This is a genomic window from Flavobacterium turcicum (genome assembly GCF_011365745.1).
GTDB lineage: Bacteria > Bacteroidota > Bacteroidia > Flavobacteriales > Flavobacteriaceae > Flavobacterium > Flavobacterium turcicum.
On the sequence record NZ_JAAOBY010000001.1, the window covers coordinates 115,344 to 173,014 of the forward strand.

General features: G+C 36.1%; 60 protein-coding genes (2 of these 60 cut by a window edge). 31 read left to right on the top strand and 29 right to left on the bottom strand.

Annotated features, from left to right (window positions below; translation table 11 throughout):
- A protein-coding gene (locus tag G9Q29_RS00455) for a TonB-dependent receptor family protein (protein ID WP_166132547.1) crosses the window boundary here: on the top strand, positions 1–734 show its 3' end. The gene continues 1,495 nt to the left of window position 1, outside the view; only the last 734 of its 2,229 coding nucleotides appear in the window; the start codon falls outside the window, past its left edge; it ends in the stop codon at positions 732–734.
- A gap of 222 nt (positions 735–956) precedes the next feature.
- Here G9Q29_RS00455 and G9Q29_RS00460 read toward each other — a convergent pair whose 3' ends face one another.
- The 4 genes from G9Q29_RS00460 to G9Q29_RS00475 form a co-directional block, all read right to left on the bottom strand.
- The gene (locus G9Q29_RS00460) at positions 957–1,373 is read right to left on the bottom strand and encodes a hypothetical protein (protein WP_166132548.1); all 417 of its coding nucleotides are present in this window, start codon (positions 1,371–1,373) and stop codon (positions 957–959) included.
- A 102-nt stretch (positions 1,374–1,475) separates the two neighbouring features.
- A complete protein-coding gene (locus G9Q29_RS00465; RefSeq protein ID WP_166132549.1) occupies positions 1,476–2,294 on the bottom strand; it encodes a ZIP family metal transporter in 819 nt (272 codons plus the stop codon).
- A 2-nt stretch (positions 2,295–2,296) separates the two neighbouring features.
- Positions 2,297–2,944, bottom strand: a complete 648-nt coding sequence (locus G9Q29_RS00470; protein WP_166132550.1) for a metal-dependent transcriptional regulator — start codon at positions 2,942–2,944, stop codon at positions 2,297–2,299.
- 121 nt (positions 2,945–3,065) lie between these two features.
- Complete coding sequence (locus G9Q29_RS00475) at positions 3,066–3,467, bottom strand: Fur family transcriptional regulator (RefSeq protein ID WP_166132551.1); 402 nt, start codon at positions 3,465–3,467, stop codon at positions 3,066–3,068.
- 88 nt (positions 3,468–3,555) lie between these two features.
- Here G9Q29_RS00475 and G9Q29_RS00480 point away from each other — a divergent pair, with 88 nt between their 5' ends.
- The 12 genes from G9Q29_RS00480 to G9Q29_RS00535 all read left to right on the top strand — a co-directional run bounded on the left by G9Q29_RS00480 (position 3,556) and on the right by G9Q29_RS00535 (position 17,735).
- Positions 3,556–3,903 carry a MerC family mercury resistance protein gene (locus G9Q29_RS00480; RefSeq protein ID WP_166132552.1) on the top strand — a complete coding sequence of 116 codons (348 nt, stop codon included), beginning with the start codon at positions 3,556–3,558 and terminating at the stop codon, positions 3,901–3,903.
- Between the two features lie 173 nt (positions 3,904–4,076).
- Positions 4,077–4,667, top strand: coding sequence for a type 1 periplasmic binding fold superfamily protein (locus G9Q29_RS00485; protein ID WP_166132553.1), 591 nt, complete (start codon positions 4,077–4,079; stop codon positions 4,665–4,667).
- 29 nt (positions 4,668–4,696) lie between these two features.
- Entirely contained in the window at positions 4,697–5,911 is a 1,215-nt protein-coding gene (locus tag G9Q29_RS00490) for a hypothetical protein (protein ID WP_166132554.1), read from the top strand.
- 120 nt (positions 5,912–6,031) lie between these two features.
- On the top strand, positions 6,032–8,293 hold the full coding sequence (locus tag G9Q29_RS00495; RefSeq protein WP_166132555.1) for a TonB-dependent receptor: 2,262 nt from the start codon (positions 6,032–6,034) through the stop codon (positions 8,291–8,293).
- 31 nt (positions 8,294–8,324) lie between these two features.
- A complete protein-coding gene (locus G9Q29_RS00500) occupies positions 8,325–9,476 on the top strand; it encodes a lycopene cyclase family protein (RefSeq protein ID WP_166132556.1) in 1,152 nt (383 codons plus the stop codon).
- A 100-nt stretch (positions 9,477–9,576) separates the two neighbouring features.
- Entirely contained in the window at positions 9,577–9,987 is a 411-nt protein-coding gene (locus G9Q29_RS00505) for a BrxA/BrxB family bacilliredoxin (protein ID WP_114753830.1), read from the top strand.
- A gap of 494 nt (positions 9,988–10,481) precedes the next feature.
- Positions 10,482–11,849: an oxygen-dependent tRNA uridine(34) hydroxylase TrhO gene (gene trhO / locus G9Q29_RS00510; protein ID WP_166132557.1), complete on the top strand. Its 1,368-nt coding sequence runs from the start codon at positions 10,482–10,484 to the stop codon at positions 11,847–11,849.
- A gap of 185 nt (positions 11,850–12,034) precedes the next feature.
- The gene (locus G9Q29_RS00515) at positions 12,035–13,342 is read left to right on the top strand and encodes a PSP1 domain-containing protein (protein ID WP_166132558.1); all 1,308 of its coding nucleotides are present in this window, start codon (positions 12,035–12,037) and stop codon (positions 13,340–13,342) included.
- Positions 13,326–13,805 (top strand): gliding motility lipoprotein GldH, encoded by a 480-nt coding sequence (locus tag G9Q29_RS00520; protein ID WP_166132559.1) that lies wholly within the window; start codon positions 13,326–13,328, stop codon positions 13,803–13,805. The genes G9Q29_RS00515 and G9Q29_RS00520 overlap by 17 nt, the downstream gene beginning before the upstream one ends.
- A 9-nt stretch (positions 13,806–13,814) precedes the next feature.
- On the top strand, positions 13,815–16,124 hold the full coding sequence (locus G9Q29_RS00525) for a penicillin-binding protein 1A (RefSeq protein ID WP_166132560.1): 2,310 nt from the start codon (positions 13,815–13,817) through the stop codon (positions 16,122–16,124).
- 161 nt (positions 16,125–16,285) lie between these two features.
- Positions 16,286–16,984 carry a CoA transferase subunit A gene (locus tag G9Q29_RS00530; protein ID WP_166132561.1) on the top strand — a complete coding sequence of 233 codons (699 nt, stop codon included), beginning with the start codon at positions 16,286–16,288 and terminating at the stop codon, positions 16,982–16,984.
- A gap of 91 nt (positions 16,985–17,075) precedes the next feature.
- On the top strand, positions 17,076–17,735 hold the full coding sequence (locus G9Q29_RS00535) for a 3-oxoacid CoA-transferase subunit B (RefSeq protein WP_166132562.1): 660 nt from the start codon (positions 17,076–17,078) through the stop codon (positions 17,733–17,735).
- Positions 17,736–17,806: 71 nt separating this feature from the next.
- Here the strand turns inward: G9Q29_RS00535 and G9Q29_RS00540 are convergent, their stop codons facing one another.
- The 18 genes from G9Q29_RS00540 to G9Q29_RS00625 all read right to left on the bottom strand — a co-directional run bounded on the left by G9Q29_RS00540 (position 17,807) and on the right by G9Q29_RS00625 (position 33,827).
- Positions 17,807–18,199 (bottom strand): hypothetical protein, encoded by a 393-nt coding sequence (locus tag G9Q29_RS00540; RefSeq protein WP_166132563.1) that lies wholly within the window; start codon positions 18,197–18,199, stop codon positions 17,807–17,809.
- A gap of 73 nt (positions 18,200–18,272) precedes the next feature.
- A complete protein-coding gene (locus G9Q29_RS00545) occupies positions 18,273–19,874 on the bottom strand; it encodes a fumarate hydratase (protein ID WP_166132564.1) in 1,602 nt (533 codons plus the stop codon).
- A gap of 382 nt (positions 19,875–20,256) precedes the next feature.
- Positions 20,257–21,696, bottom strand: coding sequence for a nucleoside recognition domain-containing protein (locus G9Q29_RS00550; RefSeq protein WP_166132565.1), 1,440 nt, complete (start codon positions 21,694–21,696; stop codon positions 20,257–20,259).
- 112 nt (positions 21,697–21,808) lie between these two features.
- Positions 21,809–22,522 carry a 3'-5' exonuclease gene (locus tag G9Q29_RS00555; protein ID WP_166132566.1) on the bottom strand — a complete coding sequence of 238 codons (714 nt, stop codon included), beginning with the start codon at positions 22,520–22,522 and terminating at the stop codon, positions 21,809–21,811.
- Positions 22,523–22,605: 83 nt separating this feature from the next.
- Positions 22,606–23,076 carry a methylated-DNA--[protein]-cysteine S-methyltransferase gene (locus G9Q29_RS00560; RefSeq protein WP_166132567.1) on the bottom strand — a complete coding sequence of 157 codons (471 nt, stop codon included), beginning with the start codon at positions 23,074–23,076 and terminating at the stop codon, positions 22,606–22,608.
- Between the two features lie 196 nt (positions 23,077–23,272).
- On the bottom strand, positions 23,273–23,659 hold the full coding sequence (locus tag G9Q29_RS00565) for a c-type cytochrome (protein ID WP_166132568.1): 387 nt from the start codon (positions 23,657–23,659) through the stop codon (positions 23,273–23,275).
- A gap of 40 nt (positions 23,660–23,699) precedes the next feature.
- Positions 23,700–24,209 carry a DinB family protein gene (locus G9Q29_RS00570; protein WP_166132569.1) on the bottom strand — a complete coding sequence of 170 codons (510 nt, stop codon included), beginning with the start codon at positions 24,207–24,209 and terminating at the stop codon, positions 23,700–23,702.
- Positions 24,209–25,207: a porphobilinogen synthase gene (hemB, locus tag G9Q29_RS00575; protein ID WP_166132570.1), complete on the bottom strand. Its 999-nt coding sequence runs from the start codon at positions 25,205–25,207 to the stop codon at positions 24,209–24,211. The genes G9Q29_RS00570 and hemB overlap by 1 nt, the downstream gene beginning before the upstream one ends.
- Positions 25,208–25,306: 99 nt before the next feature.
- The gene (gene tnpA, locus G9Q29_RS00580; RefSeq protein ID WP_166132571.1) at positions 25,307–25,765 is read right to left on the bottom strand and encodes an IS200/IS605 family transposase; all 459 of its coding nucleotides are present in this window, start codon (positions 25,763–25,765) and stop codon (positions 25,307–25,309) included.
- Positions 25,766–26,029: 264 nt separating this feature from the next.
- Complete coding sequence (hemF, locus tag G9Q29_RS00585; RefSeq protein ID WP_166132572.1) at positions 26,030–26,935, bottom strand: oxygen-dependent coproporphyrinogen oxidase; 906 nt, start codon at positions 26,933–26,935, stop codon at positions 26,030–26,032.
- A gap of 63 nt (positions 26,936–26,998) precedes the next feature.
- A complete protein-coding gene (gene hemE / locus G9Q29_RS00590) occupies positions 26,999–28,024 on the bottom strand; it encodes a uroporphyrinogen decarboxylase (RefSeq protein WP_166132573.1) in 1,026 nt (341 codons plus the stop codon).
- Between the two features lie 54 nt (positions 28,025–28,078).
- The gene (locus tag G9Q29_RS00595) at positions 28,079–28,759 is read right to left on the bottom strand and encodes a uroporphyrinogen-III synthase (RefSeq protein ID WP_166132574.1); all 681 of its coding nucleotides are present in this window, start codon (positions 28,757–28,759) and stop codon (positions 28,079–28,081) included.
- The gene (gene hemC, locus G9Q29_RS00600; RefSeq protein ID WP_166132575.1) at positions 28,759–29,679 is read right to left on the bottom strand and encodes a hydroxymethylbilane synthase; all 921 of its coding nucleotides are present in this window, start codon (positions 29,677–29,679) and stop codon (positions 28,759–28,761) included. Before hemC ends, G9Q29_RS00595 begins: the two co-directional genes overlap by 1 nt.
- Before the next feature lie 49 nt (positions 29,680–29,728).
- A complete protein-coding gene (gene hemA, locus G9Q29_RS00605; RefSeq protein WP_166132576.1) occupies positions 29,729–31,033 on the bottom strand; it encodes a glutamyl-tRNA reductase in 1,305 nt (434 codons plus the stop codon).
- A gap of 358 nt (positions 31,034–31,391) precedes the next feature.
- A complete protein-coding gene (locus G9Q29_RS00610) occupies positions 31,392–31,979 on the bottom strand; it encodes a globin family protein (protein WP_166132577.1) in 588 nt (195 codons plus the stop codon).
- 18 nt (positions 31,980–31,997) lie between these two features.
- A complete protein-coding gene (locus tag G9Q29_RS00615; protein ID WP_166132578.1) occupies positions 31,998–32,432 on the bottom strand; it encodes a hypothetical protein in 435 nt (144 codons plus the stop codon).
- 140 nt (positions 32,433–32,572) lie between these two features.
- The gene (locus G9Q29_RS00620; RefSeq protein ID WP_166132579.1) at positions 32,573–33,412 is read right to left on the bottom strand and encodes a DUF5777 family beta-barrel protein; all 840 of its coding nucleotides are present in this window, start codon (positions 33,410–33,412) and stop codon (positions 32,573–32,575) included.
- A 25-nt stretch (positions 33,413–33,437) separates the two neighbouring features.
- Positions 33,438–33,827 (bottom strand): OB-fold protein, encoded by a 390-nt coding sequence (locus G9Q29_RS00625; RefSeq protein ID WP_166132580.1) that lies wholly within the window; start codon positions 33,825–33,827, stop codon positions 33,438–33,440.
- A 178-nt stretch (positions 33,828–34,005) separates the two neighbouring features.
- Here G9Q29_RS00625 and G9Q29_RS00630 point away from each other — a divergent pair, with 178 nt between their 5' ends.
- The 8 genes from G9Q29_RS00630 (at position 34,006) to G9Q29_RS00665 (ending at position 41,292) form a co-directional block, all read left to right on the top strand.
- The gene (locus G9Q29_RS00630; RefSeq protein WP_166132581.1) at positions 34,006–34,380 is read left to right on the top strand and encodes a hypothetical protein; all 375 of its coding nucleotides are present in this window, start codon (positions 34,006–34,008) and stop codon (positions 34,378–34,380) included.
- A 10-nt stretch (positions 34,381–34,390) separates the two neighbouring features.
- Positions 34,391–34,930, top strand: a complete 540-nt coding sequence (locus tag G9Q29_RS00635) for a YceI family protein (protein WP_166132582.1) — start codon at positions 34,391–34,393, stop codon at positions 34,928–34,930.
- A gap of 132 nt (positions 34,931–35,062) precedes the next feature.
- Entirely contained in the window at positions 35,063–35,932 is an 870-nt protein-coding gene (locus tag G9Q29_RS00640; protein ID WP_166132583.1) for a helix-turn-helix domain-containing protein, read from the top strand.
- Positions 35,933–36,030: 98 nt separating this feature from the next.
- Complete coding sequence (gene hemH / locus G9Q29_RS00645; protein ID WP_166132584.1) at positions 36,031–37,086, top strand: ferrochelatase; 1,056 nt, start codon at positions 36,031–36,033, stop codon at positions 37,084–37,086.
- Entirely contained in the window at positions 37,087–38,442 is a 1,356-nt protein-coding gene (locus G9Q29_RS00650; RefSeq protein WP_166132585.1) for an MATE family efflux transporter, read from the top strand.
- Entirely contained in the window at positions 38,429–38,983 is a 555-nt protein-coding gene (locus G9Q29_RS00655) for a CopD family protein (RefSeq protein ID WP_166132586.1), read from the top strand. Before G9Q29_RS00650 ends, G9Q29_RS00655 begins: the two co-directional genes overlap by 14 nt.
- A gap of 98 nt (positions 38,984–39,081) precedes the next feature.
- Positions 39,082–40,497: an ATP-binding protein gene (locus G9Q29_RS00660; protein WP_166132587.1), complete on the top strand. Its 1,416-nt coding sequence runs from the start codon at positions 39,082–39,084 to the stop codon at positions 40,495–40,497.
- 12 nt (positions 40,498–40,509) lie between these two features.
- Entirely contained in the window at positions 40,510–41,292 is a 783-nt protein-coding gene (locus G9Q29_RS00665; RefSeq protein ID WP_166132588.1) for an enoyl-CoA hydratase/isomerase family protein, read from the top strand.
- Positions 41,293–41,335: 43 nt separating this feature from the next.
- On the opposite strand, the gene G9Q29_RS00670 is transcribed toward G9Q29_RS00665, so the two are convergent.
- The 3 genes from G9Q29_RS00670 to G9Q29_RS00680 all read right to left on the bottom strand — a co-directional run bounded on the left by G9Q29_RS00670 (position 41,336) and on the right by G9Q29_RS00680 (position 43,804).
- Complete coding sequence (locus tag G9Q29_RS00670; RefSeq protein ID WP_166132589.1) at positions 41,336–41,989, bottom strand: HD domain-containing protein; 654 nt, start codon at positions 41,987–41,989, stop codon at positions 41,336–41,338.
- An 80-nt stretch (positions 41,990–42,069) separates the two neighbouring features.
- Positions 42,070–43,059 carry an acyl-ACP desaturase gene (locus tag G9Q29_RS00675; protein ID WP_166132590.1) on the bottom strand — a complete coding sequence of 330 codons (990 nt, stop codon included), beginning with the start codon at positions 43,057–43,059 and terminating at the stop codon, positions 42,070–42,072.
- 10 nt (positions 43,060–43,069) lie between these two features.
- Complete coding sequence (locus G9Q29_RS00680; protein WP_166132591.1) at positions 43,070–43,804, bottom strand: lysophospholipid acyltransferase family protein; 735 nt, start codon at positions 43,802–43,804, stop codon at positions 43,070–43,072.
- A 127-nt stretch (positions 43,805–43,931) separates the two neighbouring features.
- On the opposite strand from G9Q29_RS00680, the gene rnpA reads away from it, so the two are divergent.
- From rnpA to G9Q29_RS00695, 3 genes are all read left to right on the top strand, one after another.
- Positions 43,932–44,354: a ribonuclease P protein component gene (gene rnpA / locus G9Q29_RS00685; protein WP_166132592.1), complete on the top strand. Its 423-nt coding sequence runs from the start codon at positions 43,932–43,934 to the stop codon at positions 44,352–44,354.
- Positions 44,355–44,461: 107 nt separating this feature from the next.
- Positions 44,462–46,096: a S41 family peptidase gene (locus tag G9Q29_RS00690; protein ID WP_166132593.1), complete on the top strand. Its 1,635-nt coding sequence runs from the start codon at positions 44,462–44,464 to the stop codon at positions 46,094–46,096.
- Entirely contained in the window at positions 46,096–46,902 is an 807-nt protein-coding gene (locus tag G9Q29_RS00695) for an OmpA family protein (protein ID WP_166132594.1), read from the top strand. The genes G9Q29_RS00690 and G9Q29_RS00695 overlap by 1 nt, the downstream gene beginning before the upstream one ends.
- Here the strand turns inward: G9Q29_RS00695 and G9Q29_RS00700 are convergent, their stop codons facing one another.
- From G9Q29_RS00700 to G9Q29_RS00715, 4 genes are all read right to left on the bottom strand, one after another.
- Positions 46,903–47,349, bottom strand: coding sequence for a GNAT family N-acetyltransferase (locus G9Q29_RS00700; protein ID WP_166132595.1), 447 nt, complete (start codon positions 47,347–47,349; stop codon positions 46,903–46,905). It abuts the gene before it with no gap.
- A 38-nt stretch (positions 47,350–47,387) separates the two neighbouring features.
- Complete coding sequence (locus G9Q29_RS00705; protein WP_166132596.1) at positions 47,388–48,371, bottom strand: DUF4837 family protein; 984 nt, start codon at positions 48,369–48,371, stop codon at positions 47,388–47,390.
- A gap of 48 nt (positions 48,372–48,419) precedes the next feature.
- Positions 48,420–50,432 carry a LysM peptidoglycan-binding domain-containing protein gene (locus tag G9Q29_RS00710; protein WP_166132597.1) on the bottom strand — a complete coding sequence of 671 codons (2,013 nt, stop codon included), beginning with the start codon at positions 50,430–50,432 and terminating at the stop codon, positions 48,420–48,422.
- A gap of 377 nt (positions 50,433–50,809) precedes the next feature.
- A complete protein-coding gene (locus G9Q29_RS00715; RefSeq protein WP_166132598.1) occupies positions 50,810–51,997 on the bottom strand; it encodes a phosphoglycerate kinase in 1,188 nt (395 codons plus the stop codon).
- Between the two features lie 284 nt (positions 51,998–52,281).
- On the opposite strand from G9Q29_RS00715, the gene G9Q29_RS00720 reads away from it, so the two are divergent.
- The 7 genes from G9Q29_RS00720 to G9Q29_RS00750 form a co-directional block, all read left to right on the top strand.
- Positions 52,282–53,430, top strand: a complete 1,149-nt coding sequence (locus G9Q29_RS00720; protein WP_166132599.1) for a DNA polymerase III subunit — start codon at positions 52,282–52,284, stop codon at positions 53,428–53,430.
- 4 nt (positions 53,431–53,434) lie between these two features.
- A complete protein-coding gene (locus G9Q29_RS00725) occupies positions 53,435–53,818 on the top strand; it encodes a DoxX family membrane protein (RefSeq protein WP_166132600.1) in 384 nt (127 codons plus the stop codon).
- Between the two features lie 53 nt (positions 53,819–53,871).
- Entirely contained in the window at positions 53,872–54,381 is a 510-nt protein-coding gene (locus G9Q29_RS00730) for an acyl-CoA thioesterase (protein WP_166132601.1), read from the top strand.
- Positions 54,382–54,561: 180 nt separating this feature from the next.
- Complete coding sequence (gene recA, locus G9Q29_RS00735; protein ID WP_166133504.1) at positions 54,562–55,569, top strand: recombinase RecA; 1,008 nt, start codon at positions 54,562–54,564, stop codon at positions 55,567–55,569.
- Between the two features lie 127 nt (positions 55,570–55,696).
- Positions 55,697–56,107 (top strand): hypothetical protein, encoded by a 411-nt coding sequence (locus G9Q29_RS00740; RefSeq protein WP_166132602.1) that lies wholly within the window; start codon positions 55,697–55,699, stop codon positions 56,105–56,107.
- Between the two features lie 15 nt (positions 56,108–56,122).
- Entirely contained in the window at positions 56,123–56,668 is a 546-nt protein-coding gene (locus G9Q29_RS00745; RefSeq protein ID WP_166132603.1) for an RNA polymerase sigma factor, read from the top strand.
- On the top strand, positions 56,665–57,671 hold the 5' portion of the coding sequence (locus G9Q29_RS00750; protein ID WP_166132604.1) for a hypothetical protein. Its footprint extends 409 nt past the window's final position; the window shows 1,007 of its 1,416 coding nt (coding positions 1–1,007); the start codon lies at positions 56,665–56,667; its stop codon lies beyond the right edge, outside the window. The genes G9Q29_RS00745 and G9Q29_RS00750 overlap by 4 nt, the downstream gene beginning before the upstream one ends.

Consider the following 57,671-nt stretch of genomic DNA (forward strand, 5'->3'; position numbering starts at 1 on the left):
CTGTAACAGATGTGATAGATCCAAACTTAAAAGATGCCTCAGGATACAATGCTGATTTGGGATACCGCGGTGTTGTGAAAGGATTTTTGAACTTCGATTTTAGTGTGTTTTACTTGAGCTACAACAACCGTATTGGCGGCGTAAGACAATTTATAAATAATGATAACCCAACTCAAGGTACGTTCTTATTCAGAACCAACCTAGGAGAAACCGTAAACAAAGGAATTGAAGGCTTTGTAAACGTAAACATCACTAAATATTTTGGTGTCGAAAAAACTTTCGGAAACGTAGATCTTTTTGTAACGACTAGTTTTATTGATTCTCGTTATACTGATTTCGTAGTACCTTCTGGACCAGGATCGGCTATTGCAACGACTAACTTAAAGGGTAATCGTGTTGAAAACGCGCCACGTTACATTCACAATGTAGGTTTGAGCTATAGTACTGACCACTTTTCGTCTACATTACAATACAAAACTTCAGGTAAAGTGTTTACAGATGCAAACAACACAGTTACGCCTTCAGCAAACGGTGTAACAGGATTACTAAACGGTTATGAAGTATTGGATTTATCAGCTGAATACAAGTTTTTAAAACGCTACAATGTTCGTTCTGGAATTAATAACTTATTGAACAAAGATTACGCTACCCGCAGAGCAAGTGGATATCCTGGACCAGGTATTTTACCAGGTGAAGGAAGAACATTCTTTGTATCTTTAGGAGCTCGTTTTTAACAACAAACAACAATAATACACACTCTTTAATTAGAAAGTGATTACAAACAAGAAAGCAACCTCAACGGGTTGCTTTTTCTTATCTTTACAATATGGATATTCAAGAAATATTAGCATTTGCTACCTTAATCGTTGCAGTCGCCTTTTTAATCAAAAAATTCTTTTTCAAAAAGAAAGTAAAGGATAAAAATTGTGGAAGTTCTGACTGTGGCTGCAATTAAACTATTTGATGTAGCCTATTTGTATGGCGTAATCCGCAGGCTTGATTGAAGAACCTTCAACGGGATATGGCGTTACTCGAAGGCTTTCAATTTTTTGCTTTTCAACTGGCAAATATTTGGCGAACCATTTTTTATTTGATTCCTTATTTTTTTCTGCAAAAACTAAAGTTGTTTCTTCAACTTGTTTCTGTCCGTCGAAGACTTGCAGAACAGCACTTACCTCTCCTGCCCAAATACAAGTAGTTCCTTTAGGGCAACGCGAATCACTTTCAATCGTTTTTAAAACAAATTGAAACCCTTTTTTACTGCGACACACTTTTTGCTTTACAGTGATTACCTTTAGTTTAGCAGGCTTTGGGCTTTGAGCCAAAAATAAACTGCTAATCATCATAAAAAGGAATAGAATTGACTTTTTCATTTGTATTTATAGATTTGGTTCCTATGTAAATGTAGAAAACATTTAGCTCATTTTGTAGCCTTTGAGAACTTAAGATTCAAAAGCCAAATGACCCTTACTTTACTAACCTAGTGCCACATCCAATACCATCATTACAATAAATCCGCCAATAAAACCTAAAGTTGCAATATCAGTATTTTTATCTTGTTGGGTTTCTGGAATTACCTCTTCAACAACCACAAAAATCATAGCGCCTGCGGCAAAAGCCAAAGCATAAGGTAAAATAGGGGTGAAAAAAGTAACGGCAAAAGCACCTAATACAGCGGCAATAGGCTCTACAAGTGCAGAGGATTGACCATACATAAAACTTTTCCAGCGGCTCATTCCCATTCGTCTTAATGGCATAGCGACAGCAATTCCTTCGGGGAAATTTTGAATCCCGATACCAATTGCAAGTGTCAAAGCTGCTCCTATCGAAGCTTCTGGAATTCCAGCAGCAACACCACCAAACAAAACACCAACCGCCAAACCTTCAGGGATATTGTGTAACGTAATTGCCGAAACCAACAATGTAGTACGTTGCCAAGGAGACTTTACCCCTTCGGAAACTTTAAAATTAATGTGTAAATGAGGCAATACTTTGTCTATTCCAAAAATGAAAAGTGCACCAAGTGAAAAACCAAAAGCAGCAGGAATCACCTTTGCAAAACCTTCACCTCCGGTCATTTCGATTGCTGGAGCTAATAAACTCCAAAAACTGGCTGCCACCATTACACCACCTGTAAAACCAAGCATACCATCAAGGACGGTTCGGTTCATGGTTTTGAATAAAAAAACAAACGAAGCCCCAAATGCAGTTAAAAACCACGTAAATAAACTGGCATAGAGCGCAGCCAAAATAGGGTCAATACTGGTAAAATAATCAACTAACGATTGAAACATAATTATTGAATATAAATGTTACTAGCAATTTTATGAGATACAGTAATTTCATTCGTGCCCACACGAATTCGTAAGGAAGCATCGAAACTTTCTTTTTCTATAATTTCCATTTGAGAACCCAAAGCAATTTCTTGCTTGTCGAGGTATTTTAAAAAATCAGACGAAGTATCTTTTACACCCACACAAATTCCAATTCTACCTTTTTCACACTCAGAAAGCAATTGTTTTTCTATTTTAAGAATACGTCCCTGAGCATCTGGAATTGGGTCACCATGGGGATCTTCGGTTGGATTTCCTAAAAAATCATCCAGTTTATTGATGAGCTTTTCAGATTTGATATGCTCTAATTGCTCCGCTAATTCGTGCACCTCATCCCAAGCAAAATCGAGTTTTTCGACTAGAAATGTTTCCCACAGACGGTGCTTTCGAACAATCATCTTAGCTGCTAACTTTCCTGTATCAGTTAGAGAAACACCTTGATATTTGATATAATTGATGCAGTTCTTTTCGGCTAACTTCTTTAGCATATCCGTGACAGATGATGCTTTGGTATCCATCTTTTCAGCAATAGCATTCGTACTCACTGCTACATTTTCAATAGCAGAAAGATGGTAAATCGTTTTTAAATAATTCTCTTCGGATAAAGTCATAACAAACAATTAAGGCATTGCAACAACTTTTTTGCTCAAGTGCATAAAAAGCGCAAAACCTATGTAATGACAAACTTACATAAAAAAGTTAATATAAAAAATATTTTTAGACAAGTCTAAACTATAAAGAACAAGTTGGGCAAAGACCTGATAAGGTGAAATTAAAATCGTGTACCAAATAATTATCCGGAAGACTAAATACGGGCTTCACCTCATCAAGGCAAGTCACTGCCAGACATTTGGTACAACTGAAATGTATGTGATTGTGCGTATGAGAATGTTTTACGTCATGATCGTGCTCATGCTCATGATGGCAACTTGCATACTTTATGGTACCGTCATGATTTACAATTTTATGAATCACATCCTCGGATACCAAACGATCCAAAACGCGGTAAATAGTAACGCGATCGCATACGTTTTGGCTTAACGCCTGAATTTCGGTATGTGATAAAGCCACGGATGCGTTTTTTATGATCTCTAAAATGGTTGTTTTTGCTGTGGTATTGCGGCTTGCTTTCATATTTTAAAATATATTAATGCAACATTGTTGCATTTAGATAAAAACCATACATTTGCAACTTTATTGCATTAATCAAAGATACAAGAAAATGAAAAAATTAACAGCCTTAGCTCCAGATTTTTTGGGTGTAACTAGCGCTATTTTGTGTTTAGTCCATTGTTTAGCATTGCCTATACTGAGTATGTTTCCAGTAATGGTCAATCACAATCCCTATTTTGATTTACTATTTGCCTGCATTGGCCTTTGCGCAGCCATACCCGCACTGCGCGCCGGGAAGACGATTGTTGCAGTCCTTTTAACCAGCTCGCTCACCCTTCTATTCCTGAGTATTTTACTGGAAATCATTTTTAAAATCGATACCCCATTAATTTACATTGGTGCTTCAGGAATCATAGCGGCACACTTACTCAATTTTATAAACCAAAAACACACATGAAAAAATTACCCGTAACTGTATTAGCTAGGCTTTTGAACACGGGAAAACACTAACGTAATAAGGTAAAAAGAGAATATATTTATTTTATTGCAACTTTGTTGCGTTATTAAAAATAATAAATATATTTGCAACACAATTGCATTAACGAAATGAAAAATTAAACACCTTACTTCATGAACAATCGAAAGCAGCACTTTTTCAAATTTTTTGCCCTCGTTTTTTCGGCCTTAGTACTTAACTCCTGCTCCAATACTGACGATGTGGTTGCACCCGCGAATGAAGGAGAGTTCATCACAACTGTTCGGTTACAATTTGTACCAACCACTGCTGGAAAAACCATTGTACTTGAGTACAAAGACCTTGATGGCGAAGGAGCTAATGCACCACAAATTAGTATTAGCAGTCCTTTTGAGCGATCTAAAACCTATAATGGTAGCATAACATTTAGAGACGATTTAGCAATACCAGCAATAGATATTACACCTGAGATAATAGCTGAAGCTACAGAGCACCAAATGTTTTTTCAAACAACAGGTACATTGCAACCCTTTACCTATTCAAAAAATCCAAGCAATTTTGATAAAAATGGCAAGCCACTAGGGCTCGAATTTACATTTACCACGACCACTGCAGCAAGTGGCAGTTTGAGAGCCAGCTTACGACACGGACCGAATAAAAATGCCTCAAATGTAGCTCTAGGCGACATTACCAATGCCGGTGGCGCAACAGATATTGAAGTTGATTTTCCAATCACAGTAGAATAGTAATTTTTAAAACTAAATAAAAAACAATAATGAAAAAATCTTTAGCTTTTTTAGCAACGTTTGCAACTCTTGCTCTAGTCACACAATCCTGCTCGAATGACGACAACAACGATACAGTAGTTGACGAAAGCACAACTGAATTCAAACACCTACGCGTTTTAATTTCAGATGAAACCACAACAGCACTAACCTTGGTAAATCCACTACAAGGAAACAGCATTTCATTTGAAGCAAAACACCCTAAATCAGCTTTGTACACGAGTGCTTCTGGCCGTTTTGTAGGCATCATTCACCGCGAAAACAATTTAACAGAAACTTTCGATACTGGACTAGAGTTTCATGGTGATCATGTTGACATAAAAGGAACGCCAAAATTTGGTGCACTAACAGGTATTTCATCAAAGCCAACACACTTTAAAAGTAATTTTGGAGAAATCCTAACCTTCAATGATGGTGATGGTACCTTAACAGTGGGTCTAGAGTCAGAAATCCACAAAAATGGCGCTACAATGAAAACCATTACCACCGGATTAAGAGCGCATCATGGTGCTATGGCTGTTTTTGCGAATGGCACATATGCTATTACTGAAAAAGACAATTCTATTCCTGGAACACTTCCTGAGCGAGTAAAAATAATTGACAAAACTGGTAAAGAATTATTTGCCTCTACTATTGCAACCAAAGGAATACATGGCAATGCAGCAGATGGTGATCAAGCTGTTTTTGGTTCGGCAAGCGGGATTTTGGTGGTAAAAAACAATGGAGAACAAAGTTTAATTCCACATCCTGAAGGTTTTGGAACCATCTGGTTTGGAACAATACTTGAAACCAACACCAAAGGTAAATTTGTTGGGTATACCGCTGCAAAAGGCGCGTACTTGATCGATGTTATTGCTAAAACAGTTAAACCAATAATTGAAAATACCGATATCATGCAATGTAAAGTAAGCTACGACAATAGTAAACTTGGCATCTTATTGCATTCAGGAAATTTTATTTCGTACGACTTAAATACACTCACTGTAGCTGCAACTGAAAGAAATATCATTGCGCCAACTTTAAAAACAGCAACGCAAAAACCACAAATGGAATTCACGCAGCGATTTGTTTATATCACTGCACCTGCAACAGGCGAGTTATGGATGGCCAACATTAAAAATAATAATGACATTAAAAAAATAAAAGTATCTAATAAACCATTTCGTCTCACTTTAATGGGATTCGAAAACAATGGCGACCATTAAATAAGTTTATAAATCCCTATAGTTTTGGTTAATTTGGGGGGACTAAGCGGTTTGTTTTAAAACAAACCGCTTTTTTAATAAATTATTTTTTAGTTTTGTCTAAATTTATATTTTTATAAAATGAAAAATACAATTGTAATAAGCATGCTGTTGCTATTTTTTATCGGCTACAGCCAAAACAAAAAAAGCCTATCGGGAATGGTAACCTCTAACAATCAACCGATACTTGGCGCAAAAGTTACCTTGCAAAAAACCACTTTCGTCACTCAAACTGATAGTTTAGGACAGTATTTTTTTTCTGAAATTCCAAATGGTAATTACACCATACAAGTAATGGCAAACAGTTTTCAAACAAAAAACAAAAACGTCAACATAAAAGATGAGCAAGAAATAATACTTAATTTTGAACTTGAAAGTAATGAAAATCAACTTGATGAAGTAGTAGTTTCAGGCACACTTAAACCCGTTAAAAGGTTAGAAAATCCTGTTCCTGTTGAGATTATTTCGGCGACTTTTTTAAAACAAAACCCAACTAGCAATGTCTTGGATGCCTTGCAAAACGTAAATGGTTTACGACCTCAGAACAATTGTAATGTGTGTAATACGGGTGACCTTCGCATTAACGGACTTGACGGCCCTTACACCATGGTCACTATTGATGGGATGCCTATTGTGAGCGCTCTCGGAACGGTTTACGGGCTTTCAGGCATTCCAAATGCCATGATTGATAAAATAGAAGTAGTAAAAGGCGCGGCATCTACGCTGTATGGCAGTGAGGCAGTAGGCGGTTTAATTAACATTATTACTAAAAAACCGTTTGCGGTTCCTTTATTTACAGCCGATGTTTTTACTACATCTTGGCTCGAAACGAATGTTGACCTTGGTTATAAAACCAATATTGGCTCCAAGGCTACTGCCCTATTTGGTGTAAACTATTTCACTTACAACAATCCTGTTGACAACAACAAAGACAATTTTACCGATGTTTCTTTGCAAAACAGAGGTTCTTTTTTCTCTAAAATAAACATCAACAGAGCTTCTAAAAAAGAACTTAGCCTTGTGTCTCGCTACCTTTATGAAGACCGCTGGGGCGGAGAAATGCAATGGAACAAGAGTTTTAGAGGCGGAGACCAAGTGTATGGCGAAAGCATTTACACTTCGCGCTACGAATTTCTAGGGAAATACGAGCTTCCCGTAGCCGAAAAAATGTTCTTTCAATTTTCGGTTATTGGTCATGACCAAAACTCCGTTTATGGCAATTCTACTTTTTTAGCGAATCAGAAAATAGCATTTGGCCAATTCATTTGGGACAAAAACTGGAGCAACCACTCCATACTTTTTGGTACGGCACTTCGATATCAATTCTATAATGACAACACGCCCGCAACGGCAACAGCGAATCATTCTAAAATTTACAGTGCTTTTGCTCAAGATGAAATCACACATAATGAAAAAACCAGCACACTCTGGGGCTTGCGCTACGATTACAATGACAATCACGGTTCCATTTTTACACCACGTTTTGCGTTTAAATTCAAACCAACGCCAACAGATATCTTACGATTCAATTTTGGAACGGGTTTTAGAATCGTAAACCTTTTTACCGAGGATCATCAAGCTTTGTCTGGCGCTCGAGAAGTCGTGATTCAATCTAACTTGAAACCAGAAACCTCACACAACCTAAACTTAAATTACCTGAAAAAATTCAAATTAACCAATGCGGGCGTGGTTAATCTCGAAATGGCGTCTTGGTACACTTATTTCACCAACAGAATTTTTGCGAACTACGACATCAACCCGAATCAAATAATTTATGATAATTTAAACGGCAACTCCACTATTTTCGGACTCAGTGCCAATGCCGATTGGGTTAGCCCGTTTGGGCTCAAAGCCAACCTTGGGACCAGTTATTATGATGCCATGACCACACAAGACGGTGTTAGTTTGAGACCATTATTTACCGAAAGATACAGTATAAGTTGGGGCTTTAGTTATGATATTCCGAACTGGTTTTTATCTTTTGATTTTACAGGCAACCTTACTGGACCCATGCGTTTGCCGTTACTAAGTGAACTAGACACGCGTCGTGAAATTTCTAGACCATACAGCATACAAAACATACAAATAACTTTCAAAAAAATTCATAATCTAGAATTATACACCGGTATCAAAAACCTACTCAGCTGGACACCCAATCGTGGAAATCCGTTCTTGATAGCACGCGCCAATGATCCTTTTGATAAAAATGTACAAGTTGACAATTCGGGAGCGGTAATCCCTACGGCCGATAATCCATTCGCACTCACTTTTGACCCAACCTATGCCTACGGACCCAATCAAGGAAGACGTTTTTTTATAGGTCTGCGATATCATTTTGATTAATTTTTTGCTCGTAAAGTTGTATTTTTGAGCCATGAAACACTACGATTATATTTTTACCGGCACAGGCCTTTCGGCTTTAATGACAGTTTACAAAATGGTTCAATCAGGATCGTTTGCGGATAAAAGTATTTTGTTACTGAATGAAAACTCCAAGAAAACCAATGACAGAACCTGGTGTTTCTGGAAAACAAACGATTCAATTTGGGAACCGGCTATTTCTAAAAAATGGGATTCGGCTTTGTTTGCCAATGCAGCTTTCCGCAGGGATTTAGACTTGCAACCTTATCACTACAATATGGTGAAAGGACTTGATTTTTACAACCAAGTTTTTGATTTACTTTCGAAACAAACAAACGTCACTTTCTTAAATCAGAAAGTTATGACTATTGAAGAATCCGAAACTATAATTCTGGTACAAACAGAAAGCGAATCTTTTTCGTGCTCCAAATTATTCAATAGTATTTACCACAAACAAAAAGCGGAAAACCAAACTAAATATCCCGTTTTACAACAGCATTTTATAGGTTGGTTTATCAAAAGTGAGCAAGCTGTTTTCAATAATGAGCAAGCCACGTTCATGGATTTTTCGGTAGCACAAAAAGGAAATACTCGTTTTATGTACGTGTTGCCAACCTCTAAAACCGAAGCTTTACTGGAATACACTTTGTTTTCGCACCAACATTTAAAGAAAGAAGAATACGAAAACGAAATCCAACAATACATTCAAAAATTGGGGGTTACAAACTACGAAATCGTTGAAAAAGAACAAGGCAGCATCCCGATGACGTGTTACCCTTTTTGGAAATCAAATACTAAAAACGTCATCAACATTGGTACTTCTGGCGGTTGGACCAAGGCGAGTACGGGTTACACTTTCAAAAATTCCGATAAAAAATCAAGTGAATTGGTAGCCTTTCTACAAGGAGAAAACGACTTTACTAAGTTTCATAAAAAAACAAAATTCTGGTATTATGATTTGCTGTTGTTAGACATTTTAGACCGAAAAAACGAATTGGGTTCTCACATTTTTTCTTCGATGTTCAAAAAAGGAAATCCAGCGGTTATTTTTAAATTTTTGGACGAAGAAACTTCACTAAAAGAAGATATTCAGGTGATTTTAAAATGTCCGAAAATGTTGTTTATCAAAGCCATTTTTCACGTGGCTTCCAGAGCAATAAAATAACAATAAAACTATAACAAAACTTTATACTTGAACACTTATTCTTGAATGTAAACTTTGTAACTTTGCAGGACTTAATTACTAATGATTTAAAATAAAAGATATGTATCCAGAAGAAATGGTAAAACCAATGCAAGCAGAACTTACTGCAGCAGGTTTTCAAGATTTACATAGTGCCGAAGCAGTAGAAAACGCATTAAAAGCAGAAGGAACAACGCTAGTAGTTGTAAACTCGGTTTGTGGTTGTGCTGCACGTAATGCACGCCCAGGAGCAAAAATGAGTTTAGAAGGTGGAAAAAAACCAGATCAATTAATTACTGTTTTTGCAGGAGTTGATAAAGATGCTGTTGATGCTGCAAGACAACACATGTTCCCTTTTCCTCCATCATCGCCAAGTATGGCTTTGTTCAAAAACGGAGAATTAGTACACATGCTAGAGCGTCACCACATTGAAGGTCGCCCAGCAGAACTAATTGCTGAAAACCTAAGAGACGCTTTCAACGAGTATTGCTAATACCTGTCAAAGTATAGAATTTAAAACCACGTTTCGGCGTGGTTTTTTTGTTTACGACAAACTTGTCACTCTGACGAAGGAAGAGTCATTGATAATTCCAAAGCTTCCAGCCTTTTGAAGGCTGGAAGCTTTCAAAAAGGATTTCTCCCGAAGCTTCAGGACTATCTGGGTTAGAGGACATTTTGTGCTAAAAAGAAATACTGGAATTAATAAGCAATTAACTCAATCAAAAAATCAACTCTGAGAACTGAATTTTCTATCAACCACAACTCCCCTAGCCCAGATGGAAACGGCATCCTGTTGTGGCGGGGTTCGCCACAACAGATATAGTGAACAGCTGGAAATAGCTCCAAAAAAATAAACCATTAAGACTTTAAGGAAAACTAAGCATCTGTTTATTGATTGCGAACCTTAGTCTCTTCAAATCTTTGCGCCTCTGAACCTTTTTGCCTACTTTTGCAAAAAATACATTTCTCACTTAAACTGTTTATAGCATGCAACTGTACAACACCTTAAGCGCAGAGGAAAGAGCCATCATGATTGATGATGCCGGAAAACAAAGACTCACTTTGTCATTCTATGCTTATGCGCAAATTCAAGATCCAACTCAATTTCGTAATGATTTATTCCGCGCTTGGAATCCTTTGGATGTTTTAGGCCGAATTTATGTCGCTAGAGAAGGTATAAATGCACAATTATCATTGCCTGCCGATAATTTTTATGCCTTCAAGGACACCGTTGAAGCGTACGATTTCATGAAAGGGATGCGCTTGAATATTGCAGTGGAGCATGACGATCATTCGTTTTTGAAACTAACGATTAAGGTGCGTGACAAAATTGTTGCCGATGGTTTGAACGATGAAACTTTTGATGTGACCAACATAGGTGTGCACCTAAAAGCGAAAGAATTCAACGAAATTCTAGATGATCCCAACACGATTGTAGTCGATTTTAGAAACCATTACGAAAGTGAAATAGGCTATTTTAAAGGCGCCATCACTCCTGATGTAGATACGTTTAGAGAGTCGTTGCCAATTATTAATGAACAATTAAAAGATTTTAAGGAAGACAAAAACTTGGTGATGTATTGCACTGGAGGAATTCGTTGCGAAAAAGCATCGGCTTACTTTAAACACCAAGGTTTTAAGAATGTTTTTCAGCTGGAAGGTGGTATTATCAACTACGCCAAGCAAATAAAAGAAGAAAATCTAGAGAGCAAATTTATAGGTAAAAACTTTGTTTTTGACCACCGTTTGGGCGAAAGAATTACAGATGATATTGTTTCGCAATGCCATCAATGTGGTGCGCCTTGTGATGTGCATACCAATTGCGAAAACGAAGGTTGTCACTTGCTTTTTATTCAGTGCGATTCTTGCAAAGAAAAAATGCAAGGTTGTTGTTCGGTTGAATGTGTGACTGTAATTCACTTACCTGAAGAAGAGCAAAAAGCCATTCGCAGAGGAATAAAAAACGGAAATAAGATTTTCAAAAAAGGAAAATCAGACAAGTTGCTTTTTAAAAACAATGCCGATCCGTTAGCAGCAATTCCTGATTTGACTGAATTGGCAAAAAGAAAACCGATTGCAAAAAAAGCAGTAAAAATTAAGAAAGAATATTTGGGCAAAGGCGCTCACTTTTTCCCGAAATCAAATATTGGTCAGTTTTTAATTGAAGAAAATGAGTTGAAAATAGGCGATAGTGTAATGATAAAAGGCAGCACTACCGGAGAACAAATTATGAACATTGAGGAAATGATGGTGAACGGAACGGCGCAACAAAAAGCCATTGCTGGAGATACTTGTACTTTCAAATTACCTTTCAGAATTCGGTTATCAGACAAACTATACCGCATTGTAGAATAACTCAACTGCCGTAAAACAAACAAAACCAACCCATTGCAAAACCATTTGCAGTGGGTTTTTTAGTATAATTTTATGAGTGATTGCTCCAAATTGGCGTTGTTGCATAAAATTAAAAAATACTATCTTTACAAATTAAACGTTTTAAGAACTTAAGTTGTGCTTGTCACAACACTACATATACGATTATGGCATGTACAAGTTGTTCAACCTCTGATGGTAGCGCACCAAAGGGTTGCAAAAATAATGGAACTTGCGGCACCGATAGCTGCAATAAATTGACGGTTTTTGATTGGCTTTCGAATATGAGTTTGCCTAACGGCGAAGCCCCTTTTGACTGTGTAGAAGTACGTTTCAAAAACGGTCGTAAAGAATTTTACCGCAATACTGAAAAACTTACTTTGAGTATTGGTGATATTGTTGCCACGGTAGCATCACCTGGTCACGACATCGGTATTGTTACTTTAACTGGAGAGTTGGTTCGTATTCAAATGAAGAAAAAAGGAGCCAACCCAAACAGCAACGAAATTCCAAAAATTTACCGTAAAGCATCACAAAAAGACATTGATATTTGGTCTGCAGCACGTGACCGCGAAGAGCCAATGAAGGTTCGCGCACGTGAATTGGCCATTGCTCAAAAACTAGAAATGAAAATTTCGGATATTGAATTTCAAGGAGACGGATCAAAAGCTACGTTTTATTACACCGCAAACGATCGAATCGATTTTAGAGCATTAATCAAAGATTTTGCTAAAGAATTCAGTACGCGTATTGAAATGAAACAAGTAGGTTTCCGTCAAGAAGCAGCTCGTTTGGGCGGAATTGGCTCTTGCGGAAGAGAGTTATGTTGCTCTACTTGGTTAACTGATTTTAGAAGTGTAAATACCTCAGCAGCACGTTACCAACAACTGTCCTTGAACCCTCAAAAACTTGCAGGGCAATGTGGTAAACTAAAATGCTGCTTGAATTATGAGCTAGACACTTACATGGATGCCTTAAAGCATTTTCCTGATTTTGAAACCAAATTAAGCACCGAAAAAGGAGATGCTATTTGCCAAAAACAAGATATTTTTAAAGGATTGATGTGGTTTGCCTATACCAACAATTTTTCGAATTGGCATGTACTAAAAATTGATCAAGTCAAAGAAATTATTGCTGAGAATAAGCTTAAAAATAAAGTGTCATCACTTGAAGATTATGCTATTGAGGTTATTGTGGAGCCGGAGAAAAACTTTAACAATGCCATGGGTCAAGAAAGTTTAACACGTTTTGACCAGCCAAAAGGCAAGAAAAAGAACAACCGCAAGCGTAAACCAAATCCGGAAAACGCTATTGTTGCTAACGGAGCACCTAAACCGCCACGCCCTAAAAACAACAATAACAAACCACAAAACGCAAACAAACCAGCCAATACAAATAAGCCAGCACCTGCTGACAAGAAACCGGCAGGCCCTAGAAAACCAATAATTATTACTAAAAATGTGGATAAAAAATAGTGCGTTTTTTTTATTAGCAGTCTTACTTCTTGCCTCTTGTGATGAGAAAAGAAGTTTTGACGAATATAAATCTGTCGGTCCAGCTTGGCACAAAGACAGTACCGTAACCTTTGCTATTCCGGCTCTTGATTCGACCAAGAGATACAACTTGTTTGTCAATTTAAGAGCGAACAACAATTACCAATACAACAATTTGTTTTTAATTGTTGCTATGGAATTACCTAACGGATTTACAAAAGTGGACACGCTAGAGTACGAAATGGCCGATGTTGACGGAACACTTTTAGGTGATGGATTTTCGGATGTGAAAGAAAGCAAACTTTTTTACAAAGAAAACGTCCGACTGCGTTCAAAATACAAAGTACACATCAAACAAGCAGTTCGCGAAAACGGAAAAGTTCCTGGAGTTACAGCACTTAATGGGATTACAGATGTAGGTTTTAGAATCGAAAAAAAAGAATAATATAGTTTTATGGCAATCAAAAAAAATAACACTAGCACAAAAAGCGAGATTAAAGACGTCGCTTACTACCAAAAGAAATTTTGGAAAATTTTCTTTATCGGATTAGGAAGTATTGGTTTATTCTTCCTATTTGCCTCTTGGGGACTTTTTGGCTCTATGCCGTCCTTTGAAGATTTAGAAAATCCAGATTCTAACTTAGCCACCGAAGTCATCTCTGCTGACGGAGTAGTTATTGGAAAATATTTTGAAAAAAACAGATCGCAATTAAAGTATTCTGATTTACCAAAAAACCTAGTTCAAGCCCTTGTTGCTACTGAGGATGCTCGTTTTTATGATCACTCTGGTATTGACGGTCGTGGTACTCTTAGAGCAATTTTTAGCCTAGGAACTAGCGGTGGAGCAAGTACGTTGACACAACAACTTGCCAAACAATTATTTCACGGAGAAGGTTCAAAGTTTCTTCCTTTTCGAATTGTACAAAAAATAAAGGAATGGATTATTGCTATTCGTTTAGAAAGACAATACACTAAAAATGAAATTATTGCCATGTACTGCAACGTGTATGACTTTGGAAACAATTCAGTTGGAGTAAGTTCTGCTGCCAAAACGTATTTTTCTAAGGAGCCAAAAGACTTAACCATAAGTGAGTCGGCAATATTAGTGGGAATGTTCAAAAACTCTGGTTTGTACAATCCTGTTCGCAATCCGCAAGGTGTAAAAAACCGTCGCAATGTGGTGCTTTTGCAAATGCAAAAAGCCGATATCATTTCGGAAAATGAAAAAGTAAGATTACAAAGTTTACCAATTAAATTGAACTTTAAACTCGAGACTCATAAAGACGGAACTGCAACTTATTTTAGAGAATATTTGCGTGATTACATGAAAAAATGGGTAGAAGAGAATAAAAAGCCAGACGGATCGGATTACGATATTTACAAAGATGGTCTTAAAATTTATACTACTATTGATTCAAGAATGCAGTTGCACGCCGAAGAAGCTGTAAAAGCGCACATGGCCAACTTGCAAGAGGAGTTTTTTAACCAATCTAAAGACAACAAAAACGCTCCTTTTGTTAATATTTCTGCTGTAGAAACGCAAAAAATTATCAACCAAGCTATGAAATCCTCTAGCCGTTGGTCGGTAATGAAATCAATGGATAAAACCGATGACGAAATCATAAAATCTTTTAGCGAAAAGACCAAAATGAAAGTCTTTACCTGGAAAGGCGAGCGCGATACCATCATGACGCCTCTTGATTCTATCCGTTACTACAAACACTTTTTACAATCAGGATTGATGGCGATGGAGCCACAAACCGGAAACATCAAAGCTTGGGTAGGCGGTATTAATTACAAATATTTCCAGTACGACCACGTAGGTCAAGGTGCTAGACAAGTAGGATCTACTTTCAAACCGTTCGTTTACGCTACTGCTATCGAACAGTTAAATATGTCACCTTGCGACTCAATTGTGGATGGTCCGTTCATGATTCGTAAAGGGCGTCACCACGTAACCGAAGATTGGGAACCAAAAAACTCTGACAACAAATACCGCGGAATGGTAACCTTAAAAAGAGGTTTGGCCAACTCGATCAATACTGTTTCTGCAAAATTAATTGACAAAGTTGGTCCTGAAGCTGTTATCGATTTAACACATAAACTAGGAGTAAAATCAGAGATTGTAACGCAACCATCAATTGCCTTAGGAGCGGTAGAAATCACCGTTCAAGACATGGTAGCTGCTTACAGTACTTTCGCTAATCAAGGAGTGTATGTAAAACCACAATTCATCACCAAAATTGAAGATAAAAGCGGTGTTGTAATTTACGAGCCTATTCCAGAATCACATGATGTATTGAACAAAGACATTGCGTACGCAGTGGTGAAATTACTAGAAGGAGTAACCGAAGGCGGTTCAGGTGACCGTTTGCGTACAACCGGAGGTGGTAATGGAGACAACCGTTGGACAGGATATCCGTATGCTTTTAGAAACCCAATTGCAGGAAAAACAGGAACTACACAAAATCAATCGGACGGTTGGTTTATGGGAATGGTACCTAACTTAGTAACCGGAGTTTGGGTAGGTTGCGAAGACCGTTCGGCCCGTTTCAAAAGTATCACTTACGGTCAAGGAGCAACAGCTGCTTTGCCAGTTTGGGGTTATTTCATGAAACTTTGTTACGAAGATCCAGCGCTAAAAGTATCCAAAGAACCTTTTGAAAGACCGGCTAACTTATCTATCAAAGTAGATTGTTATGTTCCGAAAAAAGTAGTAGACACGACTGCTGTAGAACAAGATACAGAAGAATTTGAATTGTAAAATTTTCTTTTGGAGCCAATCCAGCTATACGTAGCAATCTTCTTAAAAGCGATGAAAAATCGCTTTTAAAAAGGATTTCCACTGTTATCTGGGCTAGTGTATTCGTCCTTAAAACTCAATTCATCAATAGATTAAAATTCGATAAATAGCACCTTATTTTTATGATTAACAAAAAAGTAAATACCGTTCAAGATGCACTTCAAGGCATTGAAAATGGCATGACTATCATGCTAGGCGGTTTTGGATTATGTGGAATTCCAGAAAATAGTATTGCCGAATTGGTTCGAAAAAACGTAACCGATTTAACCTGTATTTCGAACAATGCCGGTGTAGATGATTTTGGACTTGGATTGCTTTTGCAAAAGCGCCAAATAAAAAAAATGATCTCATCTTATGTTGGTGAAAATGCCGAGTTTGAGCGTCAGATGCTATCAGGAGAACTCGAAGTTGAATTGACTCCTCAAGGAACTTTGGCCGAAAAATGCCGTGCTGCACAAGCGGGAATTCCTGCGTTTTTTACACCTGCAGGTTACGGTACTGAAGTAGCCGAAGGAAAAGAAGTTCGCGAGTTTAATGGCAAAATGCACATCATGGAACTCGCTTACAAAGCTGATTTTGCTATAGTAAAAGCATGGAAAGGTGATGAAGCAGGTAATTTAATTTTTAAAGGAACAGCTCGTAATTTCAATTCTAGCATGGCTGGAGCTGCAAAAATTACCATTGCCGAAGTAGAAGAACTTTTGCCCGTAGGCGCATTAGACCCTAATGAAATTCACATTCCAGGAATTATGGTACAACGCATTTTTCAAGGAGAAACGTTTGAGAAAAGAATTGAACAACGAACTGTGAGACAAAAGTAATATTCAGTTTGCAAAGAATTATATGGACTTCAGTTTTATGATTTAAGAATACTCAAATTATAAAAACCTTACCAGTTTCAAAAATAAAATTATGGCTTTAACAAAAGAAGATATAGCAAGAAGAATTGCCAAAGAAGTACAAGACGGCTATTATGTTAACCTAGGAATTGGAATTCCTACCTTGGTGGCTAATTATGTTCGTACCGATATTTCGGTTGAATTTCAAAGTGAAAATGGCGTATTAGGCATGGGACCATTCCCTTTTGCAGGAGAAGAAGATGCAGACATCATTAACGCCGGAAAACAAACCATAACTACCTTACCTGGCGCATCATTTTTTGACTCGGCCTTGAGTTTTGGGATGATACGCTCTCAAAAAGTAGATTTAACCATTCTAGGCGCTATGGAAGTTGCCGAAAATGGAGATATCGCCAACTGGAAAATCCCAGGTAAAATGGTAAAAGGTATGGGTGGCGCAATGGATTTAGTGGCTTCTGCCGAAAATATCATTGTAGCCATGATGCACGTAAACAAAGCAGGTGAATCAAAAATCCTTAAAAAATGCTCTTTACCATTAACGGGCGTAGGTTGCGTTAAAAAGGTAGTAACAGAGCTTGCGGTACTAGAAGTTACCTCGGCAGGTTTTAAGCTTTTAGAGCGCGCGCCAGGAGTTACAGTAGAACACATAATCGCTTCTACTGAAGCTAACTTGATAATTGAAGGTGATATTCCTGAAATGGATATCAACTAATCGACATCAAATCCTATAAAAAAACCTCAAATGAAATTCGTTTGAGGTTTTTTTATGGCTTTTAAGTACTACTATTTACTTTCTAAATATTCGGTTAGTGCTGTTGCTGCATGCGCGAAACTAGGAAATTGCTCCACCATACTTACCGCTCTTTTTTTATTTAATTTATAAGTCAAATCAAACTCTGTTGTAAACAAAATTGCCGACAAAAAAGGATTATTGATAAAGGGCAGTAAACGATCAAATGCGCTGTCTATCGAATGAATTTCGAATAATTCTTCTTGCTGAAATTTAAACTTTAATTCCAATTGTAAATCATTTTCCACCACTACCGGCCGCACATAAATATTCATCAATAAAGTGTTCCCAATGGTTTTAGCTAGCGTTAATTTGGCAAAAGTACCATCCTGCAAACTTGATTTGACCTTGGAATAAAACACAGAAAAGGTTTCTTGAAATGACATAAAATTAGATTTATGAAGCAAAAAAACCGCACAAACACTCCCGGTTGTGCGGTTTATAGTTTGCTTTAATTAATTACAAATTATTGAAAAAATCGTTCCCTTTATCATCAGTAATAATGAAAGCTGGGAAATTTTTTACTGTTATTTTTCGAACAGCTTCCATACCTAACTCTTCAAAGTCAACTACTTCTACTTTCAAAATATTGTCTTGTGCTAAAATAGCTGCTGGACCTCCAATAGATCCTAAATAAAAGCCTCCGTAAGTTTTACAAGCATTCATAACTTGTGGCGTTCTATTTCCTTTAGCAAGCATAATCATACTTCCGCCAGCTTTTTGAAATTCTTCTACGTAAACATCCATTCTTCCGGCCGTGGTTGGACCAAAACTACCTGATGGCATTCCGTCTGGAGTTTTTGCTGGGCCAGCATAATACACCGGATGATTTTTAAAATACTCTGGCATAGGTTTACCTGCATCCAAAAGTTCTTTGATTTTAGCATGTGCAATATCACGCGCTACAATCAAAGTTCCGTTCAATTTTAAACGCGTTTTAATTGGATATTGTGATAACTTTTTAAGAATATCCGCCATCGGTTGGTTCAAATCAATTTCAACTGCTTCTTCCAAATGCGGAGGTGTTGCAGGCAACAGTCGAGCTGGATTCACCTCAAGTTGTTCTACAAAAATACCTTCTTTAGTAATTTTTCCTTTTATATTTCTGTCAGCAGAACAAGACACTCCTAATCCTACAGGGCAAGAAGCAGCATGACGTGGTAAACGAATTACACGTACATCATGCGTAAAATATTTTCCACCAAACTGCGCTCCAATAGCACTTTCTTGGCAAATTTGTTGCACTCTTTGCTCCCATTCTAAATCACGGAACGCTTGACCAGCCATGTTTCCTGTGGTTGGCAAATGATCGTAATAACCCGCTGAAGCTTTTTTAACAGCAGCTAAATTAGCCTCGGCAGAAGTACCGCCAATAACAAATGCCAAGTGATATGGCGGACAAGCAGAAGTTCCTAAATCCATAATTTTTGCACGTACAAAAGCGTCCATTGACTTTTCGTTCAAAAGCGATTTCGTTTGTTGGTACAAATAGGTTTTATTGGCAGAACCGCCCCCTTTTGCTAAAAACAAAAACTCGTATGAATTTCCTTTTTTGGCATAAATATCTATTTGTGCCGGAAGATTAGAACCAGAATTCTTTTCTTCGAACATACTGATAGGCACAATTTGAGAGTAACGCAGGTTTTTTTCTTGGTAGGTGTTGAATATCCCTTTTGAAAGCCACTCGGCATCATCCACACCTGTGTATACGTTTTCTCCTTTTTTAGCCACTACAATTGCAGTTCCGGTATCTTGACAAGATGGTAATTGACCATCAATAGCAACCGCAGCATTTTGCAATAAATTATAAGCTACAAAACGATCGTTATCTGTTGCTTCCGGATCATCCAAAATGGCACGTAATTTTTCTAAATGTGAAGTACGAAGCATAAAAGAAACGTCTTTCATGGCTTCCTGCGAAAGCAACTCCAAACCTTTTGGATCAACGGTAAGGATTTCTCTATCGCCCAGCTGTTCTACTTTTATGTAGTCTGAAGATATTTTTCGGTATTGTGTATCGTCTTTTAAAATAGGATAAGGATCCTGATAAATAAAGTCCATGGTATAATGTTTTTACAAAGATAAAATAGTTAGTTTAAGTACAAAAGTTACTGTAAAAGCGACGCTAAACTACTACGTTAAAATACTTGTAAGTAAAAAAAGAATTAGCAAACCGATGGCGATGTATTTGGTATATTTTGACATTTTGATATGAATTTAAAAAATTATTGAATCCCTCAAAAGAATGAAAAATTGATTAAAAATCCTAGTAGATAATTGGTTCGTACGAAATCAAATTAAAATTTAACAATAGGTTGTGTTACTACGAAAGTTCAATTATGAGTTTTTCGCTTTGTCAACAGATTTTAATCCGTTGTAATTAGTAATCATAAAATTGAGAGCCTTAGGCTCGGGACATTATCAAAAACAATTTATCTGTAGATTAAAAAAACCAACTTGCAACAAATATTGCTGTAATTACACATATCACGTCTACTAGCAACATGGTTCCTAAAGCGTAACGGGTGTTTTTGATATTCACCGATCCAAAATAAACTGCAATTACATAAAAAGTACTTTCGGCGCTACATTGAAAAATGCTACTCAAACGTGCCGTTAAGGAATCTGGACCGAAAGTGTTCATAGAATCAATCAAAAATCCACGTGATCCTGCGGAGCTAAAAGGACGCAATAATGCAACTGGCAGAGCATCTGTAATTTCTTTGCTTACGCCCATATTTGAGAATAAAAAGGCAATTCCGTTACTAATAATTTCAAACAAACCACTATTTCTAAACAAGGAAATAGCAACTAACATCCCTAAAACGTAAGGGAAAATAGTTACCCCCGTTTTCACACCATTGTTAGCACCCACTACAAAAGCATCAAAAACAGTAGTGCTTGCAGCAGTAAATTTCTTTTCATTCCAAAATGAAAAAATTAAAGTGAACGCAATAATAGCGATTAAAATTAAAGCGGAAAGATTAGATGTAAAGTAGTTTTTACCAACTAAATCCAATTGGTTCACGTACATCAGCAAACCAATAATAGCTGCGATTAACGTAATTAAAACCAATACCAATGACGCACTTTTAAAATTGATTTTTTGTTTGATACCAACAATCAAAAAGGCTGCAATGGTACCTATGAACGACGTTATAATACAAGGCAACATCACATCGGCAGGATTAGCGGCATTAGCGGCAGCACGATAGCCAATGATCGAAGTAGCTATCAATGTAAGTCCTGAGGCGTGTAAGCACATGAACATGATTTGGGCATCACTCGCTTTGTCCTTTTCAGGATTGATTTCTTGTAAACTTTCCATGGCTTTGAGGCCAAAAGGTGTTGCAGCCGAATCTAAGCCAAGAAAATTAGCCGCAAAATTCAAAGTCATATACGAAATCGAAGGGTGATTTTTGGGAATACTCGGAAATACTTTTACAAAAACAGGACTTAAGGCTTTGGCTAATTTACCAGAAGCACCTGAAATAATTAACAGTTCCATCAACCCACAAAAGAAAGCCAAATATGCCATTAATGGCAATACTAAATCCAGCAAAGTACTTTTACAAGTAGGTAATAAACCATCTGATTTTTGTACGCCACTGTAGATTTTTACCGTTTTATTTTTAAAAACATATGTTGTGTCAACGTTTAAAGTATCGCGATTGATAATCATAGTTTGATCTGGTGCATTTTTGATACTGTCTTTGATAAAAATGGGCAATTGCTCCGGCATTTTTTCAGAAATCAAAATCGGGTCGTCTTTTTTTCCATTCAATACATAATCAATTGTATAGGTGTTTGAACTGAACAAACTCACTACCACAAAAACAATTGATGAAATAAAAATAACCAACCAAAATCTACTCAATACCATAACTTATAATTTTTGTAAATGTAATTATTTAACCGCAAAGTGCACAAAGTGATTCGCAAAGTACGCAAAGCATTTTCAAAAAATTTAGCTCAACATTTTATTGATTTAGCTACTACACATGAATAATCTCGTCTTCTATCAACAACTCTTCTCTACGTAAGCGAAGAAAAATTTGCGCTACAGCAATAGTATCTCGCTCACAATAAGTGACAATACGGTCAATGTCTTTTTCTACATAGAATACGTGACCGACTTGACTACCATCGATATCGCCTTTTGAAGAAGGAATTCCGAGTACTTTACACATTAATTTCAAAGAAGTAAAATGTTTGTAATCGCCAAATTTCCATAATTCCAAGGTATCTAAATGCGGAATTTCCCAAGGTTTTTTTCCAAATAAATTCAACTTGTTTGGAATTGCAATATTGTTGATAATCATTCGCCTGGCCAAAAAGGGAATATCAAATTCCTTGGCATTGTGTCCGCACAGAACATGCTGTGGTTGATTGAAGTGATTGTTGAGTAAATTATTAAAGTCGGAAAGTATTTTTTTCTCATCCCCAAAAAAACTCGTTACTCGAAAATTACGAATGTCACCTTTAATGGTAAAATAACCTACCGAAATACACACAATTTTACCAAACTCGGCCCAAATACCCGCACGATCATAAAAATCTTCGGGAGAAAACTCTTCTTTGCGCTGGTATTGCGTTTTGTGTTCCCAAAGCGATTGCATTTCAGGATCTAAAGCATCGTAATTTTCAGATTCTGGAACGGTTTCTATATCGAGAAACAGAATGTTGTTGAGATTTATTTTTTCGATCATTTTTTATGGCACGCAGATGACGCTGATTTAAAAGATTTGCACGGATATTCCTAAACGAATATAAAAAAAATATTAATAACCAGCTAAAAAAGAGCTTGTTGCTTATTAGGATTTTCGTGCTCTAACAACCATTTTTTGCGCCATAAACCTCCTGCATAACCCGTTAATGAACCATCACTACCAATAACTCTGTGGCAAGGAACCACGATCCAAAGTGGGTTTTTCCCATTTGCGGAAGCTACAGCCCGAATGGCTTTTGGATCACCAAGAAATTTGGATTGTTCTAGATAGGTTCTTGTTTTACCGAACGGAATATCGAGTAATGCGTTCCACACTTTTTGTTGAAAATCAGTTCCTTTTGGATTGAGTTTAAAGGTAAAATGAATTCTTTGCGAATTGAAATATTCTTGAAGTTGCTGCACTGCCTCTTGTAAAAAATCGGGGATTTCAGTAGATACTTCACCCTCTTCTAACACTGTTATTTCAGAAACACCATTTACATCACCGGTAATGACAGCAATTCCTAACGGTGTTTTAATGTAAACTGTTTCCATTTTTTAAAGGTAAAAAAATAATCTTTGTAGACTACATACGGTCATAAAAAAACCATTCGTACTTGCGAATGGTCTTTGTTTTTAGCCCTGATAGCAGCGGCATCTCCCGATTTAGAAAAACAAGGCTTTTTTGCCGTAGTTTTTATTTATCGGGAATACAGCGGATAGCAGGATTAAGGTCCTAAAAAAAGTTGCTTTATTTTATATGAGAATAGACGTAGGCTTCTAGCGCTTTCAATTCCTCGTCAGACATGGCTTTTGTGAGTGCAAAATTAGCTTTCATTACCTCGTATTGACTTGGGTCTACAATTGGTTCTCCTTCGCCTTTTAAAAACGTGACCATATCGGCATTTTTACTTTTGTAAATACCTGCAATGTCTTGTAAACTGGGACCGATTACCTTTTTGTCAACTTGGTGACAGGCGATGCAATTTCCTTTTCCTTCAAAAATTTCTTTTCCTAATTCTACCGGACTTTGAGCAACGGTTTCAGTAGTTGTTGGGTACAAGGATTCTTTCTTTGTTTCTTCTTTTTTACAAGAATATAAGGCTATTAAAGCACTTAATACAATCAATTTTTTCATGTTTACCTATTTTAAACAGTAAAATGGTTTCGTGTTATGCTTACCAACCCACGTATTTTGGTGGTTCTATTTGTTTGAGATTCAAATAAACGATAATTTGTGCGCGGTGGTGCGTTAAATGGTCCTGCATTAAATTAAGTATTTGAAATTTAGATTTAGGACCGGCAAAAAATTCAACTTTATTAGATAATTCGGCCACACTATCCTGCTGTATAAAAGCTTTGGATTGATCAAAACTAGCTTGAATATCTTGCAATATTTGTGCCTTGGAACGTGATTTATCAATAACTTTCTTTTCGTATTTCCGAGCAGAAAAATGCGTCGTGCTCAACCACAGCATATTATCTTGAATGTGAAATAACTGCTCTCGAAATGACATTTCGCGTGCTACTGGTTTGAAATCGTATTGCTCCTCTGGCATTGCGCGTGCAACAGCGAGCAAATATTCTTTAGAATTGTCCCATTTTTCAATGAATGTGGGAATAACTTCTACCTGCGCAAAAAGATTCAGGCTAAGAAAAAAGGCAATTACTATAAAAAACTTTTTCATTATTTTTTGTTTAAAAGTATGGCGGCTTCTTTAGCAAAATATGTCGAAATCAAACTGGCTCCTGCGCGTTTGATGCACATTAATTGTTCCATCATGGTTTGATCGTGATCCAACCAACCTCTTTCGGAAGCGGCTTTAATCATGGCATATTCGCCAGAAACATGGTATACGGTTACGGGTACATGAACTGCATTTTTTACCTCGCGAACAATGTCTAAGTATGCAATTCCTGGTTTTACCATCACCATATCTGCACCTTCTTCAACATCCCAAAGTGCTTCTTTGATAGCTTCAAGACGATTGGCATAATCCATTTGGTAAGTTTTTTTATTTTTTGGGACAACCACATCAGCGTCTTTTGGAGCAGAGTCTAAAGCATCGCGAAACGGTCCGTAAAATGCCGAAGCATATTTGGCAGAATAACTCATGATGCCCACGTTATGATACCCTGCAGCATCTAAACCTTGGCGCAAGCGTAGCACACGTCCGTCCATCATATCGCTTGGTGCTACAAAATCAGCACCGGCTTGTGCGTGAGAAACAGCCATTTTTACTAAAGCATCGTTGGTAGAATCATTTTCGACATCGCCATTTGCTATGATTCCGTCATGACCATAAATAGAATACGGATCCAAAGCTACATCTGGCATGACAATCATTTCTGGACAAGCGGCTTTGATGGCACGAATGGCGTTTTGCATGAGTCCGTTTGGGTTCCAGGCTTCAGTACCTGCGTTGTCTTTGAGATTTTCATCGACTTTTACGTAGATGTTTACTGCTCGAATTCCTAAATCGAATAATTCTTGCACTTCTTTTACCGTTAAATCAATAGAACGGCGAAAAATTCCTGGCATAGATGGAATTTCGACTTGTACGTTTTCACCTTCGGCAATAAACATAGGAAACATAAAATCACTTGGACTTAATGTAGTTTCACGAACTAAGGAACGAATGGATTCGTTGACTCTTAAGCGACGGCCTCTTTGTAATGGGAACATATTTTTAGTTTTTCAAGCTCCAGAGGAGCATAATATTTATAGTAATTTGTTTTATCGTGCTGTTTTTAAGCCCGGTAAGGGCGACATATTTTTCTCTAATTAAAAATCATCAAAAAGATATTCATTTTTAAAATCTACATTATATAATTTTAAAAATTCTACATATTCTTCTTTGAATGTTTTTGATTTATGATGTTCTTCTTGATTTTGAATATAATTGATAACATTTGTCAATTGCGAATGGCTGTAGGTGAATGCTCCAAATCCTGTTTGCCACTCAAATTTACCATTTATCCAAGCTTTTTCATTAATGAATCTTGATGAATTGGCTTTTATATCTCTCACCAAATCTGATAAGGCTTTATTTGGCTTTAAGCCAATTAGAATATGAACGTGGTCTGGCATTCCATTGATCGCAATCAGTTTTTGACCTTCATTTGTAACAATACCGGTGATATATTTGAACAATTCATCTTTCCATGTACTAGAAATTAGATTTTGTCTCCCTTTTACAGCAAAGACAATTTGGATGTAGATTTGAGAATAGGTGTTTGCCATTATAAATTGATGCTGGTTAAAGATGTCATTCCTACGGAATTAAATTTCAATTACATACATTATTTGTTATAAATACAACGCACTGATTTTTGCTAAAATATAGCGCTCCTACGGAGCTAAAATGAATCGATATAATTCTCTATAAATATATCGCACCGATGGTTGCTATAAATATAGCGCTCCTTCGGAGCTAAAAGGAATCGAAATAATTCTCTATAAATATATCGCACCAATGGTTGCTATAAATATAGCGCTCCTTCGGAGCTAAACTATCCACTCAACAGGATTCTCCAGCACTTTCAATAATTTTTCTTCTTCGCTTCCTTCTTCTGGATGATGGTCATAAACCCACTGAACATGTGGCGGTAATGACATCAATATAGACTCAATTCTTCCGTTGGTTTTTAAGCCAAATAAAGTGCCTTTATCGTGTACTAAATTGAATTCTACATAACGACCTCTTCGGATTTCTTGCCAAGTTCTTTGTTCTGCGGTATATGGTAAATTTTTTCGTCGTTCTAAAATTGGAACATAAGCGGTAAGAAATGAATTTCCAACTTCGGTTACAAAGTTAAACCAGTTTTCCATTGACATTTGTTCGGTTTCTTTGCAATAATCAAAGAATAAACCACCTAGTCCACGAGCTTCATTACGGTGTGCATTCCAAAAATAGGCATCACATTGTTTTTTATACTTGGGATAAAACTCTGGATTGTGCTTGTCACAAGCTGTTTTGCAAGTTTGATGAAAATGTATCGCATCTTCTTCAAATAAGTAATAGGGCGTTAAATCCTGTCCGCCACCAAACCAACTCTTGATAATATTTCCGTTATCGTCATACATTTCGAAATAACGCCAATTAGCATGAACCGTTGGTGCCATTGGGTTTTTAGGATGGATAACCAAACTCAATCCGCAAGCAAAAAAATCGGCTTCGCCAACGTTAAATAATTTCTGCATCGAATCGGGTAATTTTCCGTGCACTGCCGAAATATTGACACCGCCTTTTTCGATTACATTTCCGTTTTCAATTACACGTGTTCGTCCTCCGCCGCCTTCTGGACGTTCCCAAAGATCTTCCTTGAATTTGGCATGACCTTCAACGGCTTCTAAGCCAGCAACAATCTGGTCTTGCAGGTTTTGTATGTATTGGTAAAATTTATTTTTCATATATATCAGTTATCAGTCGCAGTTATCAGTCGCAGTTATTCGGTAAACTTAGACTGAGACTGTTTACTTTTGATATTCTTTCACCGCATCAATAAATGCTTTGGCGTGATCTACCGGAATATTTGGTAAAATACCGTGGCCTAAGTTTACGATGTATTTGTCTTTTCCGAATTCATCAATCATTTCGTGAACCATTTTCTTAATGGTTGGAATTGGTGACAACAATCTTGATGGATCAAAATTACCTTGTAGTGTGATATTTCCACCTGACAAATAACGTGCATTTCTTGGCGAGCAAGTCCAATCTACACCTAGCGCAGAGGCTTTACTTTTACCCATTTCGTTCAAAGCAAACCAACATCCTTTTCCAAAAACAATAACTGGAGTTACTTCAGCTAAGGCATCGATGATTTGGTTGATGTATTTCCATGAGAATTCTTGGTAATCAACTGGCGACAACATACCGCCCCAAGAATCAAATATTTGTACCGCATTCACACCTGATTTTACTTTTTCTAATAAGTATAAAATAGTGGTATCAGTGATTTTTTGTAATAAAGTGTGCGCCGCTACTGGATCTGAGAAACAGAATCCTTTGGCTGTATCAAAACTTTTAGACCCTTTGCCCTCAACAGCATAACAAAAAATAGTCCATGGTGAACCCGCAAAACCTATCAAAGGAACCTCATCGTTCAACATTTCTTTTGTCAACTTTACAGCATCAAAAACGTAACCTAAAGTTTCATTTACATCTGGAACGAAAACTTGGTTTACTTGTTCCATCGTACGAATAGGATTCGGGATTATTGGTCCTAAATTGTCTTTTAATTCCACGTGAATTCCCATAGCGCGAGGCACAACAAGAATATCCGAAAATAAAATGGCAGCATCTGGAGCAATTCTACGAATAGGTTGAACCGTAATTTCGGCAGCTAATTCAGGAGTTTCGCAACGAGTGAAAAAATCATATTTGTCTCGCAAAGCTCTAAATTCTGGCAAATACCTTCCTGCTTGACGCATCATCCATACCGGTGGGCGTTCAACAGTTTCTCCTTTTAGCGCTCTTAAAAACAAGTCATTTTTTAACATAATTCTATTTTTTAATTCCTTTTTGAGGGTTTGTTTTGATCTATTTGATGGGCGTTATTCGCCTTCTGTTGTATAATATTCTATGAGTCCGATAATTAAATCTTCAATTGTGGGCTCTTCGGCTACCACAATACTCTTTGTTTTCCCTTTTAAAGCTGCTGCGGTAGTCTCGCCTATGCAAAAGCAAACTTCTTTTTTTAGCTTATTTTCTTTTAGGTAACTCTCTACTCCCGATGGACTGAAAAAGAGGATACCTGCAAAATTTTCTAAACTTGAAATTTTAAATGGTGCCAACTTAGTTTGATACACTTCAATTTCATTAAACACGATTCCAGCATCTTTTAGTGCTTGTGGTAAGGTTTCCTTACGCAAATTACCACTAAAAAAAGTGTAGCTGTTTTGACTGTAAATTAAGGTGATAATTTCGGCTAGCTCTGACGCATAATCCATGTAAACATCTACTTTAAAACCATTTTGCTCCAGTAATTCTTTAGTTTTGATGCCTACGCAAAAAGCCGTTTTAGTTCGTAAACCTTCCCAACCGTCTTGTTCTAGCAAACTTAGAACGGCGTTCTGACTACTAAAAATAAGATTTTCTTGAATATTTTGAAGTGAAAATGGAGTGTTTGTTATTTCGATAAAATCTTGTTCCAAAAGATCAAAGTTGGCATCGAGAACCGCTTTTCTTTGAACTCCAGAAAGTGTTTTGGTAGATAAAATACTAATTTGCTCCATTATTTCTTTAAGCTGTTTTTGATGGATGTCATAAGTGCTGCTCCACCATTTTCAAGAATTTCTTGTGCGCAATAAAACCCTAATTTTTTCCACTCTTGCATTGGAACGGTTTTTTCTACTTCGATTTTTTCTTTTCCATCAATAGAAAACAAAACACCTTTAAAAACAATATCGTCTTCTACGAAAACGGCTAAAGCACCAATTGGAGCTGTACAACCGCCTTCTAGCGTTCTTAAAAATTGTCTTTCAATGTGGGTGCACACTTCTGTATCAATATCATTCAACTCGTGCAAAGCTTGTCTTGAAAATTCATCGTCGGCCATGGCTACTACCAGCATAGCTCCTTGAGCTGGTGCGGGAATCATCCAGTCTAGATCAATATAATCTTCTGGTTTAAGGTTGATTCTTTCCAATCCTGCTGCTGCAAATACAGCTCCACTCCAGTCGCTTTCTTGTAGTTTTTTCATGCGTGAATTTACATTTCCGCGCAAATCAACTACAGTATGATTCGGGTATTTATTAAGCCATTGCGCTTGACGGCGCAAACTACCCGTAGCAATAGTTCCAGTTTGATTTAAAAAATCGAGATTGCCTTTGTGTACTAAAATATCGAGTGTATTGGCTCTTTCGAGAACGGCTGCTTGAACAATTCCGTGTGGTAATGCAGTTGGAACATCTTTCATAGAATGTACCGCAATATCAACATCGCCATTAATCATAGCTACATCGAGTGTTTTGGTAAAAATTCCGGTAATTCCTAATTCATAAAGAGGCTTATCAAGAATAATATCGCCTTGCGATTTTACGGCTACAATTTCAGTTTTGTACCCTAAATCATTTAGTTTTTTTTGGACGGTATGAGCTTGCCAAAGTGCCAATTCGCTATCGCGAGTTCCTATTCTAATTACTTTTTGAGCCATATTACGATTGCATCCTTAAAAAACGAAAGGATTATTTTATTGTGTAATTTTAAGACAAATTAATCTTGTATTTTTCTTCAATTGCTGAAGGTACAACTTTTGGGGCCAACTGTCCAATTTGAAACACTTTTTCAATAAAATCAATGCTGTCGTCTACTGATGTATTTTCATCTTTTAAATGACTTGCAAAGTGATTAGTTATTTTTTGAATGATTCTTGAACTGATTAAATCCGCTTGTTCCTCGTCAAAGTTAATTGTTTTTTTTCTTTGTAACGCCAATTCGGTCGCAACAATATCATTTAACTTAGCTTTTAGTGCATGAATAGTTGGCGCGTATTTACGACCATTCATCCAGGTATTTAACTCTAATTTTAAATCCTCGATAATCGCTTCTGCAGCAGGAATATGCTGTTTTCTGCGCTCCAAAGTGTCATCCGTCATTTGAGATAAATAATCTAAATGAATTAATGTAACACCATCGATATCAGCAACATCAGGATTTACATTTCTTGGAATGGATAAATCCAGAATTAAAAGCGGCTTTTTAAGATTCAAAAGTGTTTTGTCAATAGTTGGATTCTTTGCTCCTGTAGCAACAACTAGCACATCTGTTTGCTGAATTTCTTCTTGCAAATTGGCATAATCTTTAACAACAACATTTAATTTTCCGGCCAATTGTTCCGCCTTATTTTTTGTTCTGTTAATTAGGGTGATGTGACCGTTTTTAGTATGTTTTACTAAATTTTCGCAAGTATTTCTACCAATTTTTCCAGTTCCAAAAAGCAATATGTTTTTGTTACCAATGTTTTCTACATTGCGAATAATATATTGAACTGATGCAAACGAAACCGATGTTGCACCAGATGAAATTTCAGTATCTGTTTTAATTTTTTTACTCGCTTGAATAACCGAGTTTACTAAGCGATCCATAAAGGTGTTTACTAAACCTTCTGTTTTACTTACTTTGAATGCATTTTTGATTTGGCTGATGATTTCAAAATCACCTAATATTTGACTATCTAAACCTGTTCCTACACGAAACATGTGGTTAATAGCATCTTGACTTTTATAAATGTAAGCTACTTCTTGAAACTCTTCGACAGAGCCATTGCTGTTTTCACAAAGTAATTTGATTAACTCATAAGGATGATTAGCAAATCCGTATATTTCGGTTCTATTACAAGTAGAAGTAACAATTAAGGATTCTATTCCTTCTTCTTTAGCTTGCGCCAAAAGTGCTGATTGTGCACTAGCGTCAAGGCTAAATTTCCCTCTCATGGTTGCGTCTGCTTTCTTGTAACTTAAGCCTAAAGCATAAAAAGTGGTGTTTTTGGACATACTAAATTTTTCCATATTATACTTTCCTTAAAAAGTTCAACAAAATTATTACTAACTATTTTATAAAAACAACGCTAGAGGTACTTTTTATATCGCTATGAAATTAAAAATTTGATTGGTGCCTTTTTTGCTCTAAAAAGAGTCGGTTTTCACTGAAATCAAGCTTTAAACACAGCGCTATATATATTAATTCTAAATAAAGGGTTTGTTTTTCCAAGATTTGCGATTTTAAAAAATATCGCTTAGGGTTCAAAACATCGAGTGGTATTTGGAAAAATTATTTAATTTTAAATACGTTACTCTACATTATTGATTTAACAAAAAAGAAATAAAAACGCTACCCATAAAAGGTAGCGTTTTTAACCTTTTCATACTATTCTTGTACGATTGGAGCTCTTAAAGACTCTAATACTGCAACAATATCAGTATATAATTTTGTGTTTGAAGCAACACCATTAGCATTTGCAGCTGCACCTACGTACCCAACAAATTTAGTGTACTCAGCAGCATTTGATTTTTTACCCATACGTGCGTTTGTAGCTGGGTTATGTGCTGCTACCATGTTAAGACCAGAATAAGTGTTTACTGCATTTGTTCCTCCTGTATTGAAAGAGAAAAAATCAGTAAGATTATCTGATAATTTAGCGATACTTGTTGCTTGAGTAGTACCTGTTTCTCTTAAAACTGGTGCAAAGTGTGCTGCCAAGTTTCCAGATGCATTGTTTTGAACATCAGCTACAATTAGACCAATAGTAGAGTTTACTACCTTACGGTAAGACAATCTTCCAGCTTCGATCATTTGACCAGAATTATCTGGGTCAGCAACCATTGCAGTTCCGCCTAAACGAGTGTAGATTGAAGCTTCTGCAGCTGGTGCAGCATCATCATCATTGTTACAAGAAACCAAAGTTGCCGATGCAACTAATAACACACCAAGTGTTAATTTTGAAAAATGTTTCATAATAAAAGTATTTAAGGATTAATTAAAAAATTGATTTACTTTTTGGAATAATTTGTAGCTCGCGCTGTTTTGATCTACAGGGCAAACCTCTTTACTTGCAAAACTTTCTGGTAAAATGTAGCGTTGTGCATCGTATTTACCTTTTGTCATTAACTCATTGTAAACTTTCTCTGAGTTAGTAATCTTGTTGTTGTGAAAGTATACAACCACATTTCGTTTTACAATAATAGAGTCAGAAGTCAATCCGTCTATCGTTCTCAAGTCGGCACAAATTTTCTTTGCTTGCACAGAGTCAATGTTTGATTTAAAATCGATTCGGCTCACTTGTAAGTTGGGAGTATCATATACAGCGGGCTTAGCCGTTATAATATGAAAGATAAAAATGGCAATAAACAACACAACTATAGTTAGTCCTGCCCAAAGTACCTTTTTAAAAATCTTGTTTGTTTTCATAGGTTTGTTGTTTTTTATTTGTTGTATTTGTGTTGATATACGTGCACTATTTTAACTTGGTTTTTTCAAAATGTGTTAAAAAAGCTATTTAAATTCATTTTAAATAAAAAAAATAGTACAAACTTCTCGTTTTTAACTTCTTAAAAAACTCTGGCCAAATTAAATCCAAAGAAAACATCTCCTTTGTTCCAATCGCCGGTTGTTCTTCCTAAAAAACCTGCTTCGTCAATTCCTTGTGAGTTGGTAAAGTGCATTTGAAAAACGTGTCCACCCGTTTCCAAATCAAAACCAATAGAAAGTGGATTATTGAAAACTGAATTTCCTGCACGGTTTAAATGAGCAGCATAATCAATATTTAACGACCATCTTTTAGAAAACTTATATCTACCACCCATACCTATTGCATATTGTGTATTGTCTTGCAAAGGATTGTCTACAAAATTTTCATGAAATATAGATGGAGCAAGCTCAAGTGATAATTTTTCTGAAAACTTGCGAGAAATAAGCAATTGACCAACATAGGTTAAACGATCACTGAATTCTAGATTTGGATACAAACTTTCCTTTAATGTATTGTTGATAGACATACTATTGAAACCAGCAATGGTAACCGGAAAACCATCTTTAACTTGTGAAAACAAAGCGTATTTTGCAGCAAAATCATACGCCAACTGATTACGTGCAGCACTTACATGCAAACCTTCGGTTAAACCATAAATGAATTTTATTTGTGTATTGGCATTATCTAAACCGTAAAATCCTTCAAAGCCATCTTTTACCGATCCAAAACGGTGCGCTACTACAAAATATAAATCGCCTTTTGCAGCAAGTTTAGTAGATTCTAAGTTTACAATTTTAAGCGCCTTAAATGCAGAAGTAATTTTCTCTTTGCCAGAAGTGGTTTCAACACCATCTAACAAATCATCTTGTGCAAAAGTCAATAAGGGTAATAGAAGTAATAAAAAGGTTAATTTTTTCATGTGTTTGGGTTTTTAAAATTGTTGTTTATTTAATTATCGAAATTTGATCTAATTTATACTCTTCTAATAATTCATCATAACCTAAAAATCTACCTTTAACGGTTATAGTTTTTCCCGTCAAATCCTTAAGCGATGTTTTTTCTGCAAAAGTTCCAAAAACTTTTTCACCTAACACAATTCCGTTATTTGCCTCATCAACACTAGTAACCACATCGACCAATTCAATAGTTTTGTCTGAATATTTGGCATTGGCAACGCTATCATTGGCTTGAAATTCAACATCCATATTAGGAATAGAAACGACATAATCAGCTGTTTCAGTTTTAATATCGCGATGTTCTTTGTATAAAAACAGATAAGAAGAAACAGCAACTACTCCTACAAGTGCAATTCCTACAAGTATTTTTTTTTTCATGGTGTACAATTTTTTAAATTTATCAAATATACGAGAAAAAGATTCTTATGGTTTTGTCATTATTTTTTAATATTAATTGAAACTAAAGCTTCGTTTTTATCGTAAATGCAATTATAATTTACTACTATTGGTAATTATTTAAAAATTAATAATTTACGCTAAATTTAAAACAAAAAACATGAAATCACAATTAGTATTCACAGCTTTAACGTTTGTTGCACTTTTGACAAGCTGCAGCAATGAGGATTCAGAAACACTTACAACAACGCCACCTCCTAATTCTACGGCCAAAGTGACCTATAATCAAAACATTAAATCAATTATTGACAACAATTGCGTAGTTTGCCATGCTGCAGTACCACGAAATGGCGCTCCCAATTCATTAGTAACTTACGCACAGGTAAAAGAATCGATTACAAATCGTGGTTTACTAAACCGTATCTCTCTTCCCAACGGGAATGGTTTACTAATGCCACAAGGCGGGCCAAGGATGCCACAAGGTACGATAGATTTAGTTACAAAATGGCAACAAGACGGATTATTAGAACAATAAATAATTGAAAATGAAGAAATTGATAACTGTAGCGTTATTATGCCTAACTCTAACAGGCTTTGCGCAAGAAAAAATGATCACTAAAACAGGTAAAATTAACTTTGAAGGATCGGTTTCATCTTTTGAAGAAGTTAAAGCCTCGAACAACAATGTCACATTTGTATTGAATCCTAACACAGGAGAAATTGCAAGTTTAGCACTAGTAAAAGGTTTTCGATTTAAAGTGGCACTTATGGAGGAACATTTTAACGAAAACTACGTAGAAAGCGATAAATACCCAAAAGCTACTTTTAAAGGTAAACTTTCTGGCTTTGACGTAAAAAACCTTAGTGAAACACCAAAAGAGTTTCCGCTAACCGGTAAATTAGAGTTGCATGGCAAAACGAATGATGTTAAAACGACTGCAAAAATTAGTAAGACTGCTGCAGGTATTAAGATTGTATCGAACTTTGCAGTAAATGCAAGTGATTACAATATTGCTATTCCTGCTGTTGTAAAACGAAAAGTATCAAACAAGATTAACATCGAAATTGATGCTACCGTAAAATAAGGCACAAAGAATAAAATTTGTATAAAATTACGGCGTACGCTCTATAAAACCGTGAAAAAGATTTAATTTTGAAAGACAAAAACAATCTGATGCCTAGCTGTGGATTGAAAATTTTAAAAAAGAAATCAAAACATGGAAGAAGAAATTAACATTGAAAACGATTTTACGTTAATTCGGTTTCAAAACGACAGTTCGGCCCCATTGTTTGCGCAGCGTGAAACTACAAGTGGTTTAATTCAATTTCATTTTGGTCTAAAAGGAAATGCCAAGTTTTTGTTCAATCAAGGTAACTATGCTTTAGAGCTAAAAGAAGAAAAGTCGCTGCTTTTATACAATCCGCAAAAAGAACTGCCCTTGAACTTAGAGTTAGCTCCAAATTCTTGGGTTATTTCTGTAATAATTTCAATAAAAAAATTTCACGCTCTTTTCTCTACCGAGGCTGATTATATCACGTTTTTAAGTGCTGATAATAGAGACAAAAAATACTATAACGAAGGAAATATAAGTCCATCAATGGCTATAGTTTTGTCGCAATTGTTTCATTACAATTTGCATCCTTCTATTAAAAACTTGTATTATAAAGGGAAAGGCTACGAGTTGTTGAGCTTGTATTTTAACCGTACCGAAGATCCAAATGCGGAGCAATGTCCGTTCTTGATTGATGAAGACAATGTAATCAAAATAAAGAAAGCCAAAGAAATAATCATTTCGAACATGGCAGAGCCACCGGGATTGCAAGAATTAGCAGACGAGGTGGGGCTGAATATCAAAAAGTTGAAAATGGGATTCAAACAAATTTATGGCGACACCGTTTACGGATTTTTATTTGATTACAAAATGGATTTTGCACGCAAACTACTCGATAGCGGCTCCTACAACGTGAACGAAGTAGGATTAAAAATCGGCTATAGTACCGGCAGTCATTTTATTGCAGCATTCAAAAAGAAATTTGCCACTACGCCAAAAAAATACCTAATGTCTATTAACCCAAATATGAATTAGGGCATTGATTTTAGATATTAAACGATAAATAAAAAATAGTTAATCTCCGGATATAAAAAGTAAGTTTAATTACTTTTGTTCTAACAAAAAACAACAAAATGAAAGGTGTATTATTAGTAAACTTAGGCTCTCCAGAAAGTCCAACTCCAAAAGATGTAAAGCCGTATTTAGATGAGTTCTTGATGGATAAATACGTGATAGACGTTCCATTTTTATTGCGTGCATTATTGGTACGTGGAATCATTTTACAAACGAGACCTAAAAAATCAGCTGCAGCTTACTCAAGAATTTGGTGGGACGAAGGGTCGCCGCTTGTTGTTATATCGCGTCGTATGCACGAAAAAGTACAAGCGCAAGTTGATGTGCCAGTTGCTTTAGCAATGCGCTACGGAAATCCGTCTTTATTGTCTGGTTTACAAGAACTGCACGACAAAGGAGTGACCGAAGTAATGTTGTTTCCGTTGTACCCACAACACGCTATGGCCTCTACTACAACCATTTTAGAATTAGCCGAAGAGCACCGCAAAAAATATTTCCCTGAAATGAAATTCACGATAGTACCTGCGTTTTACAACAAACCTGACTATCTACAAAACTTAGCCGACTCCATTAAAGGTCATTTACAAGGTTTTGATTATGATCATTTGTTGTTTTCATACCACGGAATTCCAGAACGTCACATTCGTAAAACAGATGTTACGAAATCACACTGCAAAATTGACGGATCTTGTTGCAACACACCATCACCAGCGCATGAGTTTTGCTACCGTCATCAATGTTACGAAACTACCAAACAAGTAGTTAAACTATTGGGAATTCCAGAAGGAAAATACAGCCAAACCTTTCAGTCACGTTTAGCAGGTGACAAATGGTTGCGTCCATACACTGACGTAGAGGTGAACAAAATGCCTGAAAAAGGAATTAAAAATCTTGCTGTAGTTACTCCTGCATTTGTATCTGACTGTTTAGAAACTTTGGAAGAAATTGCAATGGAAGCCAACGAAGAATTTTTGCACCACGGTGGCGAAAACTTTATGGCAATTCCTTGTTTAAATGATAGTGATGATTGGTGTAAAACAGTAAGCAACTGGATTACAAATTGGTCAAAAGTAACGACAACAAGTACTGCAACAGCCGAAACTGTTACTGCATAAATGGCGGTAAAAGCCGATGAATTAGGCACGCAGGACATCAAAAAACTTTTGTTCAAACAAGCCGTTCCCGCATCAATTGGAATATTATTTTTGTCGGTCAACATTTTAATCGACACCATTTTTGTAGGACAATGGATTGGCTCATTAGCAATTGCTGCGGTTACCGTGGTACTTCCTATAACATTTTTGATCTCATCGCTTGGTATGGCAATTGGGGTTGGTGGTGGCTCTGTACTGTCACGAGCACTAGGCGCCGGAGATCGCGAAAAAGCGCTTTATACCTTCGGGAATCAAATCACATTAACTTTTGTGCTAGCCTCTATTTTTGTAGTGGCTGGCCTTTTTTTTAGTGTTGAAATGCTACACCTTTTTGGAGCAAAAGGTGCTATTTTAAAACCTGCGAAAGAATTTTTTATGCCAATTATTCTAAGTGTTCCTTTTTTAGCACTTTGTATGATGGGAAACAATGTTATTCGTGCCGAAGGCAAAGCAAAATTTGCTATGGTGGCTATGATCATTCCGGCCTTTGTAAATATTGGTTTAGACATTCTTTTTATTCGTTTTTTAAATATGGGGATGCAAGGCGCTGCATTGGCCACAGCAATCTCCTACTCTACTTGTTTTTTATTTGTAGGCTGGTTCTTTATTTTTAAAAGCGAACTAAAACTAGAAATAAAACATTTCAAATTACAAACCGCTATTAGCAAAGAAATTATTACGCTTAGCTTTGTCACCTTTGCCCGACAAGGAGTAGTAAGTATTTTGGCGATTATTGTAAACCACACTCTATACACTTACGGCGGCGAACACTCGGTTACTATTTATGGCATTATAAGTCGCATGTTAATGTTTGCCTTGTTCCCTATTTTAGGAATTACACAAGGTTTTTTACCTATTGCTGGTTATAATTACGGAGCGCAAAATCACGCACGTGTCAAAGAAAGTGTTGCACTCTCTATAAAATACGCGGCAATTTTAGCAACAATTATTTTTTTGATAATTGTAGTTTTTGCACAATCTATAGTTTCAATCTTTACAAACGACCCACAAGTAGTGCAACAAACTCCCGATGCTTTGCGATGGGTTTTTGCAGCTTCGCCCATTATAGCAATACAGTTAATTGGTGCGGCTTATTTTCAGGCGGCTGGGAAAGCTAAAAAGGCATTGGTTTTAACTTTGAGTAAGCAAGGGTTTTTCTTGATTCCGTTGGTACTCATTCTACCAAATTTTTTAGGTATTTTTGGCGTATGGATTGCTTTTCCTATTGCAGATGTACTTTCAACAGTGCTCACTGCTTACTTTTTGCACCGAGAAATGAATAAAAAATTAAAAAATACTGAAAATGGAATTCTATAATTACATTAAATCCCTACACCTCATCTTTGTAATCACATGGTTTGCAGGTTTGTTTTATATCGTACGATTGTTTGTGTATCAAATTGAAGCTGCTGCAAAACCCTCACCAGAAAAAGAAATCTTACAAAATCAATACAAAATAATGACGTACCGCTTATGGTATATCATCACTTGGCCATCAGCGATTCTAGCAAGTGTTTTTGCTTTTTGGATGTTGTTTTTTACGGAACTAGGCCAAGCTTGGTTACAAATGCCATGGATGCACGTAAAGCTTGGCTTTGTTTTTGCCCTGTATTTTTACCATGCCAAGTGCCAGCAAATTTTCAATCAATTGCAACGAAATGAAGTAAAATATTCTACTAATTTCATGCGATTATGGAATGAAGGAGCTACCATTATTTTGTTTGCTGTGGTGTTTTTAGTGATTTTAAAAAACGCCGTCAATTGGATATACGGAGTAATTGGGATTTTTCTTTTCTCTATTATTATCATGCTTGGTTTTAAATTTTATAAAAAAATTAGAGAACGAAACAATTCTTGATTCAAAACCAGACAGTAAACCGATATTGTAAATTAATCAACATGTTCACAAGCTTCAAAATAGCTATGCTTTCACTACGGATTAGGATTTTCCTGTCCATGATTGTATTGATATTAATGGCTTCGGTAATTTTAGCCTCAATATCAATTATTCAGTTTAAAAATGAAGCTAAAGAATACCATCAAGAACGCCTTGAACGCAATGAAAATGCAGTAAAACAGCACATTAATTTTATTCTTTCTACGACCACTTATCCTTTGAATGCCGCGAATTTAGATCTGATTTTTAAAGATAAAATTCACGAATTGGCACACATCCACAATATTGAAATAAATATTTACAGTTTGGATGGGAAATTATTAAAATCCTCAAAAGAGTCCTTTTCAGTTGATAAAGTAGCGCCACCTATCCCGAAATACATTTTAAAACTCGTACGCTCTTCTATTGAAAAAAGGTATGTAGACATTAAAACGATTGAAGGTAAAAAAAACCGTTCGGCATTTAGTCAAATCAAAGACGACAAATTCAAACCTCTTGGTATTTTAAATTTACCTTACGTAGAGGATGATGGCTATTACGAAAACGAGCTCAAAAACTTCCTGATTCGATTAGGCCAAGTGTATACTTTTATGTTGGTAATGGCCTTTGCGCTAGCCTATTTTTTATCATCTTATATTACTAAATCACTCAAAACCATTTCTGACAAGTTGAGTGAAACTAGCTTGAACCAAAAAAACGAAAAAATTGTTTTGGAAGCCAACAGCAAAGAAATCAATTTACTTATCAAAGCCTACAACGCCATGGTGGATGAATTGGAAAAAAGTGCTATTAAACTGGCTCAAAGCGAACGAGAAGGCGCTTGGCGCGAAATGGCCAAACAAGTGGCACACGAAATCAAAAATCCGTTGACTCCAATGCGTTTAACCGTGCAGAGTTTTCAGCGTAAATTTGATCCGGCTGATGCCAACGTCAAACAAAAAATGAATGATTACTCTGAAACACTCATTCAACAAATTGATACCATGAGCGCAGTGGCTTCGGCATTTTCAAACTTTGCTTCGATGCCAGCACAACAAAACGAAACCCTGAATGTGGTTGAAGTAGTTGAGCTTGCCATGGATATTTTTAACGAAGATTATATTGAGTTTAAAAGCGAATCGCCCGAAATTATTTCTAAAATTGACCGTACGCAACTCATTCGGATAATTACCAACTTGGCCAAAAACGCCATTCAGTCCATACCCGAGCAGCAAGAAGAAAAGAAAGTTACCGTTACCATTCGTAAAGAAATGAATACCGTTTTGATCACCGTTTCAGATAATGGAGTCGGTATTCAAGCAAGTGATGTACATCGTATTTTTGAACCTAAATTCACCACTAAAAGCAGTGGAATGGGGCTTGGTCTTGGAATCATAAAAAACATTATTGAAAATTATAAAGGAACAATTACCTTTGAGAGCGAATACGGAAAAGGAACCACTTTTACGGTATCGCTACCCATTTTGCACACATAAAAAACAAAATATATGAACTACGAAAACATTTTAATTACAACTGAAAATAACATTGCCACAGTTACCATCAATCGTCCTACAAAACTCAATGCGCTAAATGTTGCAACGATTTCTGACTTGCACAAAGCGTTCAAAATATTAGCCAAAAATGACGAAATAAGAGCTATTGTACTAACTGGTAGCGGTGAAAAAGCATTTGTTGCCGGTGCTGATATTTCAGAATTTGCTCATTTCTCAATTGAAGAAGGAACACAGTTGGCTGCTGAAGGGCAAGAAAAATTATTTGATTTCATAGAAAATTTAAAAACTCCTGTAATTGCAGCGGTTAACGGGTTTGCGTTAGGTGGCGGCTTAGAATTGGCGATGGCGTGCCATTTTAGAGTAGCATCAGACAATGCCAAAATGGGTTTACCTGAAGTTTCATTGGGTGTAATTCCGGGTTACGGAGGAACGCAACGTTTGCCGCAACTAGTTGGTAAAGGTCGAGCTATGGAACTTATTATGACTGCCGGAATGCTTACTGCTACTGAAGCGCACGGAATGGGATTAGTTAATCACGTGGTACCTCAAGAAGAACTAGTAGCGTTTTGTATGACTATTGCTGGCAAAATAATTAAAAACTCTCCTTATGCCATTGGCAAAGCTATCAAGGCCGTAAATGCTAACTTTAAAGAAGGAAAGAACGGCTACGAAGCCGAGATTAAAGCCTTTGGTAAATGTTTTGGAACGCAAGATTTTAAAGAGGGAACAACGGCTTTCTTAGAAAAAAGAAAAGCAGTTTTTACTGGGAAATAAAAAACAAAAAAAAGAGAGCCATTTAAGCTCTCTTTTTTTGTTACTACTTCTCTCCTTCCCATTCGGCATAAAATTGAGAAAGGAAACCTTCCATGTATTTATGACGCTGTTGTGCTATTTGTTTGCCAGTATCGGTGTTCATTTTATCTTTTAAAAGCAATAACTTCTCATAAAAATGATTGATCGTAGGCGAATCGTTATTTTTATATTCCTCCTTGCTCATAGATGTTTTTGGGGCAATTTCAGGGTCATAGAGCGTTCTATTCTTAAAACCGCCATAATTGAACGTCCTGGCAATTCCGATAGCTCCAATCGCATCTAATCGATCGGCATCTTGAACAATATCCAGTTCTTTTGAACTGAATTTCTTTTCAAAATTACCGCCTTTGTACGAGATGTTTTCAATAATGAGCACCACATGATCAATAACATCTTGAGTCACTGCTTTCGATTCTAAATAGTCTCGGGCTACTCTCGGGCCTACCGTTTCGTCTCCGTTGTGAAACTTACTATCAGCAATGTCATGCAGCAAAGCACCGAGTTGTACTACCAAAGCATCACAGGCTTCTGTCTTGGCAATAAGCAAGCTATTTTTGTACACACGCTCGATATGAAACCAATCGTGACCGCCCTCTGCATTTTGCAATTCTTGTTTTACAAAAGCAATTGTATCTGTAATTAATTGTTCTGAACTCATTAAAATTTAGTTTAAAAAAAATGCTGAACACTATCGTTTATACAATAGCATTCAACATTTCATAATTTTGTTTAACTTGACTAACGCACCAAAGCAGGCTCAACCCACTTAAATATGTGAGATTCTTGCGGAATTACCAATCGCTCTGAAATTTTAGCCATTCTAGCTGGTAATTTCATCAAGTAATCACGCGCTTTTTCAGCCTCATCAGTTAAGTTTCCTATCTTATCAATTTCCCACTTATCAATTAATTTTTGCATAATATCTACATAATCAGCAGCGGTATATACACCAATACGTTGTGCAGAATCAGAAAATTGCTCAAAAGCAGTACTTATTTTTTCACCAGACTCTCTTAAAAAATGAGCTGGCATTACAATCTTAGCTTTCATCATGTATTGAAAAGCCAACATCATTTCGCTTGGATCAATTTGGAAAATACGATTCACAAATTCACTGTATGCATGGTGGTGACGCATTTCATCGCCAGCAATCATTTTACACATTTTAGATAGTTTGTTATCGCCATATTTCTTAGCCATTTGCGCCACACGGTTGTGCGATACATAGGTGGCTAACTCTTGAAAACTGGTGTAAATAAAGTTCTTGTAAGGATCTGTACCCGTACCAATATCAAAACCGTCGTTAATTAAGTGTTGTGTAGTCATTTCAACTTCGCGCATGTTTACACGACCCGATAAGTACAAATATTTGTTTAATAGATCACCGTGACGATTTTCTTCACCTGTCCATTGTCTGATCCATTTAGCCCAACCGTTGCGCTCTACGTTATCAACACCTTCTACATCCATCAACCATGATTCGTAGGTTGGCAAAGCTTCTTCTGTGATGGTATCACCTACAAGCGTAACCCAAAAATCGTATGGTAAGTCTTTGGCTATTTCGCGTAATTCTTTAACCTCATCAAAGAAAGTTTCACTTTGAGAATTAGGTAAAAAATCAGTTGGTTGCCATATTTTTTCAACAGGAATCAGGTACTGATCGACAAAGCTATCTACGTTTTTTTCCAAAAACTGCATTACTTCTAATCGAATGTTTTTTATTGACATTATATATAAATTAAATTTTTATTCCTTGAACAACTGCTGTTTCGGTTTGTTCCATTAAATCAGCAAAATTGTATTCACTCACTGCTAGCGGTTTATGTATTACAAAGGTAAGGCGATTTCCTAAACCTACGGGGAAAAACCCATATTTAACTATTTTCCAAGAATTGTTTATGCTTACAGGAACTACGTAGGCTGAAGGTGCGTTTTTACACAAAATTTTCAAACCTGTTTGAGAGAAAGCTTTGGGAACACCAGTTTTACTGCGGGTTCCTTCAGGAAAAATAACTGCTGATCGTTTGTATTTTTCAATATACTCAGACAATCCTTTGATAACCGGAATGGCTTGCTTAGGGTCTTTTCTATCAATTAAAACTGATCCGCCGTGACGTAAATTATAGGAAACACTAGGAATACCGCTGCCTAGTTCTTTCTTGCTGACAAATTTACAATGAAAACGGCGTAAATACCAAATCATTGCAATAATATCATACATACTTTGGTGGTTGCACACAAAAATCAAGGGTACATTTTTCGGAATACTCTCTACATTTTTAAAAGTATAGCGTGTTCCTAATAAATTGGTACACTTTACCAGAAAAAAGTTCAAATAATCAACACTTTTTTTGTGGGCTTGGTAGCCAAAAACATTGAAACAAACCCATTGAATAGGGTGAAAAATAACCAAAGTAAGACCGAAACACAGATAATAAATTACGGAAATAGGATAGGAAATTAATTTTTGCATGCTGTTACAATTTTGCGACAAAAGTAATAAATATATTTTTAGCACTATTTAAACGCAAAATAATATACTTGCTATTGCTTAAATCGTAAATTTGCGGGTTATACTACCAATTTTTTAGTCAGCAAAAATGAATTTCACCTACCCAAAATCAGAAAAATTAAAGAGCAAAATCACTATCGGATTGTTGTTTACTGAGGGCAAATCTGTCTCAAAATACCCTTTGAGATTGGTTTACAAAGCAGGTTCATTTGGCCCAAACGACACATCGGACGGTAAAATAAAAATGGGAGTTTCAGTTTCAAAAAAGAATTTTAAAAAAGCAGTAGATCGCAATTACTTTAAGCGTGTTTTGCGTGAAACGTACCGAATAAACAAACACCTTTTGATTGATAATCTGGACCAACCGTATTCGTTTATGTTTTTTTACCAAACCAAAGAACGCTTGACTTATCAAGAAATAAACACAAAAACAAAACAATTGTTTGAAAAGTTTGTGGCTCAAAACAGTCCGAAACCAACAACCGAAAACCAAGACAGTACTAAATCGTAAAAGGTTAACGACATTTGAAAATTCTATCAAATGTTTCAGCTGTCAATAGCCAACTATTAAGCGATTTATTGTTATTTTAGTGACTTCTAATTTACTTACACCAACCTATGAACTTTCTTCAAAAAAAATTTATAATTCCAGTTGTTGCTTCCTCTTTTCTGTTTATTGGAAGCAGTTTTAAAGACGACTTTTTTGAAATAGCCAAGCAAATTGAAATTTTCACCACTCTTTTCAAAGAATTGAACAGGAATTATGTTGATGAAACCAATCCGGGAGACCTAATGGACAAAGCAATCAAAGGGATGCTTGCCAACTTAGACCCGTACACAGTTTATTTTAATGAGCAAGATGTCGTTCGATTTAAGATCAACAATACTGGCGAGTACACTGGTATTGGTGCCATGTTAACCCGCAAGGAAGATCAGTTGATTATCAAAGAATCGTACAAAGACTTTCCGGCTGACAAAGCAGGTTTGCGTCCTGGCGATGCCATTATTCAAATTGGAGATGTGCTTTTAGCTGATTTTAAAGATGATGCTTCGCAACTTTTAAAAGGTGCCAAAAACACCAAAATTGCTATCAAGTACCTCCGCCAAGGAAAAACAAATACCACCGAAATTGTTCTGGACGAAGTCGCTATTAAATCAGTACCGTTTTTTGCAAAAATTGACGACAAAACCGGCTATATCGTTTTGGCGCATTTCAACAAAAAAGCTTCGAATGAAACTAAAGAAGCACTTGAACAACTCAAAAAAGAAGGCGCTGAACGCATTATTTTGGATGTGCGCGACAATCCGGGCGGTTTATTAAATGAAGCAGTAAACATCTGTAATCTTTTTGTAGAAAAAAACGAAGTTATCGTAACTACAAAATCGAAAATAGAAAAACACAACACCACTTACAAAACCACTCAAAGCCCAGTAGACACTGCAATTCCTTTGGTAATTTTAGTTAATGGACGCAGTGCCTCCGCCTCTGAAATTGTTGCTGGAGCCTTGCAGGATTTGGACCGCGCCGTTGTAGTTGGCAGTCGCAGTTTTGGAAAAGGATTGGTTCAAAGACCCGTTGACTTAACCTTTGGCACACAACTAAAAGTGACTATTTCTCGCTATTACACGCCCTCAGGCAGATGTATTCAAGCTTTGGATTATTCTAAAAAAGACAAAAATGGCATGGCTATTAAAACCGAAGCCAAGAATTTTAATGCTTTTAAAACCCGAAAAGGACGCACCGTGTATGATGGTGGCGGTATTCAACCCGACGTAGAATTAGACGAAGCCAAATCAAGCCCGATTACCAATGCATTACTTAGAAATGATGGAATTTTTAATTATGCCACCGTGTATTATTATAAAAATCCGAACTTAGGAAAGCAAATCCCTGTGATTACCGATGCGGATTATGCTGACTTTAAGCAGTTTTTAAAAGTCCAAAAATTTAATTTTGACACAGAGACTGAAATAGCTCTAAAAAACACTTTGGCTGCAGCCAAAAAAGAAAATCTCGACGAATCGATTCAGGCCGAATACCAACAATTATTGACCGCTTTGCAAAAATCAGAAAATGCTTTGCTAGACAAACACCAAAAAGAAATCAAGAATTTATTACTTGACGAAATCATCAAGAGATATCAGTATCAAGAGGGTTTGTATCAGTATTACACTAAAAACAACGCAGAGATTAAGAAAGGGGTAAGCATACTCAACTCAGCTACCGAATATAAAGCCATTTTAAAAATGTAATGAAACAATTGCTACACTTGTTTATTGTTTTGATTTTTAGTTCCTGCTACTCTCAAAACAGAGCAGTGACTACGGTATATTTTGAATTTGACAAACACAAATTACCCGAAGATCAAATACAAGTGATTGTTGATTTTATGAAAACCGTCGATACTACTAAAATCGAATCTATACAAATATTTGGGTATTGCGATGACCGCGGCGCAAAAGATTACAACTACGACTTATCTAAAAAAAGGGTGATGACAGTGCAAGATATCCTGACTGCCAATGGATTCAATCAAAATAAAATTGTGATTATTGAAGGCAAAGGTCGTGTCATCATTCAAAAAGATGATATTGAAAATTTATCCGAAATACGATCTAAAAATCGTAGAGTCGACTTGTTCTTGGTCAAAAAGAACAGCTATGGCAAAGGAATTTACAATTCGTTTAGAGACAATCAAAAAGTTGGTGACCGCATTTACTTAGAAACAATTTTGTTTCCGCTAGGAAGCAGCAAATTAACAGCCGCTACCAAAAACGAACTTGACAAGATTGTGATCCTATTGCAAAAGAAAAAAACTTTAGAGTTTGAAATAAGAGGCCATGTATGCTGCACACCAAATTATTACGAAGATGCAATTGACAGAGATACAAAAGAACGAAAATTGTCTTTGAACCGTGCCAAAAGCGTATACCGCTACTTGCTCTCAAAAGGCGTTAACAGCTTACGCATGCAATATGTGGGTTGCGGTAACAAATATCCTTTAGGTCAAGGAGATGCATTAGACCGACGCGTTGAATTTTTAATCCTAAAAATTTAGTTACTCGCGCACCATTTCTATATGCGGAATATCATCTTCTAAATACATTTCGCTGGTTTGAATAAACCCGTGACTTTCGTAAAATTTCTTCAAGTACAACTGCGCTCCAATTGTGATTTTGGTTTCGTTAAAATGAGTAGCAATGCCAGCAATAGAGTGTTGCATTAATTCATGACCCCATTTTCTGTCTCGGTACTTTGCAGATACAGTAACACGACCAATTGATGCATTATCAAAACTAACACCAGCAGGAAACAATCTAGAATGTGCTACAATTGCACCATCATAAACTCCTAAAAGATGCAAGGCTACTTTATCTTTTCCGTCAAGGTCTAAGTAAACACAGTTTTGCTCTACAACAAATATCTCACTACGCAGTTGCAATAAATCGTATAGCTCATGTACTGTAAGCGCATCAAATGCCTTAATTTCCCATTGAATTGTCATTGTGTTCTATTTATTTTTGAAGTGCAAATTAAAGCATTTTAACGCTTTCTTTTTACAACTCTGACTAATTTTATAATGGATTCTAATTCGTGCATTAAATCGCGTTTATCTTTGGATGGCGCGTAACAAAAACCTTCTAATACTAAAATTCTGTTGTAGGCACGATCAACAATCGCGTAATTGATGAAAGGTCCTGACATGAAATCATTATTCAATTGCCAAGTTCCTTTGGTCTCGTAGGTCATTTTACCATCTAACTCTATTTTTGCAAAATACGGAGCATATGCCTCTTCAGTAATCATATTGGTATTGGCTTCCTTGCCACTAATGTATAATTTACCAATAGAATCGCGCATTTTGATAATGCTACTACTAGCTTCGGAATTTTTTTTAATGCTTCCCAACGGAATTTGGTACACCAAAATACTCGTATTACCTCCAATATTTTCCTTTTTTAGCCACATGAAGTTACGTTTTTGCAAAACATAAACATAGCCTGTAGGAATAGCAATGCCAATATGAAATTTATTTTTAATAATTGCTGGATCAATAAGCGCTGATTGATGCTGTTTTTGGGTTTCAGCCAATTCTCCATTTTTAATAATTTGCAACATTTGAGGAGCGTTACTTTCAAGAGAAGTAATAATATCGGCTGCGGTTTTACCAGTTATGTGGAAAACATTTTGAGGAGAGGCGTATTGATTTTTTTTGATTTCGAAAGTATTCTTGTCTGCTTTTTTAACAACAATAATAGCTCGAGTTGCGGTCATAAAACCTTCAAGTAACTTAACAGGGTATTGATTGATATTAAATAAGGGTTCCTCTTGAGGTAGTCCAATTACTGGCGAGGCAAACTTGTTTCTGATACTATCTCCAATTTCACCATTCCACAGTTGATCATCAATAATTACGGAAATTGTATTTATTTTTCCTGAAGATTGACGGTTGCGTTCGCTGCTTTCTTTTTTACAAGAAAACAACAACAAAGACACAAACAACATTAAAAAATAGGTTTTACGCATCACGAATTGATTATAAAATAAAACCCAAATTTATTGAAGTTAATCGGTTTATCCGTTAATTTTTAGCTTCATTCCAGGTTTCAGTTGTTCACCGCTAATACCGTTCCATTTTTTCAAATCGGAGGTAGTAACTCCCGGATATTTTTTTGCAATACTGAATAATGAATCTCCTTTTTTCACGTAATAATCAGAACTTGAACCTTTGCTCTTCATCGCTGAAGCTTTAGTTTTAAAAGAATTTACTGAGGCCTTATCGGTTACAATCGCAATTTCATCTTTGGCAACAATTAAGCTTTTACCAATTGTTATGGTGTTATCATTTAACTTATTCCATTGTTTGATATCACTTAAAGAAGTTCCAAATTTAGATGCAATTGCGCTTAAGTTATCGCCTTTTTGCACTACATATTCAACATCTCTGCGCTCCTGAGCATTTGCTAGATCTTGTTTTGTATCTACTTCTAATTTAGCAATTTGTATGGTAGCTCCTATTTGAACAGCATCAGTAGTAAGGCCATTCCAACTTTGAATATCAGCTACAGAAACATTGTGCTTTTTGGCAATATTACCCAAGTTATCGCCTTTTTGTACTACATAAATTGCCTCTGATGATGTGGTAGCTTCTTTATCATCCTTGACGATTTTTGAACTTGTACTAACTGCAACCACAGGATTTGTTTCTCGAATTGACTTTGTTATAATCTTATCTTGTTTACCTGTAGGAGGTTCAATTCTCAAGCTTTTTCCGTAAGCCAGTGAATTGCTCCTTAAATTATTCCATTGTTTAATCTCAGCTACAGTAACATCATATTTAGCCGCAACATTTGTCAAATTATCACCGCGTTGTACTCTATAAAAAGATGATTTAGGACCAGAATCATTTGCTTTAGTACCGATGCTGTCTTTTACTACAACAGCTCTAGACATTTGAAATGGTTTTTCACGCTGATCCATTTCGTGTTTTGCATAAGCATACATTTTGTCCTCGTTAGAAGCAAAAACAGCAATTTTGTCTTGTGGCAAACGCAAAAAATGTTCTTGATCGTGGTAATACGGAACTACATTTAATTTATACGAAGGATTTAAAAGTTGTAATTGTGCTACGGGAACATCTAATAAATCAGATATTTGTTTGAAAGTTAGCTGTTGCTTGATGCGAATAGTATCGGTAGCAAAGTGTTTGATAAAAGCTTTTTCAGGAACAATTCCGTGCTCTTTATGGTACTCGTAGATGTACATTGTAGCTAAAAATGCAGGAACATACCCTTGAGTTTCTTTGGGTAAATTTTTACGAATGTTCCAATAATTTTGTTGCCCTCCAGAACGACGAATTGCTTTCGAAACATTGCCTGGCCCTGAATTGTAAGAGGCAAGAACCAAATCCCAATCGCCAAAAATCTTAAACATATTGGTCATATAATTCGCGGCTGCTTCGCTTGCTTTTAGTGGATCACTGCGCTCGTCAACATACGAGTCAATTTTTAATCCGTATTGTTTTCCTGTTTGATACATAAATTGCCACAAACCAGTAGCTCCCATTCTAGAGACCGCTTTAGGGTTTAGTGCCGACTCTACTACGGCTAAATATTTAATTTCTAACGGTACGTTTTTTCTAGCCAATGCTTCTTCGAAAAGCGGAAAATAGTATTCCGATACGGCCATCAAACGCTCAAAAGATCTTTTTCTATTTTTTAAAAAGGATTTAATAATATTTTCTAAACCTATGTTGTACTCAATATTAAACGGAGACTTGGCATCTATTGCGGCCAAACGTTTTTTAAGCAAATCGGTTGGAAGTTCAAAATCAATTTTTTGATCAAAATTCCCATTCTGAATATCATCAGAAATTGTATTGTACAGATCTAAACTAGTTAACTCTTTAATCCACAAACTGTCTACACTTGCAGCCAATCGATGTTTGACAAATGTTTTTTTAATAGAATCCAGGTATGAAATCTTCGGTTCTAGTTTTATATTAGCTTGTAATTCCTGATTGTTTTGTGCAAACATTTGCGCTGAAATAAACAGTACAATTGCGGCAATGGTATTTTTTACATTCATATTTTCACGATCAAAGACCTATATTTCAAATGATTATAAATTTGCTTTTCACAAACTTAAGAGGTTTAAACTAAAAATTTCACTAAATATTGTTAAAAATGCAATCTTTGCTCCTTTTAGAAAGAATTTTAGTCACTTTAAGAACTGTTTTCAGGTTAAAAAAATGAAATTACTAAAAATATCTCTCCAAAAAGTAAGTAAATAACTAATCGCGATAGTACAATTGCAATACAAATTCAGTTTTTCATCTATTTTTCATTTGATAAATAACCTCTTAACGTGCAAAAACCTTAGTTACGGTAAAGTACTAAGGTTTTTACAGGACTAGTGTATTTATAAAAAAAGCAACAAAGCTTGATTATTTTTTTAATCGAAAACTATTTTAAAATTGCTTCAATACCAGGTAAACTTTGGCCTTCAAGCATTTCAAGCATTGCTCCTCCACCGGTTGATACGTAGCTCATTCGGTCTTCTAAACCAAATTGTTTTACTGCGGCAACAGAGTCACCACCACCAACAAGCGAGAAGGCACCATTAGAAGTTGCTTCAGCAATAAAATTGCCTAAAGCAATAGTCCCATTTGCAAAACTTTCCATTTCAAAAACGCCCAATGGACCGTTCCATAAAATAGTTTTTGAAGCTAGAATTACTTCTTTAAAGTTTGCTAATGATTTTGGTCCTGCATCTAAACCTTGCCATCCATCAGGAATTTCATTTACATCAACCACCTTTGTGTTAGCTGTATTCGAAAAATCATCTGCTGCAATTACATCAACTGGAATATGAATTTGAACGCCTTTTTCTTTAGCTAATCGTAAAATTTCAAGAGCTAATTCTTGTTTATCATCTTCGCAAATAGAATCTCCTACCTTTCCGCCTAGCGCTTTAACAAAAGTAAAAGTCATACCACCGCCAATAATCATGTGATCTACTTTATCTAAAATGTTTTCAATAACCGTAATTTTCGATGACACTTTTGATCCACCAAGAACTGCTGTTACTGGTTTTTCACTATTTTTTAAAACTTTGTTTAAGCTTTCTATTTCTTTGGCTAATAACAAACCGAAACATTTGCTTTCTGGGAAAAACTGAGCAATAATAGTAGTCGATGCGTGCGCTCTGTGCGCAGTACCAAAGGCATCGTTTACGTACACGTCTCCTAATGAGGCAAGCTCTTTTGCAAAAGCAACATCACCCGCTTCTTCTTCAGTATGAAAACGCAAATTTTCTAGCAACAACACTTCACCTGCTTTCAATTGAGACGCCGCTGTTGTAGCTGTTTCACCAACACAATTAGCTGCAAATTGGACTGGTACGCCAAGAACCTCAGCAGTAGTTTTTAAAATGTGTTTTAAAGAATATTTTTCTTCTACACCTTTTGGTCTTCCTAAATGCGACATCAAAATGACACTACCGCCTTGCGCCAAGATAGCTTGTATGGTTGGTTTAGCAGCTTCGATACGTGTAGCATCAGTAACATTGAAGTTTTCGTCCAAAGGCACATTAAAATCTACTCTAATTAAAGCTTTTTTATTTTTGAAATCGAAATCATTTAGTGTTTTCATCAGTGTGTATTTTTAGATTAATTATACGTCCAAGAGCAACAAATATAGAACTTTTAAATTAGTAATAAATTCCAAAAAAGATTGAAAACTAAATTAACAGCAACGAAATCGATGTAAATCAATAAATAATGTTATTTTTTGTCGAATAACTTGCATTATAGCAATAGTAACAAACACCAAAATACTTTTATCAAGTTGATTTTAACTGTTAGACTAGCGGGTTGACATTGCAAAGTTTGATATTTAAACTTTTAGACTAAACCATTTTCTGCTATCTTTGCTACATGCAATTTTCAGAAATTTTAGGGCAAGAACACATTAAAAATCACTTGACACGAAGTGCTAATTTAGGTCGTATTCCACATGCACAGTTGTTCGTAGGTCCTGAGGGAAGTGGCACACTTGCAATGGCAATTGCTTATGCACAATACATTATTTGCAACAATCAAAATGGCGAAAATACTGGCGAAAATAGTGCCTGCAATTTAAAATTCGAAAAAACTTCGCATCCAGATTTGCATTTTATTTACCCAACGGTAAGCACCGAAGATGTAAAAACCAAACCTAAAAGTATTGATTTTATAGCCGAATGGCGCCAATTTTTAGAGCATAATCCGTACGGAAGTTTGTTTGATTGGTATCAAATGCTAGGCGTAAAAAACAAGCAAGGTGAAATTCGAGTTGATGATGCGCAGGAAATCTTAAAATCATTAGCACTTAAATCCTTTGAGGGTGGTTATAAGATTATGATCATTTGGATGGCCGATAAAATTAATACGGCTGCCTCTAACAAATTGCTAAAATTACTAGAAGAACCAACCGATAAAACGGTTTTTATTTTAATCTCTGAAAACGAGGAAAATATTTTACAAACTATTCGTTCGCGCTGTCAAGTATTGCATTTTAATGGTTTACCCGAAACCGTAATTGCAGATGCTTTAGTAAAAACCCAAAACATTGCAGCAAATGAAGCCTTACGTATTGCACATCAAGCACAAGGCAACTACAATAAAGCATTGCAATTATTGCAACCCGATAGCGAAACTGTTTTTTTTGAAAAGTGGTTTGTTGATTGGGTTCGTGCAGCATTTAGAGCCAAAGGAAATGCAGCAGCCATTCAAGATTTAATTCAATGGAGCGAACTGGTGGCCGCTTTGGGTCGTGAAACACAAAAGAAGTTTTTACAGTTTTGCATCGAAATGTTCCGACAAGCGCTACTGCTCAATTACGAGACCAAAAACTTAGTTTACATTGAACCAAAAGTCGAAAAATTCAAGCTCGAAAATTTTGCACCCTTCGTGAACGGAAATAACATTCAAGCCATTTTCACTGAGCTATCTAATGCAATGTATCATATCGAACGTAACGGAAACGCAAAAATCATATTGACTGATTTATCCATAAGACTTACCCGTTTAATCCACAAAAAATAAACACATGAACAACATTACCTCTATTTTAATTTTGATTTTTTTGGCCATTACTTTTTTACAATCAGGCTACGATAAACTATTTTATTGGAAAGATAACGTAGAATGGTTAAAAGGCCATTTTGCTAATACTCCGCTTAAAAATCAAGTGCCACTTGCATTAGGAAACATTCTAGTTTTAGAACTAATATCAGGAGTACTTAGCGTAGTAGGTTGCGTTGAATTATTCATCAACAATGGTAGAGTTTTTGGTTTTTACGGAGCTGTTTTTTCGTGCATCACATTACTGATGCTGTTGTTTGGTCAACGTTTAGCCAAAGATTATGATGGTGCCAGAACAATTGTCATTTATTTTATTCCCGCAATTTTAGCCGTGTATTGGTTAAATTAATTCAAAGTACAAGCGCGTTACCCAACTTTAACCTTTTTAGTTTTACAAAAATTATGAATGCAAAATATCCTTCTGAATCTTTAACCACACTTACTGATTTGGTTTTACCAAGCGAAACCAATCCGCTAAATAATTTATTTGGTGGCGAATTACTAGCACGTATGGACCGTGCCGCAAGTATCGCTGCACGCAGACATTCGCGCCGCATTGTAGTTACAGCATCAGTAAACCACGTGGCTTTTAACAGAGCAATCCCTCTTGGAAGTGTAGTTACGGTCGAAGCCAAAGTGTCGCGTTCGTTCAAAAGTTCAATGGAAATTTACATTGACATCTGGGTAGAAGACCGCGAATCTGGTAACAAAACTAAAGCTAACGAGGCCATTTACACTTTCGTAGCCGTAGATGATACAGGAAGACCTGTTGAAGTACCTCAAATTATACCTGAAACCGATCTAGAAAAACAACGATTTGAAGCTGCTTTGCGCAGAAAACAATTGAGTCTGGTATTGGCCGGAAAAATGAAACCCGAAGAAGCTACAGAGTTGCGAGCATTATTTGTATAAAAAAATAATATTGCAGAGGTAAATTGTTACCAACAGAAAAATTTTCAATTGAAAAAAAAAGTATTTTTACGAAAACAAATCTTAAAAATCAAAATCAACTACTGAATTGCAATTCACAACAATTCAAACGGTTACAGCGATAAAAAAAGCAATTAAATGAAAGAAAAGGCAAAAGAGAAGATGAGCACAGAAAAAGAATCAAAATTAAAAGCACTACAGCTTACGCTAGACAAACTAGACAAAACTTACGGTAAAGGAACCGTAATGAAAATGGGAGACAAAGCCATTGAAGAGGTAGAAGTAATTTCTTCAGGATCTTTGGGAGTAGATTTAGCTCTTGGAGTGGGAGGTTACCCAAAAGGACGTATCATCGAAATTTACGGACCAGAATCATCTGGTAAAACTACTTTAACTCTGCATGCTATTGCTGAAGCTCAAAAGGCAGGCGGAATTGCTGCATTTATTGATGCAGAGCACGCTTTTGATAGAAATTATGCTGAGAAATTAGGCGTAGATATCGAAAACTTAATCATATCGCAACCTGATAACGGAGAACAAGCCCTGGAAATTGCTGAAAACTTGATTCGTTCAGGCGCAATTGATATTGTTGTAATTGACTCGGTTGCGGCGCTTACACCAAAAAGTGAAATTGAAGGCGAAATGGGCGACTCTAAAATGGGTTTACATGCTCGTTTAATGTCACAAGCGTTGCGTAAATTGACAGGAACTATCAGTAAAACAAATTGTACTGTATTTTTCATTAACCAATTAAGAGAAAAAATTGGTGTAATGTTCGGAAATCCAGAAACAACAACCGGTGGTAACGCTTTAAAGTTTTACGCATCTGTACGTTTGGACATCCGTCGTTCTACTCAAATTAAAGATGGTGAAAATGTAATTGGAAACAGAACCAAAGTAAAAATTGTTAAAAACAAGGTTGCACCACCTTTCAAAGTAGCTGAATTTGATATCATGTACGGCGAAGGAGTATCAAAAACTGGTGAAATTTTAGATCTAGCAGTTGAATTTGAAATTGTAAAAAAATCAGGTTCATGGTTTAGCTACGGCGAAACAAAATTAGGACAAGGTCGTGATGCGGTTAAATCGTTAATCAAAGACAATCCAGAATTAGCTGATGAATTAGAGGAAAAAATAAAAGCTAAAATTAAAGAATTAGCTGAAGCATAAAACTTAAAACCCGATTTATTCGGGTTTTTTTTTAGCCCAAACGCAACCTTTCAAAAGTCTATACATCTACAAATTAGCCGCCAAGTAAAACAGTAAGCGGAAAATATTTATCTTTAAAACAAACATGATGAAAAAGCTAATTGCACTTACTTTACTATTAGTCAGTATGGCATCTTGTAGTACTGATAACGACTCCAATAATTACACTTACGAGGTATTACCAATAGCGAGTTATACCGTTCCTGCTGAATTTAAATTGGGCGAAACGTATACAATAACTTTAAAATACCAAAAACCAACATCGTGTCATTATTATCAGGGAATCTATTATGATAAAAACTTAAATGTGCGCACCATTGGTGTTCAAACCGTGGTAGATAACGATCAAGTTTGTAATGCAGCACTTCCGCCAGAATCTGAAACTTCTTTTCAATTTTTTGTAACCAATACGGGGTCTTACATTTTTAAATTCTATAAAGGCGAAGATGCTGCAGGAAATAATATCTTTGAGGAGGTAGAAATTCCTGTTACCAACTAATCATTCTACAGCAAAGTGAGCATTGATCAATTAATTTCTGATTGTAAAAAAAACTGCCCTAAAGCACAAGAGCAAGTATACCAACTGTTTTCTAAAAAGCTGTTTGGGGTATGCTTGCTCTATTCTAGTAGTTACGTTGATGCTCAAGACAATTTACAAGATGGATTTTTGATCATTTTCAATAAAATACATCAATTTAGCGGAAGTGGTTCGTTCGAAGGATGGGCCAAACGTATAATGATCAATACGGCTTTGCAAAAATTCAGAAACGTACGATTCATGGAGCGCGTAGATGAAACCATTGCAATAGCAGATGAAGTCGAAATTGAAGACGAAAACATTCCGCTAGATTACCTACTACAAATGATTCAAGAGTTACCAGACCAATACCGACTGGTTTTTAGCTTGTATGTATTGGATGATTACTCGCATAAAGAAATAGCCGAAATGCTAAAAATAAGTACCGGCACTACAAAATCAAACTTAGCCAGAGCAAGAACGATTTTGAAAGAAAAAATAGAGCTTTACTACAAAATAAACCCCTTGCCTACTGCCAAATGAGTGATAACAAAAATATAGATCGTTTATTCAAGGAACAATTCAAAGATTTTGAAGCGACTCCTGCTGCAGGCACTTGGGACCAAATTGCAGCACAATTACAACACAAAAAGAAACGCAGAGCAGTTCCGTTTTGGCTAAAATCATCAGGTATAGCAGCCGCTTTAGTATTGGGTTGTTTTTTTCTGTTTGACCAAAATTCAACCCTTGAATTACAGGAAAATAAAGTAGCTACAGGAAAAAAAACAAACCCAAAAGACGAGCCAATACTTAAAAGCAAAACCACTATTTCAACAAAACCAAATAGTGAGGTTGTGTCGGCTCCACCTAAAATTGTTTCTAATCCAACGATTACCACCAATCCATCTGTAAAAGTAAATCCTAAAAATAATTTTGTTACAACCAATACAAGCAGCTATAATATTAAAAATCAAATTTTTACAAAAAATAGTATAGTACAAAATGACATTCAGGAAACCGAAAAAAACACGGATAAGTTAAGTAACAATTTAAATAGTTATAAAAGAAACTTGGATAATGAAAGCAACATTGATCCAAGCAATTCATTTATCAACAAAAGCATTGTCAATCCTGCAGTAGCAACAACGGATTCAGACGTAAAGGAGGAACAAAAAACTAACCCCAACGCACTAGAAATTCTTTTGCAACAAAAAGACGGAGTCCAATCAGTGGTGACTAATGAAAAAAGTCAACAAAAATGGCAAATTAAACCTACTGTAGCTCCAATATTTTTAAATACTAACGCTGGAGGTTCAGCAATTGACCCTCAGTTTGCCAATAATCCAAAATCAGCCGAGCAAAATCTTAGTTACGGCGTAGGAGTTCAATATGCATTAAACAAGAAAGTAAAAATACGCAGCGGTTTAAACAAATTGGCATTAGATTATAATACCAAAAACATTGTTTATTCTACTGGTTTAATGAGTAAAAATCTGCCGAACATCACTTATACAACAAACCAAATTATCGTAATTAAGAGTGAAAA

What these genes read in the sequence shown, in the direction of transcription:
- G9Q29_RS00460 (WP_166132548.1), bottom strand. Translation starts at nt 1,373, where the DNA reads ATGAAAAAGTCAATTCTATTCCTTTTTATGATGATTAGCAGTTTATTT.
- G9Q29_RS00465 (WP_166132549.1), bottom strand. Translation starts at nt 2,294, where the DNA reads ATGTTTCAATCGTTAGTTGATTATTTTACCAGTATTGACCCTATTTTG.
- G9Q29_RS00470 (WP_166132550.1), bottom strand. Translation starts at nt 2,944, where the DNA reads ATGACTTTATCCGAAGAGAATTATTTAAAAACGATTTACCATCTTTCT.
- G9Q29_RS00475 (WP_166132551.1), bottom strand. Translation starts at nt 3,467, where the DNA reads ATGAAAGCAAGCCGCAATACCACAGCAAAAACAACCATTTTAGAGATC.
- G9Q29_RS00480 (WP_166132552.1), top strand. Translation starts at nt 3,556, where the DNA reads ATGAAAAAATTAACAGCCTTAGCTCCAGATTTTTTGGGTGTAACTAGC.
- G9Q29_RS00485 (WP_166132553.1), top strand. Translation starts at nt 4,077, where the DNA reads ATGAACAATCGAAAGCAGCACTTTTTCAAATTTTTTGCCCTCGTTTTT.
- G9Q29_RS00490 (WP_166132554.1), top strand. Translation starts at nt 4,697, where the DNA reads ATGAAAAAATCTTTAGCTTTTTTAGCAACGTTTGCAACTCTTGCTCTA.
- G9Q29_RS00495 (WP_166132555.1), top strand. Translation starts at nt 6,032, where the DNA reads ATGAAAAATACAATTGTAATAAGCATGCTGTTGCTATTTTTTATCGGC.
- G9Q29_RS00500 (WP_166132556.1), top strand. Translation starts at nt 8,325, where the DNA reads ATGAAACACTACGATTATATTTTTACCGGCACAGGCCTTTCGGCTTTA.
- G9Q29_RS00505 (WP_114753830.1), top strand. Translation starts at nt 9,577, where the DNA reads ATGTATCCAGAAGAAATGGTAAAACCAATGCAAGCAGAACTTACTGCA.
- trhO (WP_166132557.1), top strand. Translation starts at nt 10,482, where the DNA reads ATGCAACTGTACAACACCTTAAGCGCAGAGGAAAGAGCCATCATGATT.
- G9Q29_RS00515 (WP_166132558.1), top strand. Translation starts at nt 12,035, where the DNA reads ATGGCATGTACAAGTTGTTCAACCTCTGATGGTAGCGCACCAAAGGGT.
- G9Q29_RS00520 (WP_166132559.1), top strand. Translation starts at nt 13,326, where the DNA reads ATGTGGATAAAAAATAGTGCGTTTTTTTTATTAGCAGTCTTACTTCTT.
- G9Q29_RS00525 (WP_166132560.1), top strand. Translation starts at nt 13,815, where the DNA reads ATGGCAATCAAAAAAAATAACACTAGCACAAAAAGCGAGATTAAAGAC.
- G9Q29_RS00530 (WP_166132561.1), top strand. Translation starts at nt 16,286, where the DNA reads ATGATTAACAAAAAAGTAAATACCGTTCAAGATGCACTTCAAGGCATT.
- G9Q29_RS00535 (WP_166132562.1), top strand. Translation starts at nt 17,076, where the DNA reads ATGGCTTTAACAAAAGAAGATATAGCAAGAAGAATTGCCAAAGAAGTA.
- G9Q29_RS00540 (WP_166132563.1), bottom strand. Translation starts at nt 18,199, where the DNA reads ATGTCATTTCAAGAAACCTTTTCTGTGTTTTATTCCAAGGTCAAATCA.
- G9Q29_RS00545 (WP_166132564.1), bottom strand. Translation starts at nt 19,874, where the DNA reads ATGGACTTTATTTATCAGGATCCTTATCCTATTTTAAAAGACGATACA.
- G9Q29_RS00550 (WP_166132565.1), bottom strand. Translation starts at nt 21,696, where the DNA reads ATGGTATTGAGTAGATTTTGGTTGGTTATTTTTATTTCATCAATTGTT.
- G9Q29_RS00555 (WP_166132566.1), bottom strand. Translation starts at nt 22,522, where the DNA reads ATGATCGAAAAAATAAATCTCAACAACATTCTGTTTCTCGATATAGAA.
- G9Q29_RS00560 (WP_166132567.1), bottom strand. Translation starts at nt 23,076, where the DNA reads ATGGAAACAGTTTACATTAAAACACCGTTAGGAATTGCTGTCATTACC.
- G9Q29_RS00565 (WP_166132568.1), bottom strand. Translation starts at nt 23,659, where the DNA reads ATGAAAAAATTGATTGTATTAAGTGCTTTAATAGCCTTATATTCTTGT.
- G9Q29_RS00570 (WP_166132569.1), bottom strand. Translation starts at nt 24,209, where the DNA reads ATGAAAAAGTTTTTTATAGTAATTGCCTTTTTTCTTAGCCTGAATCTT.
- hemB (WP_166132570.1), bottom strand. Translation starts at nt 25,207, where the DNA reads ATGTTCCCATTACAAAGAGGCCGTCGCTTAAGAGTCAACGAATCCATT.
- tnpA (WP_166132571.1), bottom strand. Translation starts at nt 25,765, where the DNA reads ATGGCAAACACCTATTCTCAAATCTACATCCAAATTGTCTTTGCTGTA.
- hemF (WP_166132572.1), bottom strand. Translation starts at nt 26,935, where the DNA reads ATGAAAAATAAATTTTACCAATACATACAAAACCTGCAAGACCAGATT.
- hemE (WP_166132573.1), bottom strand. Translation starts at nt 28,024, where the DNA reads ATGTTAAAAAATGACTTGTTTTTAAGAGCGCTAAAAGGAGAAACTGTT.
- G9Q29_RS00595 (WP_166132574.1), bottom strand. Translation starts at nt 28,759, where the DNA reads ATGGAGCAAATTAGTATTTTATCTACCAAAACACTTTCTGGAGTTCAA.
- hemC (WP_166132575.1), bottom strand. Translation starts at nt 29,679, where the DNA reads ATGGCTCAAAAAGTAATTAGAATAGGAACTCGCGATAGCGAATTGGCA.
- hemA (WP_166132576.1), bottom strand. Translation starts at nt 31,033, where the DNA reads ATGGAAAAATTTAGTATGTCCAAAAACACCACTTTTTATGCTTTAGGC.
- G9Q29_RS00610 (WP_166132577.1), bottom strand. Translation starts at nt 31,979, where the DNA reads ATGAAACATTTTTCAAAATTAACACTTGGTGTGTTATTAGTTGCATCG.
- G9Q29_RS00615 (WP_166132578.1), bottom strand. Translation starts at nt 32,432, where the DNA reads ATGAAAACAAACAAGATTTTTAAAAAGGTACTTTGGGCAGGACTAACT.
- G9Q29_RS00620 (WP_166132579.1), bottom strand. Translation starts at nt 33,412, where the DNA reads ATGAAAAAATTAACCTTTTTATTACTTCTATTACCCTTATTGACTTTT.
- G9Q29_RS00625 (WP_166132580.1), bottom strand. Translation starts at nt 33,827, where the DNA reads ATGAAAAAAAAAATACTTGTAGGAATTGCACTTGTAGGAGTAGTTGCT.
- G9Q29_RS00630 (WP_166132581.1), top strand. Translation starts at nt 34,006, where the DNA reads ATGAAATCACAATTAGTATTCACAGCTTTAACGTTTGTTGCACTTTTG.
- G9Q29_RS00635 (WP_166132582.1), top strand. Translation starts at nt 34,391, where the DNA reads ATGAAGAAATTGATAACTGTAGCGTTATTATGCCTAACTCTAACAGGC.
- G9Q29_RS00640 (WP_166132583.1), top strand. Translation starts at nt 35,063, where the DNA reads ATGGAAGAAGAAATTAACATTGAAAACGATTTTACGTTAATTCGGTTT.
- hemH (WP_166132584.1), top strand. Translation starts at nt 36,031, where the DNA reads ATGAAAGGTGTATTATTAGTAAACTTAGGCTCTCCAGAAAGTCCAACT.
- G9Q29_RS00650 (WP_166132585.1), top strand. Translation starts at nt 37,087, where the DNA reads ATGGCGGTAAAAGCCGATGAATTAGGCACGCAGGACATCAAAAAACTT.
- G9Q29_RS00655 (WP_166132586.1), top strand. Translation starts at nt 38,429, where the DNA reads ATGGAATTCTATAATTACATTAAATCCCTACACCTCATCTTTGTAATC.
- G9Q29_RS00660 (WP_166132587.1), top strand. Translation starts at nt 39,082, where the DNA reads ATGATTGTATTGATATTAATGGCTTCGGTAATTTTAGCCTCAATATCA.
- G9Q29_RS00665 (WP_166132588.1), top strand. Translation starts at nt 40,510, where the DNA reads ATGAACTACGAAAACATTTTAATTACAACTGAAAATAACATTGCCACA.
- G9Q29_RS00670 (WP_166132589.1), bottom strand. Translation starts at nt 41,989, where the DNA reads ATGAGTTCAGAACAATTAATTACAGATACAATTGCTTTTGTAAAACAA.
- G9Q29_RS00675 (WP_166132590.1), bottom strand. Translation starts at nt 43,059, where the DNA reads ATGTCAATAAAAAACATTCGATTAGAAGTAATGCAGTTTTTGGAAAAA.
- G9Q29_RS00680 (WP_166132591.1), bottom strand. Translation starts at nt 43,804, where the DNA reads ATGCAAAAATTAATTTCCTATCCTATTTCCGTAATTTATTATCTGTGT.
- rnpA (WP_166132592.1), top strand. Translation starts at nt 43,932, where the DNA reads ATGAATTTCACCTACCCAAAATCAGAAAAATTAAAGAGCAAAATCACT.
- G9Q29_RS00690 (WP_166132593.1), top strand. Translation starts at nt 44,462, where the DNA reads ATGAACTTTCTTCAAAAAAAATTTATAATTCCAGTTGTTGCTTCCTCT.
- G9Q29_RS00695 (WP_166132594.1), top strand. Translation starts at nt 46,096, where the DNA reads ATGAAACAATTGCTACACTTGTTTATTGTTTTGATTTTTAGTTCCTGC.
- G9Q29_RS00700 (WP_166132595.1), bottom strand. Translation starts at nt 47,349, where the DNA reads ATGACAATTCAATGGGAAATTAAGGCATTTGATGCGCTTACAGTACAT.
- G9Q29_RS00705 (WP_166132596.1), bottom strand. Translation starts at nt 48,371, where the DNA reads ATGCGTAAAACCTATTTTTTAATGTTGTTTGTGTCTTTGTTGTTGTTT.
- G9Q29_RS00710 (WP_166132597.1), bottom strand. Translation starts at nt 50,432, where the DNA reads ATGAATGTAAAAAATACCATTGCCGCAATTGTACTGTTTATTTCAGCG.
- G9Q29_RS00715 (WP_166132598.1), bottom strand. Translation starts at nt 51,997, where the DNA reads ATGAAAACACTAAATGATTTCGATTTCAAAAATAAAAAAGCTTTAATT.
- G9Q29_RS00720 (WP_166132599.1), top strand. Translation starts at nt 52,282, where the DNA reads ATGCAATTTTCAGAAATTTTAGGGCAAGAACACATTAAAAATCACTTG.
- G9Q29_RS00725 (WP_166132600.1), top strand. Translation starts at nt 53,435, where the DNA reads ATGAACAACATTACCTCTATTTTAATTTTGATTTTTTTGGCCATTACT.
- G9Q29_RS00730 (WP_166132601.1), top strand. Translation starts at nt 53,872, where the DNA reads ATGAATGCAAAATATCCTTCTGAATCTTTAACCACACTTACTGATTTG.
- recA (WP_166133504.1), top strand. Translation starts at nt 54,562, where the DNA reads ATGAGCACAGAAAAAGAATCAAAATTAAAAGCACTACAGCTTACGCTA.
- G9Q29_RS00740 (WP_166132602.1), top strand. Translation starts at nt 55,697, where the DNA reads ATGAAAAAGCTAATTGCACTTACTTTACTATTAGTCAGTATGGCATCT.